This is a genomic window from Butyrivibrio sp. (assembly GCF_017635265.1).
Lineage (GTDB): Bacteria > Bacillota > Clostridia > Lachnospirales > Lachnospiraceae > Butyrivibrio.
In genome coordinates this window covers 1-57,671 of sequence record NZ_JAGBLU010000104.1, presented here as the reverse complement: position 1 = coordinate 57,671, position 57,671 = coordinate 1, and the positions used below count along the sequence as shown (strand labels likewise).

Sequence of the window (57,671 nt, the reverse complement as noted above, 5' to 3'; positions counted from 1 at the left end):
CTTCTCCGTATCCGTCACCTGTATAATCATCCAAGAAAATGGTCTTATCCTGAATGTCCTGTTCAGTAATTTCTTTTCCAAGGTATGTGCCTGGTTCTTCTTTAAGAAATTCCCTAATACTGTCAATTACAACGTCTCTTCCGCGAGGATTCTTTCTGGCTATACTAATGCCTATGATCTTTTTGTCGTCCTCATTTTTGAGCTGTCCGCATACAAGGCCGGCATGTGTGGTGCCTGTGCCCGAAGCAAAAAAGATATAGTCAAAAGAAATACCATTTGCACGCTCAAACTCTTTTATTTCCTGATAACATTTTACATACGCGTAAGTGCCGATATTGCCGTGGCCTCCGCCCATAATAAAATATGGCTTATGGCCTGCAGCCTTTAACTCATCGAGTTTGTCATCAATTGTCCCGCTGACCTTATCAACCGGAACTGTTATTATCTCCGCACCAAACAGCTCCATCATTCGGCTGTTGTAAGTCACATCACTGACCTCGGAAGGTCCGATGATAACACACTTCTTTCCTCGCTCTGCGGCCATATTTGCCACAACTCTGCAGTGGTTCGAATGACTGCTTCCATAAGTTACTACATAGTCATAGTCGCCCTTATCTATATCCTGAAAAAAGTCAATGGCCTTCCTCGCCTTATTTCCACCAAAAGAATAAGGGATCATGTCTTCTCTTTTGACATACAGAGAAGGAAACTCAGCACTATTAAGTTTATAGGTCGGTGTCATATCCATGTTTTGACTCACTCTTTTATCTGCTGCTTTCTGTAATCATCAAAATCAGGAAGCGCATTAAGAACTACTCCGTCATGAGACAGAACTGTTTTCACTGTATCGATGATAACCTTGATATCTGTGGCAAATGAAAGATGCTCCACATAGTAGATATCGTATTCAAATTTCTTTTCCCAAGATATCGCGTTTCTGCCATGAGCCTGTGCATAACCTGTAAGTCCCGGTCTTACACTGTGTCTGAGTCTTTCTCTCTCGTTATAGTAAGGCAGATACTTAACCAGCAGTGGTCTTGGGCCTATAAAACTCATATCTCCCTTTAAGATATTAAAAAACTCAGGAAGCTCATCCAGGCTTGTTTTCCTAAGGAAGGTTCCAAACTTGGTGATTCTCTGCTCATCAGGAAGAAGGTTACCCTCTGAGTCTTTTTTATCTGTCATAGTCCTGAACTTATACATATTGAAGATCTTTTCATCCTTACCTGGACGGGCCTGTTTAAAAAGGACCGGACTTCCAAGGTTAACCCTTACAAGTACTGCCAAAATAAGGTATAACCAGCAAAAAAGCACCAGTATCAGAAGTGAAAGCAGGATATCAAGTAATCTTTTTATACAATTTTTGTACATAAAATACCTCGGCAAGTGCTCTACACAAAACATCTCTTAACAACTTCGATGATCACATCCTGCTGCTCAGGAGTCATCTTGTTGTCGCTTGGAAGGCAAAGTCCTCTGTCAAAGATGTCGCTTCCAACATCCTCAAAGCCTGTCTCCTTGATGTAGGCATTGCTTCTTGCTCTGCCGTTTCCTGTGGCTGTCACAAAGCCATTCATACGATAAATTGGCTGCATATGCATTGGTTTCCAGATAGGACGGCCTTCAGCATTAATAGCAGCAATTTTCTCAAGTATCTCTGTCGGGCAGCTTTTTCCGGGCTCTGAAATGTAGAGAGCTTCCTTCTCACCGCGTACGTGCCTGCACATTGCATCTTTATCTATAAGAATGCAGGAAAGCCAGTAATTTGGCTCACTGTTTTTCTCATCAAACGGATTCATTGTAACAGGAAGATCCTTAAAACCTTCTTTATAACGCTCATATATCGCCTTTTTCTGAGCGATATGTTCCTCAAGATATGGAATCTGACCTCTTACAACACCTGCTATAACGTTGCTCATGCGATAGTTAAAGCCAAGTTCCTCATGCTGATACCAAGGTGCATCTTCTCTGGACTGTGTTGACCACTTACGAACTTTGTGGGCGTCCTCTACACTATTTGTAACAAACATTCCACCTGATGAACCTGTGATGATCTTGTTTCCGTTAAAAGAAATCACGCTGTAATCACCAAAGAGTCCTGTCTGTTTTCCTTTATATGTAGCGCCAAGGGATTCTGCTGCATCTTCAACAATAAGAGCTCCGTGTTTGTCGCATACTTCTTTGATTTCATCAATTTTACCCGGTGTTCCATAAAGGTGAGCAATTACTACAAGCCTAACATCAGGATAAATCTCAAAAGCCTTCTCCAAAGCCTTGGGATCCATGTTCCAGGTGTCTCTTTCAGTATCAATATATACTGCTTCTCCGCCTTCGTATGCCACAGGATTAACTGTTGCATCAAAAGTCATGTCTGAACAAAAAACTTTTTTACCTTCAAGACTTCCATGTCCCACCTTGGGCTGACCGTACAATCTCTCTCCTGCAAGTTTGATTGCAAGATGAAGTGCTGCTGTTCCACATGATAAAGCAACTGCATCCTTACAGCCGATTTTTTCTGCCATAAGGCGTTCTATCTCGTTAATATTTGCTCCAACCGTAGACATCCAGTTTGTTTCATAGGCTTCCTGCATGTATTTAAGCTCATCACCATGCATGGTTGGAGAAGAAAGATAAACTTTTTTCTCAAATCTTTTTATTTCCATGATGCCTCCATTACTCTTATCCGCTACACAAGATTCAATAAAATCTCATCAGGTACATCGGCAAGTGTTTTTACTCTTCATTAATCTTTTCTGCTGCCTTTTTCAGAGCTTCCATATGCTCGGCAGACTTATCTTCCTCATTGTCTGTAGGATGATATGTCGTAACAATTTCCCGAACCAGCATCTTAATATCAGGAGCTTCTGCCCTTGCAGCTTTATGAAGTCTTTCGAGCTCTGAAAAGAACTTCATCTCATCAAGCTCGATTGGCTTTCCTATATGAATCATCTTGTTTGCTGTATCCTGAAGCCCTTCCTCATCCATGAGCATTTCCTCATAGAGTTTTTCTCCGGGACGAAGTCCTGTAAATTCAATCTTAATATCCTCTCCGACCTTAAAACCGGAAAGTTTAATAAGATTTTCTGCAAGATCCAGTATTCTTACAGGTTCACCCATATCAAGGACAAAAATCTCTCCGCCTTTTGCAAATGCTCCGGCCTGAAGCACAAGTGAAACCGCTTCAGAAATTGTCATAAAGTATCTGATAATGTTAGGGTCTGTTACTGTAACAGGTCCTCCTGCCATGATCTGTTTTTTAAACAGAGGAATAACTGAACCGTTTGATCCGAGTACATTGCCAAATCTGACTGCAACAAACTCTGTATCATAGTGCTTGTTGAAAGTCTGAACAATCATCTCGCAGATTCTTTTGCTGGCACCCATAACATTTGTCGGGTTTACAGCCTTATCCGTAGAAATGAGAACAAACTTCCTGGTTCCGTTCATGGCTGCTGCCATAGCAGTCTTCCAGGTTCCGAATACGTTGTTCTTGATAGCTTCTCCCGGGCTGTCTTCCATGAGCGGTACATGCTTATGGGCAGCCGCGTGATAAACGATGTCCGGCTTGTATGTTTCAAAGATTGTATTTATCCTAAGCGTATTTCTGACAGACGCTATAAGAACCACCAGATCAAGATCCTGATATTTTGTCTTAAGCTCCTGCTGAATGTCATAGGCGTTGTTCTCGTAAATATCTACAATAATAAGTCTCTTTGGTGAGTGCTGGGCGATCTGTCTGCAAAGCTCAGAGCCAATGGAACCGCCACCACCTGTGACCATGACAGTCTTGCCGCTTACATAGCCTGCAATGGAATCAAGGTCAACTGCGATCGGGTCTCTTCCAAGAAGGTCCTCTACTTCTACATCACGAAGTCTTGATACATTAACTTCGCCATTGACAAGCTGGTACATTCCCGGAAGGGACCTCAACTTACAGTCGGTGTTCTTACAGATATCAAGAATTTTCCTGAGTTCCTGCCTCGAAATTGAAGGCATGGCGACAATAATCTCATCAATATCGTAAAGATCCGCGCACTCAACAATTCTCTCGCGACCGCCCACAACTCTGATTCCCTGAATATATTTTCCCCACTTTTCAGTATCATCATCAATAATGCACTTGATGGACATGGTGGAGAAATTACTTGTAATAATATCCTTAATGATTATATTAGCAGCTTCACCTGCTCCAATAATCATTACAGCCTTGGAATTATGCTTGTTTTCTGCCCTGTGCTTCTGTGTCCTAAGAAATCTATAGGAGAATCTGCTGGCAAAGATCAGTGTTATCAAAAGAAATGTATACAGGAAATAGTAGCTCTGTGGCACAGGCTGATCCTCAGATTTAAAAAACTGAAGGCCAATGGCATTAAGCACGCCTGAAAGCACGCAGCCCATGACAAGATTTTGAAGCTCTCTTTCTCCCGCATATGCCCATAAACTGTCATAGAGCTTAAACAGATAAAACACTAAAAGTGTCATCAGTATATTAATTGGCAAAAAAGTTGTTACGGGATTAAGGAAATGTTCAGGAATAGTACCAATCCTGAACTCATATCTTATAAGGATTGCCACGTAACTTGCCACAATAACGCTGATGATATCGTATATTATCAGACCTGTTCTTCTATATAGTTTTTGATAATTAAATGGTTCTTTTTCCTTGCGCATATCATCTTGCCCTTTTGCCAAATAATAATGGTGCTATAGCAAACATCAGTGCCAGTGTCATTGGATTACTGAACATAAATACCCATTCGCTTATGCCTGCAACAGCGAATCCAAGTATAACCGCAAATGGCACCAGCGCCAACGGTTCATTTTTCTCTTTCTTGTAAAAAGAAAGTCCGCCGGCTATTCCGCATACCATAAATGCTATAAACAAAATCCCCACTATAATTCCGTGGTCATATGCCACCTGTATATATGTGTTGTGAGCATGAACAGCTATTTCTCCATTAGGAAGTTCAGCTCCCATCTCATCATGCCCTGTCAGATTCAGTTCTTTTAAATAGGACTTGAATATAGTTATTCGTCCATTTGAAAGCACATCAATGATATTTGAAGAATCAACATATTCATTGACCTCTTCTGTAAACATCAATAGTGCCAGCTCTGCTCTTGTTATTGCAGCTGATGCCAAAAGCTCATTCTTGTCAGGATCCGTTACAAATCCATATTTTTGCTGTTGCTCATCACTTCCTTCATATTCATTGCCATAATAATCAAGGTAAGGATCTCCGGTCACCGGATCATAGTTATATATGTCTGTCGGATAATCGTAATCTCCGACTGAAAGTCCCAAAATCTTGCCGGCAAAGAGGTTTGCGAATCTCTCAACACACATAAAATTGGGGTTGCCCCATGCAGCACCGCCTCTTATGAATTCATCTGTGTCATCAATTGCGTACACAACAGGTCTTGCAACAATAGTAGGGATAATTCTCTGTAACGTAAATGCACCGGGGAAGCATACAATTACACTAATTATCATAACAAGCAGCATTCTAAAAAATTCACCCTTGTATCTCATTGCAGTAACTATAAGTACAAGCAAAATACATACGCCCATAGCAAGATATGCTGTTCTTGATACGGTGAATATTGCATAAGATGCAATCCATCCAAAAAGTACAATTTCTTTCCACGCATTCTTTATAACCTGTTTTATTCCGGTTCTGTCAGGAATTGCCACAAGCTTAGCTGTTAAAAGAACTGCTGCCACAGCCCCCATAAATGTGAAGTACTCTGCTGTCACAGTAACCGTGTGGAAAAGAAATCCGAATCGTCCGCTTACGTATCCTGAAAAGTAACGATGAAGAAGGCTAAATACAAGAGATATAGCAAAGTTCATCATTAGTCCACCTGAAACTATCTTGATAAAATCCTTTTTATAATTGCAGACAGACAATCTTACGTAAAGACATGTAAAAGTGGCTGCAAGCGCAACTCCCCACCATCTCGTATTTCTCATAACTACAATTGAAGCAAGGAATATTAAAACCAACACTCCATACGGTGAGATCACATAATCCGATATCTTTTGCTCAGCATTTGAGGATACTTTTCTCTTAATGAATCCGATCAGAAGTCCTGTTAAATTAAGGGCAAGTACTCCTCCGAGAATCACTATGATAATTCCGTATTTAAGGATCATGTTGTGCAAATCATATTCTTTTTCAGTATCAGCAAGAGCATGAGCATAATAATAATTCACACCATAAACAGTTGAGCAGACTATCCACACCAGATTGAATATATTAAACAGCTCTTTATAGCTTAGAGTTAGAATCATGAAAACAAGAAGCCATATGAGCATTCTTCTCTCTGAAATTGTGTGATAAATATCAAACAGGTCATTCATGTAATCGCAGGCGTACCATATAGCCATAGCCATGGAAAACATCATCAGCACATAGACCACTTTATTCCTGACATCAATTTCATCCCAAAACGATACGCCGACCTGATTCTTTACCGCTTTGTGATTAACTGCATAAAATGCTATTCCGGCACTGATAATCAGTCCGACTTCATAAAAAATAATATCAACAGCTCTCATGTCAAAGATTTTCAATGGAAATACCATGATCATAAGTACACCAAAGAATATTGCAATCAAAGGATTGAGTGCCACTTTAAGAGTCTGTCTGATCGTAACAAGAGCGTTTTTCTCAGATCTGTTCCTGTAATAAAATCCAATAATAAGACACAAAACTATTGCTACTGCAACAATACCGGCCATAAGCTCAAGGGAAAATGCCTTGGATATTGGCATTCTGTATTTGTATATTGCTGCGAGGTGACGGGCAGGAACTTCTTCACCATTTCTGTACAATCCCCCTGTATAGGCTGAGGAATCGGAAACACTTTCATAAGCCACGTTATATCTGGATCTGCAACCGGTAAGATATAGATAATACTCTTCTCCCACCTCTACATCATACTCAATAGGGATTGTCACGTAACCGGGAAGCTCAAATTCAGCAGTATCAACGTAGACATAAAAGAGCTCACCGTAATATTTATCCATTAGTATTGCACTTAAATATCTGCCTTTTTCAACATCTGTAACATAAACATCTATAGAACTTAATCTGTCATACTGAGTTACAAATTTCTGAGAAACAGAATATTCAGTGTTTACAAATTCTTTCTCATCAAGAAGCTGTCCACCGGCAGAAAAGCTCTCTACCTTGGTCCAGATTCTGAATGGAAATATGCTGAGCACAGCTATAAGAGCAAGTAGTAGTACTACCGCTCTGCATGCAGTTTTTTTATCTATAACTTTTCTCATTTTTTTGCCTTTTCTCACCAAAAACTATCACTCAATAATACCATACAGGCCATAGCTTATCAAATCTGTGGCTGCGCGGGCGAATGTGGCTACGCAGACGTGTGACAACGTGTATGTGCATTTTTGCTGACGTTTCCACTTCATGAAAAACGTAACGGTACTAAGTCGTCATAAAACGCCGACTAAGTACCGACGTTTTTCAAAACAGCAAAACTACACATGCACTCTTGTCACACTGTATTTTACAAATCATATTTTTGTGCTCCCAGTCACTAACAATAGTGGCAATGCAAGCCATAAAATCACAACGTATCGAACTAAATATGTCGGCCCCAGGATTACTGTAAGCCATACGAGTAATATGAGCAAAAACGGAAATATGTTCTTATAATCCCTTTTATATAGTCTATACGCAAGAATGTATAAATATATAATTATTAACAATCCTGGCGAAAAAATAAGTGCAAGAATCGGAAAATCATTATGAAATGGGCCTATTGATATATATCTGTAGAAACTATCTATAGCAGGTATAAAGCTATGTCTTTCCCCAGGGAGTTCTACTTCATAACCAAAATAAGAGCTTTCGTCATAAGTGAAGGTGTAGACAGTGGTTCCCTTGTATACATTTATGTTTGCAGGAGGATACCAGTATCCGTATGAAGTAAGAAGCCAGGCATTTACATAGGTCATGGGGTGACTCTTAAAAAGTTTAAACCATAATTTCCAGAAGTCTGTCTTGTTCTGTTCGTAGAGTTCATTGTTAAAGCCAACCTTCACAAGGTCTGAGACTCTTGGAGTATATTTGTTTAAGTTTTCTTCAGGAATGTAGGCCTTTAAAGTATTTATATCTTCAAGGCTGAGACTATCTTTGTCATAGGTATATACCCTTGCCATCTGCATAATAGGCACGGTAAGCATTTCCTGATGATGAGGAGTGCTACTTGCAAGAGCCAATGAAAGGGTTGTTGTTATAAGAAGATATAAGATAACAGGCGCTATTAACATTGATATAAGAACTTTTGAAAGTTTTTTTATGAAGAATATAAGCGTAAAGGGAATAAATACAAGATATGCATAAAATCCATTGTGTCTAAAGCATGGCATAAGGCACGCAACAACTATAAACGCAATTACCTTGCATCTACTTGCTAAATAACCTTTGGGATTATTGATAAGTTGTATCAAAAGAGCTGTTAAAAGAAGGAGCAGAGAAGAAAACAGTCCATCTTTACTAGAACAGAGGGTATACATTACAATTGTTGGAAATACGCCATAGTAGATTGTCCAGATGATTCTGCTTTTTTTCCCTATTCCTCTTTTTTGCATGTAGGTAATAACGTAGGCAAAAATACAGGTTATCACCAGCATCTGCAGAAATATATAAGAAAATATTCCCAGATTCCATGAGCCTGTGATTTTGTGGAAAAGAGCTATTGTACCCCCAAGAAGCAGTACGTGAAGAAGTGGATGATGAGTTGTGAAAGTCCTTGTAAGAACTTCATTTAGCTCTTCCTGAGCATCATAGACAAAAAAGCCGGGATATTCGGCTAAAAGTACCACTAGTCCTAAAGCCGCAAGGATTCCCCATTTTGATAAGTGCTCCCTGGTAAATAATATTTTTTTATCTGAAGTATCTTCCGGTGATGCAGTTACAAGTGTAAATAATCCAAAGAGCTTTTTCCCGAGATGCGCCTGTTCATAATTTCTCCAGACATATCTGGTATCTATAGTAATAACGATCATAAGGCCGAGCATGGCATACATGGCGTTTTTATCTGAAAGATCAACTTTGTCCAGCATTTCAAGCTGGTATCCGATCACCAGAAAAAAGCCTGTAAATATGCCAAATAAGCCTGACACCAGCCAGACTCTTATTTGATCTTTATTTATTCTTAAGTTCCCCCTTTTTTCCTCTGAATACACTTTTTTGCCCCAAATTAATAATAATTACTGAATCAGACTGTAGCGAAATAACCTGAATAGTTTAATTTCCGAAAGATTATACTCAGTCTTCCTTATCTGCCGTGGTTTCTCTTATTACATATTGCGGATTTTTGTTCTGTGAAATATAAACTCTTCCCAAATACTCTCCCACCATTCCCAGCATAAGCATGAGCATTCCTCCAATAAACATAATGGCACTCATCATTGCTGAAAATCCAACCGGAACATTAGGATTTACAAATTTCTTGATAACAGTATATATCCCATATAAAAATCCGAAAAAAGCAAATATACTGCCTGATAATGTAGCTATTCTAAGCGGTTTTATGCTAAATGCAGTAAAGCCGTTTATCCACAATCCAAGAAGCTTTGCGAATGTATATCCACTGGCTCCTACTTCTCTTTTCCTGTGATTAACATCCACGTTAACTATATTCTTGGTACTTCTAAGCACCAGGCCTATAACGTATGGATATGAGCTGTCGTACTTAACCATTTCATCAACAACAAATCTTCTCACGCCAAAATAGCTTGAAACAAACAGTTCCTTGGGTTTTCCAAGCATAACACTTGCCATCCATTCATTCATTGCTGTTCCAAAATTCCTGAAAAGATTGTGCTGCTTGTGGCCATATCTGGCATATACCGCATCTGCGTCACCTTCAAGAGCATTAATGAGCTTATTTACCTCGTTGGCAGGTGTCTGCCCGTCATCATCAAGACAGATAACATAATCTCCTTTGGCATTCTTCAGTCCTGCCATTAAGGCAGCATGCTGACCGAAGTTTTTGGCAAAGTTTATTCCAAGAATTTTTTTATCATCTCTTTTGCCTGCTATTTCCTGAATCTTGCCCCAGGTATTATCAGGAGAGCCATCATTAACAAGGACAATCTCATAATTGTAATTTAGTCCTGCCATTGTTTCATCTATTTCATTTATTACCGATTCAAGAGTCTGTTCCGATCTGTAGCAGGGGATTACAAAACTCACAAGCTTATTTTTCATAACTTTTTTCACCTCTGTCAGTGACACGTTTCTGGCTTTCTAAATTGAGTCTGATATGTATTTGATAGCTTAACAAGATACGCTTCATACTGTGTCAAGCTCCATAAGTATCATATCACTTTTCTCCCCGTCGCTACATTCTACCATGGGGAGGTCGCTTATCTTAACAAAGCCGGCATTCTTATAGCTTTTAATAGCCGCTTCATTGTACGTAAATACTCTTAAGATAAGCTTTTTTAATCCTAATGTATCTCTAGCATAATCCGTAGCCAGGATTGCTGTCTCATTGCCATAGCCTTTGCCAATGCAATCATCTTCACCAATAAATATACCATATTCAGCACTGTGAGCCACATTGTCAATATCCCTAAAGTACACGCTTCCCACAGGACGATTATTTTTTTCCATCTCACAGATTATGAGCTGAACAACTTCTCCCGTCTCGACCTTTGTTTTAATCCAGTTCTCGTGGATTTCATTTGTAAATTTCTCCCTGTAAACGAAGTTTCTGCGAACTCGCGGGTTATTTCTCCATTTCACAATCAAATCCGTATCATCTTTTGTCATTAATCTAAGAGATATCTTTTTGCCAACTATTGTCATATTTATACCTTACTTATAGCACATGAAAAATTTTGCTGAAAATATAATTTAGTGATGAATTTCTGATAATATCGATACTCATGTATTCTTAAATTAAAAATTTAAGAATACATCAACCATCTGACTTAACTGAATAAACTGCAAAAGCTTCAGCCACGGTATCCACCTGTGTAATATCAACATCGAGGCCTTTCTCATTGTAATAGTCAGAAAGCCACTGTATGTCCTCTGATTTATTTTGAACCACATAAACGTTATCAAGCAGAATTGCATCCTGCATGGATTCAAAGCCATAAGCCTTAAATTTCTTAATCGTCAAGGGACTTTTTGAAGCCCATCCACCCATGAGGTCATGGTTTCCATAGGAGTTATCCACATTTTTGAACATTTTTTCAGAGAAAAAAGTCTCTCCCTCCACCATATCTTCACCGCAGGACACTCCGGTATAAACATCTATAAAGTAAAAATTGTTCTTATTATCTGCAAAATACTCATACAATGCATCATAGTGATGTCGCATTTTAGCTCTTGATTCCATTTCAGCTTTGACAATATGAACCTGATTTGGAACAGAAGAAAGAGAAACCAGCGCTATAGCTGTCAGTACAGCCATCGCTACTTTGAAGCTCTTTTTTGCTCTTATAATAAGCATACCAAGAAGGACTGAAATCTCCATGAGATAAAGTGGATGCGTAATTCGTATGGGATCCCTTCCTCTTACGATTATATAAAGCCACAGTGTAGTTCTACACGCAAACAAAAGCGCCAAAAGTGCTACAACAAGAAAAAAGTTCCTTTTATCTCTCTTTTCCTTTGGGAAAAGATACATGAGTAACACGCCAACATACAAAACCATAGATACAATGTTCCACGGAAAATCAGTCATCGGATACTCAAAGCTCTTTTGGTATGTTACCTGTCTTAATCTGTACAGATACTTGCCTGTAGCAATGCGAAGCTGCGCAAGAAGCGGTATTTCATCATTTTTTAACGCATCTGCATAATCTGCTACCGCCCAAAGTGTATCGGCGTTTATCTCATCATCTATACCAAAATTGTAGTTGACAAGAAGTTTTTGTTCACTTTCGGAAAGCCCAATGCTTTCATAGAACTCCTTATTCTCATTGTATTCCGGAATATATTGGAAATCATAGAGCTCTGTTCTGGCATTAAACAAGTCATCAAAGATTTTCCACTCATCTGATGAATAAGCAACTTTGTGCATAATCTGGCTTATCAGAATGATAACTGCAATTGCCGCCAAAAGCTTACAGTAATTTGCAAATTCTTTTTTAGTAAGAACCCATTTTATCAATATTCCCATAAGGACAACAGGAAGTGTCAAAAGAAGCATCTCGGATCTTAAAAGATAAGCTATTGCAATCAGTACCGCTGCCCAATAGAGCTTTTTGTCTTTTTCCCGATGAGCGAAGATTAAAATAACAGACGTTGCCGATAAAAATCCACATGTAAAGGTGTATTGTACAAATAAAAAATGTGCTCCTACAACTCCAAGCATAAAAAGCAGAATTGAAGTTGCTGGAATAAGCCATAATCTGTTTTCTTTCAAGCTTTCCAAAACCACATATGTGATAACAAATACGCAAAGAGCCTGCAAAAAACATAAAAAGATGCCGTACCAGTCAAGAGCCCCACTAATCCTGTAGAGGACAGAAATAAAGGCACTGATCGGGTACAGCATCTGTATATTGTGTCCCTCCGGAACGCCTGTATAGGCGCCGGAGAGTAAATCTTTCATAAGAACATCATCATTCAGATCAAAATAATAGTCTCCACAAAGAGCGCTAAATAGCATAACAAGTGCAGCTACTGCAGCTGCCCCGATAATATTTAAGCTTTTTCTGGTTTCCTCCATAGTTTTGCTCCAAATTCAGTTAAATTTGTAGTACTCCTTAACTCTCATAACTACTTCATCAAGGTCTTCTTCCTTGAGATTATAGTACATAGGAAGACGAAGGAGTCTCTCACTTTCTTTAGTAGTGTATTTATCCTCACCTCTAAACTCACTGTATACAAGACCGGCCTTAGAAGAATGAAGAGGAATATAGTGTGATGCAGGAAGGATGTCATTGGCTTTCAGGTAGTCAATAAGCCCCTGTCTTTCTTCAAAGTCTTTACACTTGATATAGAACATGTGCGCATTGTGAACACACTCTTCAGGAATATAAGGAAGCTCTATCAGCCCCTTATCAGCCATATCTCTGAAGGCATCATAATATCTGTTCCATGATTTTAATCTATTGTTATTAATTTCCTCAGATAACTGTAGCTGAGCATAAAGATAAGCCGCATTCATATCACTAGGAAGATATGACGAGCCCAGCTCTATCCAGCTGTATTTATCGACTTTTCCAAGCTTATAAAGGGTACGATTTGTTCCTTTTTCTCTGATTATGATAGCGTTATCCACATAGGTTTCATCCCTTAAAAGGAGCGCTCCACCCTCTCCCATGCTATAGTTCTTGGTCTCATGGAAGCTGTAGTTACCAAAATCACCAATAGCCCCGAGAGCCTTACCCTTATATGTAGACATTACACCCTGGGCAGCGTCCTCTATAACCAGAAGATTATGGCGCTTTGCAATGTCCATGATAGTATCCATTTCACAACCTACGCCTGCATAGTGAACAGGAACGATTGCTCTGGTTTTAGGAGTTATAGCTGCTTCTATCTTGGTTTCATCAATATTCATGGTATCAGGTCTGATATCTACAAATACGATTTTGGCTCCTCTGAGTGCAAAAGCGTTGGCTGTAGAAACAAAGGTAAATGAAGGCATGATAACTTCATCCCCTTCTTTTATCCCTGCAAGAATTGCAGCCATTTCCGTGGCATGTGTGCAGGAAGTTGTAAGAAGTGCCTTTGTCACTCCTGTCTTTTTCTCTATCCACTCGTTGTCAAGAGCTGTATATTTTCCGTCGCCGCAGATTTTCTGAGCTTCGACACACTCTTTTATATAATCAAATTCTTTTCCTGTGTATGGTGGAACATTAAAATTAATTCTCATAAATTACGCCTTTCTGCCTGATGCCGGTCATTTCTTTTCAAGGAAAATCTTTCTTGATATAAAATTATAAACCATAACCACGCCGGTTGCACCAAACTTAAAGAATACATCCTTGGCAAAGCCTGCGCTCATAATACTCTGAAGCCATGGCCAGTTAAGATAAATAATATCAAATCCTATAAATAAACAAATTTCGTTGATTCCAAGTCCGATGATACTGAGCACCAGAAAAATAACGAACTCTTTTTTTCTGCTCATATCCTCTTTTCTCTCAAAAACGAACTTAAAGCTGAGGATATAGTTGGCAATAACGGAAACAGTAAATCCCAAAAGTGCTGAAATCAGATAGTACTGCGGAAAAGCCATGCTAAAACCTGTAGTTTCAAATACCACATTAAATATTCTGTAGATTACATAATCGATGATAAATGCAATTACCCCAACAACACCAAATTTAGCAATCTGCGCTAACAGTTTGTTCATAATAATACTCCTTATTATCTGTCGTTCTGAGCGAATACCATAAATCTTTCACCCTCGAAGATTTTATTATAACCGTGATTTATAATATAGTCCATTAAAATATCATATTTCATTCCTATATTGGCATAGTCTGCCATGTCTTTTCCAATGATTACAGTTGGTGTCGGCGCTTCTGATACTGAAAGATCCATAAGCTGATTATCAAAATTTTCAATGCTGTAGCTGTCAAGATCAGGCCACGTTGTATCAATAGCCGGAGTCATATCAAAAAGATATGAAATTCCGGGAATGCCTCCAAAAAGAATGACTTTTGTTCCAAGAAGATTGTTTTCCTTTAAGACCAAAGACAACTCCTCTAAAGTCTCCGCATTATACTGAGTTGTAACCATATGCTTTGCTTTATCAATACTTACAAGACTGTCTCTTGGCGTTCCGTCTGCGCCGTCCATAAATGAATATCCAAAATGGAAAAAGGCTCCCTGTATAAAAAGAACTATAAGAATAAATGTAAACACGGCTTGCCAGGCGAAGTTAAAATGTGCTTCACCGGCTCTTTGCATCATTCTCCTAAAAAGCCACAGAACTATCGGAGCAATCAAAAACATGTTATTAAGAATAGGAAAAGTGTAATTATTACTTCCTATCGGTGTGATCAAAATAAGCATAAGTGCAGTAAATGCCAGCGTCTGTTCCTGTCTGCTTCCGTTAAGAACCCCAAGACTTCCTGTAACTGAAAGAATTATTCCAAATATGATGAACATCATGGCAGCCTGAAACATGGAATCATAGTAATAATAATTTCTTGTAAACACACCTGTGGAAAAATAATACTTTGTAAGAACCAAAATTCCACAGACATATAAAATTTTCTTTATCATCACGTATTTTTCCGGTATAAGCAGGAACATAATTATCCCAGCCGCAATGCATGGAACAAGAATAAACATATTGGATAAGGTTGTACCATAAGCTTCAAGAATAAGACCTATCATGCCACCTGACGAATAATCGGAAGCGCCTTCGGTCATCCCAAAAAGTCCTGCAATTCCCTGAATATAAGCTGTAGGACCATATTTTATGACGGTGTATAAAAAAGGAAGTCCAAATCCTGCCAGAAATCCAAGAATACAAAAGCCGGTTCTTTTTATGACTTCACTGAACCTGTCTTTTGTGACAAATCCGTAAAACCATAAAACCAAAATAAGTGACGTTTCTACAATATTGGGAAATCTTACCATCACGTTAAGTCCCAGAAAAATACCGGCAAAAAACAGATATAAATTCTGTCTTTTCCACCCGAATATGCCAACCAGCAAAAGGATTGTTCCTAAAGTAAAGAAAAGGTATGTCAGATAATTGTAAAGAATAACTCTGGGACTAAAACAGATACTCTCTGCTATAAATTCACCTATAAAAATCATCCATCCGGGCATGAATTTCTTGAGGAAATAGTAGGAAAACAGAGCAATAATGCTGGTTACAAAGCTGCAATATATGCTAAATCCAAGCATCGTGCCTGATCCGGGAAGGTGCATTATTAATGCTCCCGTTACATTACTAAAATATGTGGAGAAGAGCCACATTGGATTAAGAGTTTCAATAAACTCAAAATTGGCAAGGGAATACATGGTATCAGATATATCAAGGCCCTGATTAACACCGATCAAAGGGTACAACAGCAAAATAACCGGAAAAATATATCTTTCCAGTGGCGCCTGAAACTTTTTTAAATTATAAAAATAGCTCCTGATATTTTTTAACATAAATCCTGATCCAATTGTCTTATTTTATTAAAAAGCCATGTGTCATGTAAAACTCTGCCAACATATTCGAATATTATCTTACGTATCCAGTCCACAAATACTCCTGCCGCAAAAATTATAATAATAGATACAGCCAGATGCAGAGCATAAAGCGGAACGCTGTAAGTCGGAACGGGTCCAATAAGATGCTCTATCCACTCTACCCATCTATCCTTCATTTCGATATGCATATGCAGCAGATAAACCCCAAAGGTAAATGGCGCTACGAATCTAATAACATCTGCTGCCTTATTTTCTTTTGCCCTGTAGTATCTAAAAAAAGAAAACAGCCCAAGAGATCCTGTCAGGGTAAAGAAGAAGTTAAGATGAAGAGGTACTTCTGAATAATAAATAAAACCGCCTGTAGTAAGGTTAATATAGTAGAGCACAAAGCTCATAACTGCAATAATCACACAAGATGCAAAAAATACAACAAGACTGTTTCCCGCATTGTAGAATACTTTTACATCATATTTGCGAATGTAGGCTGCTATCAGATAAAGAACTATAAACCAGCCAAAGTCATATCCATAGTGATCTGTCACAAACATTACCGGTACAAAACTCTTTATTATGCAGAACCAGATAAGAAGACCTATAATAACTGCCTTCATCTGTTTTCTTGAAAGATTATTGATTCCGGCATTCATTACAGGTGCCAACACGTACATGATAATATAGGCTGTAATAAACCAGTAATGCTCTGAAGAAATCGGAAATATGTATTGAGCTATTTTGTATATGTTGTCATTGGGGTGTACCACATAAGTGCCGGCAATGATCATGGCAATTGAAATGAGAATAGTATAAAAGTAAACCTGACAAATAAGCTGCAAAATTCGGGAAATTCTAACCTTCGTCCCGGAGAGAAAATAGCCGCTGATAAACACATATGTATTAAGTCCTGTTATACAAAAAGCTTCCAAAATGGTTGCATAAGCCTGTACTCCTGTAATAGGCTCTCCTAAATGAAGAAGGGTATCACAGTGAGCATTGTAATGCAGCACCAATATCATAACCATCGCTATTATTCTGAGCAGCTCAAAGCCCACATTTCTTTTTGTCATTTAATCACGGCCTTTCCATCAGTTATGCTGTAAACCATATCGCATTTTTCAATAGTCTGAAGTCTATGAGCAATAATAACAAGTGTCTTCCTTCCATGTAAACGATTAATTGAATCCATAATAGCTGCTTCTGTTTCATTATCAAGAGCTGATGTTGCTTCATCAAGCACCAGAACTTCCGGATCCTCAAAAAGAGCTCTTGCTATTCCGATTCGCTGCCTTTGTCCACCGGATAATCTGATACCCCTTTCTCCAATTCTGGTATCAAGACCTTCAGGAAGACTTCTTACAAATTCATCGAGAGCAGCTTCTTTAAGAGCCTGCCACACCTTGTTATCATCTATTTCATCGTCAGCGTAACCAAAGGCTACGTTCTTTCTGATTGTAGAATCGATCATAAATATAGTCTGCGGAATATAACCAATATTTTTAAGCCACTGTGGATAATGCTCCATAACGTCAACACCGTCTGCGTAGATGTGACCGCTTACAGGCTTTAAAAGTCCGAGCATTACATCCACAATAGTGGTCTTTCCTGCACCTGATGTTCCAACAATACCTACAGACTTCCCTACAGGAATTTCCATATCGGCATTATCAAGAACAAATTTATCTGTTCCCGGATATTTATAGGATATATTATCAAGGGTAATGCTCTTAAGTACAGGTAATTTTTCTACTTCTTTCTTTTTCCTGTAATCCTCACTGTTATATGAAATAGAACCATCATGGATTTCCATCTGAAGATTATCGCTTACATTCATAAGGAAAGGCTCAAAATACGCTATTGAAGTCAGATAGTTATTTATCCTGTTGGCGCTGGGAAGAAGTCTTGCTGCTGCAGCTGCTAAAACTGTAAGCTGCGGAAGGAGCTGAGTAAGGCTTGTTCCTCTTGCCATAACAACGAGCATATAGCCTACCATTCCTGCAATGGCAATTGTTTCTATCAAAAGTCTTGGAGTGGAATTATAAAGGTTGTATTTCTGAACTGCATTAACATATCCGGCTCCGCAGTCAGCATAACCGTTTATGAAATAATTCTCTTTGTTGGCTATCTTTATTTCCTTTATTCCGGTAACAGACTCATCAATCCACTTATACAGACCGCTGTAATAGTCCTGATTATCCTGTCCGGCCTTAGTCATTACAGGCTTGATAAAGTATTTGATAACAAGAAGGACAAAAACTAATAAAGCCGCTATAGTAATTGTCATTTCAGCATCCTGACTGATCAAAATTGCGACAAGGCAGATGAATACAATAATCTCACTTATGAGCTGAAGACTGCTGAGGATCAGTCCATACATGTTATTGACATCAGATGTTATGTTTCTCTGGATTACGCTTGTATCGGCATTAAGATAATATTCATAAGGCCTTTGCATGAAGTTGATCATCATTCGTCTTGATGTAGCAAACTGATTGGTATAAACGAATCTAAGCTGAACAACATTCATGAAAAAGAGAAATATATTCTTTATTACAAATACCAGTATCAGCATAACCATAATAAATGCTGCAAGCTGGGTCGGAGATGAAAAATTAAATACATTGTAAATAAAAGAAAGGATAGTGCTTTTCTGAATCTGCTCAGGATCGACTACAACCTGCATAACAGGGGCAATAAGTGCAATTCCCATGGATTCAAGAACACCACCTATAAGCATCATTATAACTATGCCCACCATCTGCCTCTTTTGTTTGGCATCAAGGAGCTTCATTACTTTTTTATATATTTTTCGCATAAAATAAACCCTTCTGTTACTATTTATCAGTTTGCTTGCTTCTACAAGTGATTTGCACAGTTAAAGCTTAACAGTAACAATTTTATTTAGTCGGTAATAGCCTCATTTTGTCTGTGAATCTCAGGAGCCTCATATTTATCCATAAAATCATCTCCCAAATATATCTTTTCATTCACAAATTCAATTGAATCCACAACAGTATATACAGAGACCAAACGATCAAATTTAATATTTTCAATAAAATTTAGCATTTCCATTGGAAATGAGCCATCCAAAATAACAGCTTCCGGGAATAACGGACTATAATCCAGCAGGTCTCTTGGGTGTTGCTTAATAATAACGCTTGCTTTTTGACCTTCAATCTCGCCATATTCCTGAATAATATCCTTAAATATTTTAGCCCTTGTGTCAAGGTCACATAAAGGTTCTGACAAAACCAGCAATGTCCCGGTCTTTCCTGCAACCTTCTTTTGTATTTCCTTAGTGTCATCTACAAAAAGATCAAGCATCAGATCCTTTTCTGTCTGTGTCAATCTATCTGTAAGATTCTTTCTGGGAAGTTCCACGTATTTGGGACAAGGATATTTAAGAACTGAAATGTCGTTGACCTCCATATCCAAACAGTACCTGCTATATCCGTTCTGAATATGGATAAGTCCCATTGACGCCATCCATGCTTTTATTTTAAAGTGTCCTCTGTTGTCATACCTTGCTGTGTCATAATATCTTATGCAGTCAAGCCCATCTTCAAGGGCATGGTACTTTATCTTTTTATAATTAAGATAATAGCCTATTGGATCAGAGTCGCAAAATACGTAAATGTCTCTATACTGAGAAAAATCCATGGGAATATATTTTTCCTGAAGCTGTCCGAATCTTCTGCAAAATTTGATGCGCTTAAGCATATTGATTGCTATATTTCCTGAATCTTCCTTTAAAGGCTTAAGCTCAGGAAAAAAAGTATCAAGCTTTTCATCATACTCAACAACTTTATCAAAGATCGGGTTCTTTTTTGCCCTTTCAACCATCTTGCCAAAGTTATTGGACATCTTGGAAAGTACAAGTGTAGCCTTTCCTTTATCTCCTATATAAAATTCCTTCAAACATGCCACATACACATGATAGAAGGTGTGGCACACATATATTCTGTCTTTCATCTTGGTTTATTTTCCACTTCTCAAATCTCTATAAAACCACAATAGTCTGTAGTAGGCATAAAAAAACAGTTGTGATTTCATTTGATATGCGATAAGCTTTTTCTCTTCTGGATGTATCTTATCAATGTAGTAGCTGTTACTTTGAAAATCCGGAAATGTTTTTTTCATTTCCCCGGCCAGAGCCTTGGTAAACGCATAACACCCTTTTACCTTTGACTTTTTAGGCATAGCAGAGAAAAGAGTGTTTACATAGAATAACACGGTGTATTGAAACTCAATCTCATCTCTGTACTCTTCAAAATAACCATTAGCCTTTGCTTCTCTGATGATCTGTCTTCCTGCCGTCATCCTGTCTTCAAGATTCTTTCTTGAAATACTGTGGACTGTTGAAGCCTGATGCTGATAATAAAAATACAAAGGCTCCCGAATATACTCAAAATGCCTCGACCTTAGCATCCACGTATTACTTACCGCGTTATCCTCATAGAATATATCCTCAGGAAATACATCAAGTTTATCCCTTGTACCTGGCTCATAGTCACCAACTATCAGATTTCTTTTGTAAACCTTAACAACAAGACTCCCAGTCTCTAATAACAGATTTTTATAGCGCTCTTTATTCATAACACCGGTTTGGCTATCGTTATTGTTATGAACAATTTTACCGACTTTAAAGCTGTGCTCATCAGTAAGGCAATAATCGCAGCCGACCATATCTGCGCCTGTTTCTTCGGCCTTTTTTAAAAGTCTCTCATAATAATCCGGAACAATCCAGTCATCAGCATCTATAAATCCAAGCCAATCGCCTTTTGCCATGGCAAGACCGATGTTCTTGGCTCCGCCCTGATGATGATTAACCGGCGAATGTACTGCTATAAATTTGTCGGGATACTGTGCCTGAAAACGCTGCAGCACTTCAAATGAATTGTCTGTGGAACAGTCATCTACTGCAATTATCTCATAATCTGAAATAGTCTGGTTCACAAGACTATTAAGACAATAATCCAGTTTTCCCTCACCGGCCATATTATAAACAGGCACTATTATGCTTAACTTCATGCTAACTCCATTATTGCTTTTGCAATTCTCAAAGCACCCTTTCCATCTATAAGAGATCTGGCACTTTCACTCATTCTTTTCCTAAAGCCTTTGCTATCAACTGCAGCAGTCCCCCAGGTAACAATTTTCTGGGCAAGTCTGTGATTATCTCTGGCATCACCTGCGTACCTTACAGCCCCGGCCTTGTCAAATGCCTTTACAAATTCCATCTGGTTATCAGCCATACTGTATACTACTGTAGGAACTCCGACGGCGCAAAGTTCATATAAAGTGGTTCCTCCTGCCGAAATGGCAAGATCAGCCTGCTTCATTATATCAGCCATATCAGATACACCTTCAAAAAGTGTTACCGATGGATTAACTTTGGCAAACTCTCTAAGCTCCCGTTTATAGTCTTCCTCAAAAAGTGCCCCAACAATAACAAGACATCTGAAATCATTGAATGCAAGTACTTTTCTGCAAGGGCTCTCTTCTGAATAAATTTCCTGCAGAATTTTCCCAATCACATGATATGGATCAGTTCCTCCGGAGGATAGAAATGCTACTTTCGCATGTTCTCTGGTCTCGTAATCACACTTGGCAAATTGAGATCTTAAGGGGGCATACTTTACTCCAAGGAGTTGTTTTTTGGCACTATAAAAATTTTCCGGTATCTCAAGATCATAGTTAAGTATAAAGTCCACCGGATAATCAAATTTGTACAGATCATCAATATATCCTGTTTTTGTGGATAACCGGTGTTTATTTATCAATCCATTGATGCCATCAAAATATTCTCTTTCAAGATAATAGGAATCCATCAGATAAAAATCCGGTTTTTCATTTGCAAACATCTCATCCAGAACGTTTAAGTCACCCAAAGGCTCTGAATAGGTCGTATTAAGCACTTTTGATGTGTAAAAAACTCCGTCTTTTTCAGACATATCTTTGAGAACTCTCTCACTTTCATTATCTGAAAGGATAAACTTAACTGATGCGCCCAAATCAGCCAGTTCTTTGGCAATAGTCATACATCTTCGCATGTGCCCAATGGCTATACTCTCATTTGCATTTGTTTTGATCCAGATCTTTTTGCTTCCCATTATGCCTCCCTATCAGCAGAAATCTTCCTTGTGAAGTGGTTCCCCTCTAAATAGATCCTTTGAAGCAATTTTACCTATTACGTTTTCGTACTCAATGGGTGCAAGCCCGCTTCCCTGCTGGGGCCTGATAGATCTGATATTTTCAGAAGTCAGAGCTTGCCCTTTTTTAATGTCCTCAACTACAAACAGTGACCTTGCCCCTTCTCTTTCTTTTTCCTGAAAAGGAGTTAGTTTGTACTCACTGTCGCCAAGCGCTTTTTCCGTTATCCTGATACTCTTTACCATTTCGGCAAACTCTTCCGGTTCCATTGAAAAAGCACTGTCTGCTCCGCCATCAGCCCTTCTTAAGGTAAGATGTTTTTCAACCATTCTGGCTCCAAGTGCCACCGCTGCTATAGGAACAGTCCACCCCATAGTGTGATCCGAAAGTCCCATAACACATCCATATTCCTCCGCAAGCCCACGAATCATGTTAAGATTCACATCCTCATAGGGCGTAGGATAAGCTGATACACACTTAAGCAGAACTATATCTTTATTTCCTTCCTGAACACAGGCCTCAATAGCAAGCCTTATATCATAGGGCCTTGCAACCCCCGTTGCCAGTATTATTGGCTTTTTTTTGGATGCGCACATCCTTATAAGCGGAATATCTGTGATCTCGTAGGAAGCGATTTTTATAGCCGGCACATTCATACCTTCAATAAAATCAAGTGATGTTTTATCAAAAGGCGTTGAAAAGCAGTCCATTCCAAGCTTATTGGCTTCTTCCATAAGCCTTGGCTGCCATTCCCATGGTGTATATGCCTGCTGATACAATTTATACAAAGTCATTCCATCCCACAGAGTTCCGCCATCAATCTGAAAATAACTCTTATCGCTGTCTATGGTCATGGTGTCAGCTGTGTATGTCTGAAGCTTTACTGCATCTGCTCCGGCCTCTTTAGCTGCATGAATTATCTCGATTGCCCTTCCATAATCATTGTTATGATTGGCAGACATCTCAGCAACAATATAAACCGGATCATCTTTTCCAATATAATGATCTGCAAGTTTTATCCTTTGATTCAGTTCAAATTTAGGCATTTAAAAACCCTCCCTGAAAGTGGTTCTTCATCAGGTATTCGTCATTGGTCCACGGCGTTCTTGCTTCATAGCATGTTCCATCTGCTTTTTTTACATATACTGCCGGGAAATAGTGGATAAAAAGAGGCGTCAGACAAACAGTATATCCACCGGCGTTTGTAAATACAACTCTGTCTCCTGCTTTTAACTCTTTCCCATTATCAACAGGAAACATTCTGTCATATTCCATACATGTAGAACCGCAAATCATCTGCTGTGGGACAATTTCTCTTTCTTTCCCGCATTCTGCATACTCCAGCCTATGAGGATACCATCTTCTGGTAACCTGCGGATTCATATTCACTCTGCTTCCATCAATGATAACATAACGGTGCTGTCTGACATCTTTGGTATCAATAACACTTGTCACAAATTCAAAGCATGAGGACACCATGGATACTCCCGGTTCCATAACAAGCTTAGTACTATTAACATCAAAATATTCAGAAAGAACCCCCGCTATTGCAGGCACATAGTCCCTAAAGTCCGGCTTATCTGCTACTCCGCCGTAGTATCCGCCGCCCATATCCACATAATCAAGCTTAAGTTCAAACTCTTTTGCCACAAGAACAGCGATTTTTGCCAAAGCCTTATAAGCTTCTACAGATCTGGATTTTGTAGAAGAATGAAGGTGAAGTCCGGAAATCTTCACGTTTGAAAGACTTTTTACGAAATCAATAACCTTTTTAAGCTCACCATTTTCATAACAGTAACCAAAGCGGCTTCCTTCCTCGTCTGCCAAGACTTCATCAGGTATGAGCCCGGCTATGTCATAGTTTACCCTTATGCCAATGTTAAATTTCCTGTCAGGGTTGGCATTAGCCAGCTCTTTTAACCATTCAGGCTCGTAATTTGAGTCCATATTAACAAGGCCTCCGTTTAGAAGAACCTCTTCAAAGGTATCCTTGTCCTTAATCGGGCCATTATAGATTATTCCGGAAGAACTAAATCCAATCCTTCTTGACAATTCATACTCTTCTTTTGAGACAACTTCCGCATAAAAATCATTGTCACAAAAATGTGCAAGAAGCCATGGAAGTGAATTGGTCTTAACCGAATAAGAACATATGTAATTATTCCAATTAGCCTTTAATGCGCCTTTTAGCATATTGATATCTGAGTCAAGAGCACATTCATCTATCCTGTAATATGGTGTTTTTAAGGCAGCATCATCGAATTTGACTGTTCCTTCACTCTGATTCGCAGATTTTTTTGCTTTTAATGCCTTGAACTTTTCCTCAGCGATTCTCCAGTCCTCAAAGGTGTCAATATCCTGAACTTCATCTTCACTTAAAATAACAGGAACCATATCATCAACATCAGTGGTATTATCCCTGAAAAATGCATCTGTTCTGCAAGCATAAAACTGTCCACTGTCATGATAAAGCTTTTCAAGATCCTGAGATCTGGTAGTTGCAAATTCGGGATACTTTCTCACAAGTCTCTCATTTTCGATTACAAAGCCTCTCTGCGGAGGATATGAAAACTGAGTAACAGGTGTTACTGATTCATGCTCATCAAGTCTTTCCATTGCTTCTGCCAGTCTCCCGGCCGTAATAAAAGGAGCTGTTGGATATATACAGCAAAACCTGTCAAAATTTCTGCCTCTGTCTTTATATGCTTTCAATACTTCAGCAATTACCTCATCTGTAGTGGCATAGTCACCTGCTGTACTTTCAGAGCGCATAAAAGGCACAACTGCTCCATATTTCCCGGCAACTTCTGCTATTGCCTCATCATCAGTGGATACCATGACTTCATCAAATGCTCCACTTTCAATAGCAGCAGATATCGAATATGCAATTATAGGCTTTCCGCAAAAATTCTTTATATTCTTTCCGGGAATTCTTTTGCTTCCGCCCCTGGCTGTTATAATTGCAACGCTGGTCAAAATACATCCTCCAATTCAAACTCATTTTTTATATCATTACAATAGTGGTCAAGTTCCTCTCTTGATGAAGCTTCAATAACGAAAAAGCCCCTTCCCATAACTGAAGCGCCATTCATGACTTTTCCAAGGATCATGCCAGGCTCAATATTACACTTCCAACTCTTTAACGGGTACTTTTCCAAAAGGTACTTTTCATCGGGAACCTTGTTAACTCTCACATTCTCAAAATCAAAATATCTGATAACCATATGTTTTTTCACGTTGGGCTCAAATACATATTTTCTGCCCAAATCCGGCAAAGCATATTTTATGAACTCAGAAACCTCATCAACCCCGCTTGCCATTGGAGTAAACAGGTTGTGAAGATTATGACCTGAAGGCCTTGCTGAAGTCTCAATAAGGAAAGGATTACCATTTGCATCCTTTATAATATCCGCGTGAATAAGGTTATTCTTAAATCCAAGAGTATCGCCAGCTTTTTGCATAAGGTCTTTTATCTTATCAAAAAATTCTTTGTTATCTTCATCCTCGATAATTGAATAATAACCAACACACTCTCTGTAAGGAGGCAGCGTATTTTTCTTGCCGCGAAGCAGTATCAGTCTGAAAAAGCCATCTGTAAATACTCCATCAACGCCATATTCCGGTCCATCTATGCAGCTTTCTATACAATAATCCTCATCAAAAGGAAGCTGTGACAAAAAGTCTGCGGCAAGTTCCTCTTTTGTATTATAAATCTGAACGCCTCTGCTCCCTGAACCAAACCTTGGTTTAACCACAACCGGATAGCAGTTGTTTAATTCATCCGGATCTGCATACTCACATCCTGCCGGAATCAGGTACAGCTCTGCATTTCTAAGACCTTTTTCATGAAGAATTCTATGAAATTCATATTTGTCGGTACAAAGTTTTGCAGCCGTTTCTGTAACGCCGCAAAGTCCATAATAATCATTGATGACGCCTGTTGTTGTAAGATATCTTCCGATTGGAACCGGAAGTACAATATCCGGAATGTTTTCATCAAGAACTTCAATTACCTTCTGTGGATCTCTTATATCTACTACAAAAGACTTATCTGCAGCTTTAAGGCCGGGGGCGTTTGAGTCTCCATCAAGCGCTACCACCTCAAGCCCCATCTCTCTGGCTTTTCCTATTGTATAAATTGACTCTGAGCTTGCGCCAATTACTGCTGCTCGCATACTTTACCTCACTTTGTTTTTCATTATAGCATGCCTTGAAAAGAGAATAAGAAAATATAAGCCTAATTAAACTCATAGGTAGTCCACATATCCTCACTGCTGATATATGTCCTTGTACCTATATTTTGACATGCACTTTGCAGATTCTTTATTGCATCCTCCTGACAAGAATTATCAGCTACATAAAGAATTATCTTGTCCGAATTCTTTATAATTTCATCTTCTATCGGTTCCGGATTTTCCTCATTCATATAGAAAACTTTGTCATACTGAAGCAGCTCATCAGTCAATCTCCAAACATTGTATGGAGTGGCGGGATTATACATAACAATTGATACTGAATCCGAATTATCAGCAGCATATTCTATTTTTGCCGCATCTTCTCTGTATAAAAAAAGCACATTTCCATCCACAATGAGACCTTTCAGCAAAAAAGCTGCCATAGCCGCAGTAAATGCGTAGAGGTACGTCTTATTGTCTGCTGCATCAAACACATAGTATATATCCCAGAAAACAAGCAAAATGATCAGACCATAGATTGGCATTTCATATCTGTTTGAAGCACTTCCGACCAGGAGAGCCGATTTGGCTGTAAGAAGAAAGTAGGAAATTGTTCCGATTGCTAAAATAACTGCTTCAGGCCTTATCTTTTTGTGTTTTTTATTTTTTATCATAAGCGCCATGATAGCCATAACAAGAAGAAGCGCCGCTATTAAAAGTCCGCCTGCAAAGACATAATCATTTAAAAGTCCTATAAAAAAAGAAATCCTTGCAACCGTATTCTTTATATCAAATAAACTACCTGCAGCATCACTTCCTCTGTAACCTCCAAACATATGGTGGAGACTGGCAGGATAGGTTAAAACTGCAAGTCCCATAGACACGATGCAGGAAACAACATAAATAATGGTGTTATAAATATCTTTTTTGTAAAAAAACATCCAAACTGCAAGGCTAAAACCAATACTTACAAAGAAAAAGATGTAAAAATACTGAATCAGAAACCCGACATAGGAAACCACCATTACAGGAAGCATGAGCCTTACAAAAAACTGCTTTGGAGAGTTCTTATATCTTTCATAATCCTGCATAACACTTATATGGGTATAAGCACATAAAAATACTGCTGCGGTAAGCCATGCATACATTCTGACCAGCATATTGCAGGATATAGTCTGAGGATTAAGTCCCCAAAATATCAAAGTAATAATCTGAACATAGTAGGGAACTGCAAGTCTTTTCATCAGAGCTCTCAGTGCAAAAAAAGAAATAACAAACGCAATCAAATTTGTTATAATACCTGTCCATTTTGTAAATACTCCGGGTACAAGAGAGCAGATAGTGTGAAATATCATGTAGTACACAGGAGGATGCACATCCCATGACTGAACCAGTTTCACAAGTCCATAGTTAAAGCCCTCGCCTTTTTTTACCACATATTCATCAAGAATAGTCTGTCTGTCCTGCCACTGCCTGTCAGGCTCATAAAGTCCCAAACTTCTGTTGGATGAATAATATGTATAGTATTCATCCTCGTGAAAACCTTGCTTTTGAAAGCCATAATACAAGCTGGCAAGAAGCGATATTATCAATATTATGTATATTGAAGCTCTTTTTATATTACTCATAGTCCTCTTACCAATGCATGGGCCTTTCGGATAAATCTGGGCGCAGGTGCCAAAATACACAGATAAAGCTTCTGCTTTAAAGTCAAGTATCGGTTAAACAGCGCCTTTAATAAATTACTTCTGATATTTTTTACCACATCAATATAAAATCTGTTATCTACGGTCATCTTTGAAACAGGAATATGCAAAAGATAATCAAGTCTCTGAACAAATCCGAATCTCTCCGCAATTATCTCAAGATCGGGATAGTCCTTCTTTACAAGCTTAAGCGCAACGTCTGCATTTCTAACAATGTCAGTAAATACAGAAGGGAAATAATCTTTATCCTCTTTGTTTTTTCTGGAGTTACTGCCAAGCCTGTAAAAGACATGGTAATACTGCTGTGGAAGGATGACCAGTTTATTAATGTACTTAAGGATATGTATCATGAGATAAAAGTCTTCGTTGAGTTCACCCTCGGGAAACCTGAATCCCTGTTCAAAAACCTCTTTCCTTGTTATCCTGGTACAAAAAGAAGCATCTCCCACGTGCAACAAAAGCCTTTTCATCTGCTCTTTGGGCGAGATAATTTCCACTCCTTTGGGCGGTATAACCACATCGGGCAATTTATTGCCTTTTTCATCAATTTCATCTCTGGAAGTCTGGACCATATCGGCATTATTTATCAGTGCCGCCTGCATCAAAGTAGTGAACATCTTACAGTCTACAAAATCGTCACTGTCAACAAATCCGATATATTCCCCTCTTGCAGCTTCTATTCCAACATTTCTGGCACTACTTGAGCCCCCATTTTCCTTGTGGATAACTTTTACGTTAGAATATTTATCCGACAATTTTTGAGCTACTTCAAGAGTATTATCTGTCGAACCATCATCCACCACAATTATCTCAAAAAGTTCCTTGGGATAATCCTGAACCGCCAATGACTCCACACATTTGCCAAGAAGACTTTCCACATTATATGCAGGTATTATTACCGTTAGTGACTTGTACATTCCGGACATTATCAGCTCTCCGCATTTTCAACAGGGATATTCATCTGCATGTAAAGGTCATACCCTACAATAAGAATGATTATAAGCATAGCACATGTAAGCGGCCACAGCGTCAAAACAGTTGAACCAAACAAAAATCTTGTATATGTAATCATTGATATTACCTGAAGTGCTGCACATACAGGCATTCTCTTATAGCTAAAAAGCGCATAAACAACAGTGAGAATTTCAGGAAGATATCCATATCTTTCATGCATAGCCGGCAAACAGAAACAACACACTTCTGCTGTAAATATAACTAGTGTTATCATAAATCTTGAAGTAATTTCAAATTTCTTTTTGTAAGTATAATAGGCAATCATTCCCATGATAATAACCGTAGCCATTGTTCCGGCTGAAATGATAATCTTTCTGATATCCTTATTAAGATCAGATGTAATGATTGTATAAATACTTGGATAGTTCATTGATAGTCTTGAAAACATAGTGACCTGTTTTCCGTAGATACCAAGAAGATCTCCCCAGCTTCTCCCTGCAATTGCACAGGGAATCATTGCAACAACATGAATAAACGGTACCCAAAGGATATATCTTATTTTCACTTTGTTTTTCAGCCACATGATTATTATGAATGGCATAAAGAAAATAGCCTGCTGCTTGAAGCTATAAGATAACGCGAGATATATAAATGCTTTATTGTCTTTGCCTTTAATGATACTAAGAAGAGATAAAAGAATAAATGATGTAAAGATAGAATCGTTCTGTGCCCAAGCTGCACTGTTTAATACAACTGTTGGCAGAAACATTACAGCCGCAAATGCCATAAGTGACTTCCTAACGCTTCCTGCAGTAACGTTATAAGTTATTCTCATGATTGTAATTGCGCAGACAAAATCAAATATTACAGATACTGTTTTTACCAGATACATATCGCTGATACCACCGCCAATATAGTGCAAGATGACGATAATATACTGGAACATGCAGTTATAATCAAAAGTACTTGCATCGCTGACTCCGGGCTTGATCCCAAGGTAAGCAAAACCTCCCGCTTCATGACATTCTCGCATCCAGTCTGCAAAAGCAAGAGTGTAATCGCCGGAAGCGATATCGTAAAGTGAGAGTCTGAAGTACATACCAAGACACGCTATTATTGTAAAGAAAAATAGGTCAAAAAGAGTGATGTTAACTCCAAACACTGTGATTTCTGTTTCAAAAAATTTGTCGATAGATCTCATAACTTCCTCATTCTAAATGATTTTCTTCCTGCATAGTTCTCCAAAAACCTGCAGGCTTTATATTTTGTGCAACGCTCATAGGGCCTTGGATAGAAGGTGCAGGTACTCTTCCTTCTATAAATTCACCGCAAAATCTTGTAAACTCTTTTGCTGCATTACCTGCATTCCACAACTCCCTGATTGTTCTAAAGGCTCTGACTCCAAAATCCGTAATCAGTTCTTTTGTTTCAAAAAGCTGCAGAACCTTTTGGACAAAGTCATCAAAATTTCCATTTTCGTAAGAATAACCATTATAGCCGTCTTTTATTAAAAATGGAACTGCTCCTGCTTCTTTTGAAGCCACGACTGCGCATCCGCATCCCATAGCTTCGTTAACAACCGCTCCCCAGCCTTCCAGATAGTTGCTGGTAAAAAGAAATATATCTGAAATCTTCATATGCTCAAGTACCTCAGCAGGGTTCATTTGCCCCCTCAAGGCAACATACTCTTTTAAGCCTTTTTCCGCTATAAGGTTCTCAATATAATCTTTTTGATTGCCATCACCAATTATTTCAAGAGTAAACTCATAGCCTTTGTCCCTAAGAATTTCTGCCGCTTTTACTGCATATTCAGGATGTTTAAGTCTTATCAGCCTTCCTGCCCAGCATAGTTTAACTTTTCTGCCGGATAAAGGTTCTTTATCCACATTTTCATAGTCCCTGTCGGGATAATATCCCCATTTGAGCTTTTTTTGCGGATAACAGTGGATAAGATCAAAGTCTGATGCCACATATGCACCGGCACATAATAAATATACAGGTTTATTTCTGTAAACAAAATGCTCGTGATACTTTTTTATAAGGCCTTTGGGCGTTACAGCCTTCCACTGTCCTTCTCTGTAAATTCTCTCACTCAGTCGAAAAGACAGTTTTCCTGAGGAAAGACGCCTTTTTTCAAGATCCTCTATAAGCCCGTCTGACCATCCGAATATCACAACATCGCTGTCGGATATAAGCTTTTCGCATTTTTCTTTATTTTCATAATAAACAACCACATACCCAAAAGACTTCGGATCTACAGCCCATCCCATTTCAACCCGCTTCTTCTCCATGGGACTTGTCTGAATAAAATAAAAAGAGCCTTCTCCCACTTCCTTCTGCAAAGCATTGCAAACAGGAATCTGGTGGTGGTTTATGTAATTGGACACAAAGGTAACTACCATGTTTTCCCCTTACTTACTGCATATTTCATCGTATATTTCAAGAAGTCTCTTATAATTGGCGTCCGGATCATGAACTTTACCGGCTCTTTTGGCCGCATTATCACCTAAAACAGCAGCAATTACCGGTTCATCCCACATTTGAATAACCGCTTCGGATAGCTTTTCAACATTTCCTCTTTCAAATAAAAGTCCGTCTTTACCGGACTGTATCATACTTGGTATTCCCCCGGCATCGGAAGCTATGACCGGCATTCCCAAAAGCATTGCCTCTCCTACCGAATTGGGTGAGTTTTCCAGAATTGAAGGACAGATAAACACACTGCTCTGTAAATATCTATCCTTCATTTCTTCATCAGAAAGAAGTCCTACCATAGTCACTTTCTTTTTTAATTTATATGCAGAAATAAGTGACTTAATATACTTTCCGTAAGCACTTGCCCGCAAAAAATACGGATATTTACTCTTTCCACGACCGATAATATTGTTTCCGGCAACATATAAGTGAGCATCCGGATATTTTTCCAATATTTTAGGAAGTGCCTGAAGCACAAAATGAAATCCCTTTAAAGGATAATCTCCCTGAGAAATAAAAATGCTGTGAGGAAGAACATTCTTTTCATCCCACCTTCCCTGATAAAAGCATGGCCTCATGGTCTCATCCATGGCAAAATATTTCGCCTTGGGATTTATCCTAAAAGTGACATTTTTGTCAAAAAGTGTTCTTCCTGTAATATTCCCCGTCAAAAGAATGGATTCTTTTTCATGTTCTGCCCTTTTTTTATACTTTTCCACCTGCATAAGAAGGGAATCCTTTTTTAAGCGATCCCTAAAAGTAGCAGAATTTTGCACATTTACCGGAATATCTGCCATGTAATCCACGGCGATTTCTCCACATAACCCCTGAATTCCAAGAAGCGATCTGTCAGGATTGTCGAAGGCTCTGAGCATGGCAAGAGCATGAGGAAATTCTGTACCAAATACATGCACGACATCAGGCTTAAAATCTTCTAAAACAGCAGAAAATCGTTCTTCCAAAGCTTCATCATAAATCTCAGGATGATTTAAATCCTCCTCAAATCCATAGAATACGATTCCATCTATTTCTTCCCTATCCTGAACCACCGCTGACTCTTTAGGAAAACAAATACCTAGTGTTATTTTATTGTCATCAGCTTTTTTCAGCCTGTCAAGGCACCCTGAAAGCCATCCTTCCCTCACAGAAAACGGAATATCTTTTGCTTTGGCATAAACAGGCAGCATGATATTACACAGCCACAGTACTCTCAATCTCTTTTTTCCTCTCTTCTTCCTCTGGCTCTGTAAATTGCTTCTTTGATAGCATTGTAGCCTTTGGAAGTAACTTTATTGGAATCTAAAAATGTTCTGAATCCGGAAAGAGTCACTATTCTGATAAAGTCATATCTTCTGATCTGTGCACCGGTCAGATAATGTTTAATAATTTCTTTTCTCTCTTCTTCTGAAAGCTTCTTGTTCTGAGCCGAAAAACCGCCGCCTTCATAGTTGGCAATTACAATGTTCATATAGGCAGTTTCTGCCTTTTCTCTGTAAAAACATCTCAAAAACTGTTCATAATCGGCTCTCACCTTATACTTAAGATCAAAGTGATTGTTGAACATCAGTCTCTCATCATAAAAGCATGCCTGATGAGATGGCAGGTTTCTGTAACAGGCATGATCATCTATATGAGGATTTGAAGCTATTTTATTCCCGGTAGACTTATCAAAAATGTCGCCATAAAAAATAGTGGGAAGAGTTGTGCCTTCCTTTTCCTGCCTGCTTACAATAAAATCATGTACTCTTAATAGTACATTTTCGTCTCTGAATTCATCACCGCAATTAAGAAAGAAAATGTAAGACGGTGTCTCCCCTGCCCTTAAAAGCTTAACTTCCTCAGCTGTAGTTTCCTGTTCTTTAGTTCTTGAATCAATTATCTTTTCTTCAAGATGGGAAACTGCTATATTCATCGCATGGTAGATTCCGTTATCACAGCTTTCAATCAGGGTAATAGTTTTTTCTTCATCCTGATCTATCCCTGCCACATCATATTTTTCTTTTAGCATATCTACTGAACCGTCAGTTGACATCCCGTCTTTTACCAGAATCCTATAGTCTGTGCAGGTCTGCTTCAAAATACTATCGATTGTATCTATTATCTTTTTACCGGGATTATATGAAACTACAATAATCGTAAAAAAAGCCTTCTTCATATGCCGCTCCTTAGTAGTTACTGCTAATGCAGCTGTTTCCGGACAGTAACTTTTAATATCCTCTCTCTGACAAAGTTAGAGGCATTTCATCAAACAAGATAGTCTTGTATGGAAGTATCCTCACTCCATCCGCTGATGCTCCCCTCATGTAAAGCACAAAATAGCAAACACAAAAAAGAACTGTCAAAACGGTCATTATTCTCTTTTTTCTGTCATCCTTAACATGAAGTAAAAGAGCCGGGATAAAAAGAATGTGCGTCACAGTAAGATAGTAGCCGATTCTGGAAATAATTGGTAAAAAGGAACCAAATACATATAGTGCCAATGCCATCAGGTTACAATAAAAACAGAACATATAACGCGCATTATCTTTTATTACTTCTTTATAAAGCCACAAAGATACGCCCAAAACCACGAGACATCTAAATATGCTCATTGGGCTGGTTCCACCGGCCAGATATTCCGTATCCTTATATGATGGATATAAAAATACAACTATCTTAAGGTATAAATCCTGCAAAAAAAGACAGGAAATACATGCAATTCCAAACGCTCCGTACATCCATCTTCTCCAGTTGATACGGGCAAGAGGATAAAGTACTAAAACAACCAGCATAGATTTATGGAAAAGAGCTCCAACCAAAACCAAGAGAACAAATTTGGGCCAGTCTTTTTTTAATACAAATTTAACAGAGTAAAGCGCCATTCCCAAGGCCAGATAATAACGTACGGTGCTTATAGACTGAAAATAATATCCAAGCAGCATAAACATCATAAAACTGAAAGCAAACCATTCACTCTGCTGCCACATAGCTATCATAAAAAACAAAACCGTGAAGAATGCAAATACCGCAAATACCAGGATATAATTCTCGAATCCACACAGATAATAAATCCCGTAGGTAAGTGCATTGAAGCCTGGTTCAGTCGGAACATAAGCATGGCTGAAAACAAGATGCATAAATTCGACATATTTGGCATAATCATTGCCTACATTTACTCTTAGGGCTGAAACCCAAAAAAGGGCAGAAAAGATAAAGAGCAAAACTATTACATTCACAGCTTTCTGTCTTGTTATGCCCCCGCTTCTGATATTCAAGTTTCTTTGTTTAAGCAGCAGCGCAGATAAAACTACAACTGCAGTAAGTGTCAGATATATTACCATTTATACCTTCTTTAATGTCTTGCCGTGGTCAACTCCATCCCACAATATTTTCACACTTTTCAGAAGTCCCTTTTCGCGGCACATAGTATTTCTGTTTTTAAAAAGATACCTAAGTCCCAAAATCTTAGCCATTTTTCCGTAAAGAAAATGGTAAAGAACGCCTCTGTCAAAATAAAATTTATCTGTGTATCCCTTAAACCATGTAGATTCGCCGGCTTTCTCATGTCCGACAATGACAGTTGTTCTGAACAGATTGAGACCTTCTTTCAGACAGTCATGCAAAAAGAGGCTGTCTTCACCGTTCATATAAGGAGCTCCTCCTCCAAAAAGAAGTGAGAAGCGAACACCTGCATCAATAAGCTTTTGACGCCTTGCAAAAACTGCATATGAGGGGTACCTTCCATAGTTTTTCCAATTAACTCTGGCAAAATCAGTGTTCCAATAAGTTTCTCTCCCCTCCTGGGCCTTTACATTAAACAGCAGTATATCCGCCTCCGGATGAGCATCAAACTCATCGAGAACTTTTTGTACATATCCATCCTCATAGACAATATCATCATCTGCAAACTGTATTATCTCATGATCTGAATGTTCAAGGGCAGTGTTTCTTGAAAGACCAACTCCCTTTTCGTTTCTATGAAGAATTGTGATCTTTTTTCCTGAATATTCTATGGCTTTTTCAGTATTATCAGCTTTTTTTCCGATAATCTGATTAACAATCACCCCATCAGTCTGTATGTTCATATCTGCAAGCAGACTGTCTATTTCTTTATTTACGGCTGAAACCAGTATTTGTAGCCTTTCCGGCATGGGTTTTACCTCTGCTTTATAATCTGTAATACTTTTTCAAAAACTTCTCATCTGCTCTTACAAGGACAACTCCCAGAATAGGACATTCATGTTTCTGAAGCTGAGCAATAATATGCTCATTCATAGTTCCGCATTTTTTTCCTGCGGGAATGCCCAGAATTACTCCGTCGCATGTTCCGATCTTCCTGTAGTTCTCAAGGACTTTTCCCGGAGTTTCCATCGGAACTGCCTTTTCCATCTGACTGTCAAATCCTGCGCCAAGAGACTCTTTTAATGTCAAAAGATCTTTTTTTGAAACTTCTGCATCCATATAGCTGTCGGTAGATATATAAATCACCTTTTCAGCACCGGATACAAACTTTTCAAAAGCTGCCTGAAGTTCATTTCTGAAAAACTCACTTTTTCCGATTACTCCCAGCACATTTACATCAAATCTCTTTTCAATATCCTCCGGAACATATACCGCATCATCCAAGGCATCAAAAAGCAAAAGCACAAAAATTGTCAAAACTGTCAGAACAACTGCTCCAAATACAGCTGCAGTCAATGTCTTGTCGGTATAAGTCACAAGACTTGCTTCAGTCTTGCTCAGCAGCTTTATAGAGGTAAAAGCATCATTAATCTCACCATAGTTTTCCAATGCCTTATCTGTAGCATCCGTAATAAGATCAGCATGATCCTTATCGGCATTTTCCACAGTAACAAGTAAAAGTCGTACATCAGACGGAATCTCAGCTTTTATAGAATCAGCAGCTTCTTCCCTGCTGATCTCATCTTCCGGAAAACCTGCCTTCTCAAGATTACTCATAACCTCATCCATAATGTCATCAGTAGTCATAAGAAGACTCCAGGTAAATGCATTGTAATAATCCACCTGACTCTTGGCATTTTCATCATAAGCAAATTTAATATACAGTTTTGACTCGGTACTGTAGGTTTTGGCCGGGCCAAAAGTAACGGTAACAAGAGTATATATTCCGCCTGCAATAACTGCTCCGATAATAGCCGCAAGAGGTATTATCCATATTTTCTTTATAAGTCTTAAATAAAAACTCCTTAGATTAAGAGTTTCATCCATATGTCCGGAATTACTTCTTCCCATATCATGCTCCATATCACGAATCTTTTTGTGCCGTAGTCTGGCCTGCCTCAACACCTTCCGTTGAATCAGGGGTAAAAAGAATCTTAACAGTCAATAACATCAGCTTAATATCAAGCCAGACAGAATAATTCTCAATATATGTAAGATCAAGCTTTAGCTTATCATAAGGAGTGGTGTTGTATTTACCGTAAACCTGAGCATATCCTGCAAGTCCCGCTTTCACCTTCATTCTAAATGCAAATTCAGGCATCTCCTTAAGATACTGTTCTATTATCTCAGGTCTTTCAGGTCTCGGACCTATAAAGGACATATCTCCTTTAAGTATGTTAAAGAGCTGAGGAAGTTCATCAATTCTGCATGATCTGATAAACTTACCGATTGGAGTAATCCTTGAATCATTCTTGGAAGCAAGTCGGGCAACTCCGTCCTTTTCCGCATCAACCTTCATGCTCCTGAACTTCATTATTCTGAATTCTTTTTTATTTATAGTGCATCGAACCTGTTTATAAAGCACCGGTCCACCATCGTAAGCTTTTATGATGAGAGCGGTAATAAGCATTATCGGCGATGTGATTATTATGAGCACTAACGCTATAACAACATCAAAAAATCTCTTTATCGCTCTCTGCTCAGCCTTTATGGCGTACTCCCTTAACAAAAGCACCGGTGTATCAAACAAATGAAGCTGTGATGAGCCTTTTAAAAGAACATCCGTTATCTTTGGCATCACATATATACGTATATTGTTGCCATAGCAATATTTTACAAGTCCGTTTCTGAATTTGCTTGGAACATCCCAGATAATTACTCCATCATAATTTCCAAGACATTCTTCATATATTTTGTCGATACCTTCATCAATATTCATTTTCTTTCTGATATGATATTTGTCTTTTCTGGAATTAAACTTGGTAATAATATCATCAACAGAATATTCGCCGCTTATAAGAAGCAGTTCCCTTGGAGGGAATATAGCCATGTATATTGCGTTGGTTATATATGCCCAGGCAAAAGAAATCACAAGCTGAACCACAAATATCTCAACCATCGGAAGAGGCGGAACAAGCCAGTTTCTCATAAGAGCAATCTGAAAATAAGAAATAAAATTCACCATGAAAAGTGCAAAAATCTGCGAAAAGAATACATCCATAGGCTTAAGGTATCCAATCTTAAGTCCACCGTATGTATTTGAGAAAAACAAAAGCAATATAAAATAAATTGCCAGAATAAGCAGATGTCCACGGAAATACAGTTTTAATCCACTACCTAAGTTGTAACCGTCAACACTGATACGAGTAGATGAAACTATAGGATAATATGTACTAAACCAAAACCATGCGTACACAGCTGTCTGCATACTTAATCCGATAAATCCCAAAAATAAAACAAGGATTCTCTTCACTGATTCCACATGTTTCATAAATTCCCCTTTTCAAGCAATCAGACAATTCTCCTGAGTGTTGCTCTGACTGCCCATCCTCCAAAATAAAATAATGATTCCAAGACTGATAGCCCTGCAATATTTCTGTATAAAAACCAGATTCTCTCAAGAGCTACCAGCTTATTGGACGAAAGAGATTTGGCAGGCCTTCTGTAAATAGCCAGATTCTCATTCAGTCCGTAGGCTGTAATGCCGCTTTTTAGTATTCTCCACCAGGTCGCCGTGTCTTCACTTGGAACTTGTGGCATATGGATTATTTCCATATCTATCTTTTCTGTATCAAACATTACAGTCGTTGTAAAAATAATGGTTCTCGACAACGCTTTTCGAAAGGTGAGCGTCTCCGGAACTTTGACGACTTTCCCTGTAGGCTTGGCATTTTCATCTCCAAATTCATACGAGTGAAAAGAAAACGCTGCACCGGTCTTTTCCATAAAAGCCACTTGTTTTTCAAGTTTTTCGCTCTTCCAGACATCATCAGCATCAAGAAATGCTATATACCTTCCTAATGATGCATCTATCCCGGTATTTCTGGCTGCTGCCGCACCCTCATTTTCTTCTTTTCTGATAAGGCGTATTCTTTTCCCTTGAGAAGCAATCAATTCATCTATATAATCGGCGCTTCCGTCCTTTGAAGCATCATCAACCAAAATCAGTTCCCAATCCTTATATGTTTGGGCGCACACCATATCTATTGCATCTTTAATGTATTTTTTTGCATTATATACCGGTACAACTATGCTGACCATCAAATTTCCTCTTTAACTATATATAACGGACGCTTTTTTACTTCCAGATAAGTCTTGGAAAGATACTGACCTACAATTCCTATACAGAAAAGCTGAACTCCACTCACCAGTAAAATAATACATACAAGAGACGGCCAACCACTTGTCGGATCTCCATAAAGTGCCTTTCTGACTATCGTAAAAATTATGAAAAAGAAAGCCAAAACACAAAACAGAACACCAATCAGTGAAGAAAAGGCAAGTGGAACTGTTGAAAAAGCCACAATACCATCAAGTGCGTAAACAAAGAGTTTCCAGAATGACCATTTGGTCTCTCCCTTCATGCGCTCTATGTTTTCAAATTCTATCCACTTATTCTTAAATCCAACCCAGCCAAAGATACCTTTGGAAAATCTGTTGTATTCTTTCATCGAAAGTATAGCGTCAACAAACTGTCTTGTCATAAGTCTGTAATCTCTTGCTCCGTCTACAATTTCAGTCTTAGACACTTTATTGATCAGTTTATAGAACATTCTGGCAAAAAATGACCTGATAGGAGGCTCGCCCTTTCTGTTCACTCTTCTGGTAGCTACGCTGTCATAACCTTCATTAACAATAGCTTCATACATCTGAGGCAAAAGAGACGGTGGATCCTGAAGATCACAGTCCATAATGGCAACGTAATCTCCCTTTGCCTTTTCAAGACCTGCATACATTGCCGGTTCTTTTCCAAAGTTTCTGGAAAAATTTATAAGGTGAACTCTCTTATCTTTTTCTATAAGCTCTTTAACACGGCTTACCGTCTCATCCTTTGAGCCATCATTGACATATATAAATTCAAACTCGACTTCATTGCTTTTAAAGTAAGACTCATTCTTAAGAACTTCATTATAAAAATCAGCTATATTCTCCTGCTCATTATAGCAAGGTACTATAAGACTAAGTAATTTCATTTCCGGCTCCCAATTATAAATATAGAACCGCCAATAAGCGCAATTCTATACAGTATTTTACACTTAAAGTCTGAGTCTTTCAACCAAGCAAAAAGGGGCGCAAAAAAGCCTCGCTTTATGCGAGGCTTTTGAGGCTTTATATCTTATCTTTCTGCACGCATAGGATTGTTGAGGAAATCCTCATATGCAAGTTTGATACCATCATCAAGTTCTGTCTTATATGTCCAACCAAGGCTCTTGGCTTTAGATACATCCAACAGCTTTCTTGGTGTACCATTTGGTTTAGAAGGATCCCATCTGATCTCTCCTGTATATCCGATAATCTTTGCAACCTTTTCTGTAAGCTGTTTAATAGTAAGCTCTTTTCCTGTGCCGGCATTTACAGTCTCATCACCACTGTAATTGTTCATAAGAAATACACACAGATTAGCAAGGTCATCAACATAAAGGAACTCTCTTAAAGGGCTTCCGTCTCCCCAACATGTAACATACGGAAGATTCTGCTCTTTTGCCTCATGGAAACGGCGAATAAGTGCAGGAAGCACGTGTGAATGTGTCGGGTGATAGTTATCGTTTGGTCCGTAGAGGTTTGTAGGCATTACTGAAATGTAATCAGTTCCGTACTGCTTGTTCAGGTACTCACAGTACTTAAGTCCTGATATCTTAGCAAGTGCATAAGCCTCATTGGTCTTTTCAAGAGCAGATGTAAGAAGGCAGTCCTCTTTCATTGGCTGTGGAGCCATTCTTGGGTAAATACATGATGATCCCAAAAACTCCACCTTTTTGCAGCCATTCTGCCATGCTGAATGAATAACATTCATCTCAAGAATCATATTCTCATACATAAAGTCGGCAAGAGCCTCTGAATTACCCATAATTCCACCAACCTTAGCAGCTGCAAGGAATACATATTCAGGTTTCTCTTCAGCAAAAAACTTCTCAACCTGATCCTGTCTTGTAAGATCAAGCTCTTTATGAGTTCTGGTTACGATATTAAAATAGCCCTGTCTATGCAGCTCTCTTACAATAGCCGAACCAACCATTCCTCTGTGACCGGCAACATAAATCTTAGCATCAAAATCCATCATTGCTTTTTACCTTCTTTTTAAATTATTTATCAATACCCTTTTCAAGGAACTCTGCAAGGTTAAACTCAACGTGCTCATTGGCTCTCTCAACAGCAACCTTGGCCATATCATGCTCAACCATGATTCTTACAAGGTCTTCAAAGGATGTTGTCTGTGGATTCCAATGAAGCTTTTCTTTTGCCTTTGTAGGATCTCCCCATAGGTTTACAACGTCTGTAGGTCTGTAGAAATCAGGTGAAACTTCTATAAGAACCTTACCTGTCGCCTTATCATATCCCTTTTCATCAGCACCTTCACCCTTGAATTCAAGCTCAATACCTGCATAGTGGAATGCAAGCTGTGCAAATTCTCTGACAGAATGCTGAACGCCTGTTGCAATAACAAAATCTTCAGGCTTGTCATTCTGCAAGATAAGCCACATACACTCAACATAGTCCTTGGCATATCCCCAGTCACGAAGACTTGAAAGATTTCCAAGGTAAAGCTTATCCTGTTTGCCTTGAGCAATTCTTGAAGCAGCAAGAGTAATCTTACGTGTTACGAAAGTCTCTCCTCTTCTTTCTGACTCATGGTTAAAGAGAATACCTGAGCAGCAGAACATGTTGTAAGCTTCTCTGTACTCTTTTACAATCCAGTAACCATAGAGCTTTGCAACAGCATATGGGCTGTATGGATGGAAAGGTGTCTTTTCATTCTGAGGAACTTCCTCTACCTTTCCGTACAGTTCTGAAGTTGAAGCCTGATAAATACGGCATGTATCAGCAAGACCGCACTGACGAACCGCTTCCAATACTCTAAGAACTCCGGTAGCATCAACATCTGCCGTAAACTCAGGTGAATCAAATGAAACCTGAACATGTGACTGAGCTGCCAGGTTATAAATCTCATCAGGGCGAACCTTTCCAACTACGCCAAGAATGCTCATAGAATCCCCAAGATCGCCGTAGTGAAGGTGAAAATGTGGCTGACCTTCAAGGTGAGCAATTCTCTCTCTGTAATCTACTGAAGATCTTCTGATTATACCGTGAACATCATATCCTTTTTCCAAAAGAAACTCTGCAAGATATGAACCATCCTGCCCTGTTATACCTGTTATTAAAGCTTTTTTTGCCATAAAATTTCCTTTCAAATCAAAACAATTATTTGCATTTTTCTTTGTTATTATATTGTCTGCCTTTAACCTTTTAAATTCACTTTCTTGATTTTTATTTGCATTATCTTGATTAGTTGTTTATACTAGCTATTATCATTGTTGTGGAGTATTTTATTATGAAAAACAGATTATTTCAAGGCGAATATGTATCCTCTGACAGGCTTCTGTATACTCCCTCAGAGTTTGCTAAAAGTAACCTCTTTTACCTTCAGGAAATAGGAAATCTAAAAGCCCAAAAAACCCATACAAGTAAAAGACAAAACCTCTCATCATTTTTGTTCTTTTATGTTAAATCAGGCAGTGGTTTTTTGGATTATCAGGGCAGAGAATACGAGATAAAGCAGGGTGACTGCGTATTTATAGACTGTCATAATCCTTACTCCCACAGAACATCTGAAAATCTGTGGTCACTTGAATGGATACATTTTAACGGTAACGTTGTACTGCCAATATATTTAAAGTACATTGAGCGCGGCGGACAACCTGTTTTTCATCCGGATAATCCTGATGAACTTCAAAAAATTTTTGACAAACTCGGTTCCATTGCACATTCAGCCGACTACATAAGAGATATCAGGATAAATGAAGTGTTGTCCTCGCTTTTAACTTTCATTATGTCTTTCAGCTGGAACCCCGATATTATCCCCACAGACAGTAATGCCAAGATCTTTTTTGGTCTTAGAGAGTATCTGGACAGTCACTATCCGGAAAAAATCACTTTGGATAATCTTGCTGACAAATTTTTAATAAATAAATACGCCCTATCAAGAGGTTTTAAAGAACAGTTTGGTACTTCAATCATCAACTACCTTTTGTCTGTTCGTATTACACACGCCAAGCAGCTCCTTAGATTCACTTCAGATTCAATAGAAGAAATCGGAAATCAGTGTGGAATAACTCCACTATATTATTTCTCCCGTATTTTTAAACAAATAGAGGGAATAAGCCCAATGGAATATCGACTGCAATGGAAATAAAATCATCACAAAATATAAAAAAAGTATAAAACCCTTAAACGTTTAACTTAAAAAAGTATAAAAACCCATTAAATACTGTTAATAATCCGTTTTGGAAGATTGAAATAAAGTATCATCGAATTATAGGAACGAAGAAATTTTAGTACTAGAAACGGGGATATTTTATGAAAAGACTTATATGTGGCATTTTTATGTGCATTTTTTTATGCACCATAATATCACCTATAACTTCCATGGCGGCTGAAAAAGATGATATTCTTTCTCAAATAAATGCTGCACGCGAAGCATCCGGTCTTCCTTCGCTTTCATACAGCGAAGATCTTGAAGCCGTTGCAAGTATCAGAGCCTTGGAGTGTGCCACTTCATTTTCTCATATAAGGCCCGGCGGATCTGCCTGGTATACCGTAGGTTCGACGAAAGGCGAAAATCTTGCCCACGCAAAAAACGACAACCAACGCAAAGCAGAAAACGTTGTTCTTGCATGGCTTCTTAGTCCCAAACACAAAGAAAATGTTTTGAGAAGCTGCTTCACTTCTGTAGGTATCTCCTATTACGACGATCCCAACGGTCATACATATATAGCATGTGAATTCTATTGATTAATATCAAAAATGGACTTAAAAGTCCATTTTTATTGTCCTGCACTTTTAAGTCCGTCTGTCAATTCGCTGCCTATAAGTTCAACTTCACCGGTAAGGTTATGAGTGGATGACGGAAACGGCGCATACCCTGCGCGATCACCTTCAGTCGGATAATAAATTACAGTATCTCCAAGTTCAAAAGATGTCACATCATAGGTTCCGTAATCCTGTTGAGTAATCAGGTACTGTGGATTAAACCGCGGTATATCTTCTAACACTATGTTTGCCCCCTTGTAAATAATCCAAATACAAAGTAGTGCCAAAAGAGCCTTAAAGGATATATCCTTAATCATCGCATTTACAGAATTCAGTTTATGAAGTATGAGTATCAACATTCTTCCATAAATTATTGAAATAGCAGCCAGTATGTAAACAATGCCGTATCTTATAAGCGGCGCGCTAAAGAACCAGAATAACAGACATAGGATCAATGTTCCGCTCAGAGTCAAAAAGTCCGCGAAGTTAAGCATACTTCTATGACTTAAATCAAAAACCTTATTTCCTGCCAATCTGCTATCCTTATTTTTGCGTATAATTGCCACGACAATGAAGTAGATGACACAGGCGACATAAATAACTACTGCTATTATAGAAAGTACCACCATAATTCTATTAAGCATGGTAAGCTGCCTGAACCAGTTCGGCACCCACTCTGTAAACGATACATTCATGTAACTTTCAACATCATTGTATCCACGTCCGAATGTTCTGATTTCCATAGAGTCATACCGGGCCACTCCCTTCGGAATCTCCCACTCAAAATCAAAGAAATCCAAAATCGTTACCGGATATAACAGCCAGCCTGAGATCATTATGTTTCTGATAAAGAAAGGCAAAGTCACAAGAAGTGCCAATAAGACCGATATTCCAAATGCTTTTGTCTTATCTGATGTTCTTTTATGGAACATTTTATATATTGGAATGATAGACAAAAGAACCATTGGAGCTGCTGAAAGCTTGATAGTAATCGCATATATTCCTACTAAAGCCAGTAAGATATATGGTACATATGTCTTTTCATGCCTTACATATAAATCCGTGCAACAGATTATAGTATAAAAAACTATTGTGGAAAGAAAATAATCTGATGCAGGTGCAACCATCTCATCATAAATTGTGAAAAGATAATACATGGCTGCAATTCTTGTAAAATCCGAAATGACAATCTGCCTTCTTCTGACTATAGTTTTTACATCCAGGCACTGCCATGCAAGAAGTAATGCAAAAAAACCTGCCATGGTATGATAAGATTGCTTTCCCAAAAAAGCAAAACTGTAAAGAGCTGAAAGTGCAAACGAAGAACTGTTATAAGCAAGTCTTACATGAAGATTGCCAAGTCCTTTTATAACTCCCACGTCTTCAATCCAATGAATCGCCTGAGCATGATAAAGATCCGAGTCATAATGCATAATTCCATGAGATGTGCCATACGCCATCAAAAGGAAAATAAGAAGATACCATATCCAATCTTTTTTGGCTGTAAGCAAATTCTTCATCCCAAAGAATTCTTCAGTGAGCTTATCCCTATAGTAAAAAGCGACAACAATATCAAACAAAATCAATGCGGCGTTAGCCATAAGACCAACGCCATGAAATATGCTCACAAGCTGAGCATATACAGTAATCACAACTATTCCCGCTACTATATAGCTCTCCTGAAATCGAATTTTGTATTTTTTTAATGTTCCCTTTGAACTCTGAACTGACATCCATTTAAGGGAAGTAAAAGCATTCAAAGCACAATAGCCTATAAGATAGGTGGTAGCTAAAACATAAATCCAAGTAAGTATAACTGTTACCATTATCAGTTATCTCCTATGCATTTTTTATTATAATGAAGAAACTACTGCCCCGACTATAATTCCAAGAATAGCACCGAACAATACCTGAAGAGGAGTATGTCCTACAAATTCTTTTAATCTCTGCTCTGTAGGAATATCTTTGTCAAGTTCTTTAAACCAGTCCATCATATTATTGATAACTACTGCCTGTTTTCCTGCCTGACGTCTCACTCCCATTGCATCATGCATTACAATAAGTGCCAGCACACCGGCAATTGCAAATTCAAAAGAACCTGCTCCAAAATGCAGAAATGTTGATGTCACAAGCGCCATTACAGTTGCAGAATGAGAACTTGGCATTCCGCCATCTCCCATAAGCCTTTCCGGATTAAAGTTCTTATTGACAATCACATAAATAATTGTCTTCAGCACCTGTGCAACAAGCCATCCCCAAAACGAAGCCATCAAAATGGTATTGCTTAATATGTCATTTAATAATTGCATCTAAACCTCTATTCTGATCAACCAAGTTCCTTGATGTATCTTTCTATTGCATCATGCCAGTCAGCGAACATAAAATCGGATGTAAGTTTAAACATATAATTTTCAAGGATACTATATGCAGGTCTTGGTGCGGACTGCGGATTTTTTTCCTGATATTCTTTGGTAGATACATGATTAACTTTTGTATTCTTACCGGCAAGTCTGAATATTTCTTCAGTAAAATCAGCCCAGTTTGTAGATCCTTCACATGTCCCATGGAAAACGCCATAGTTTTCAGTTGGAAGCAGATAACAAATAGCTTTTGCAAGTTCATATGTACTTGTAGGAGTTCCGAGCTGATCATTTACAACGCTTACTTCATCATGATTTTCCGAAAGCGAAAGCATTGTTTTTACAAAATTCTTGCCATCGCCGTAAAGCCACGCTGTTCTCAAAATAAAGAAATCTTTCGCAAACTGTTTTACAAACTCCTCTCCGGCAAGCTTTGTTTTTCCGTAAACACTAACCGGATTTGGAGCATCAAATTCAATATATGGTCTTGTTCCATTTCCTTCGAATACATAATCCGTAGAAACATGTACAAGTTTTGCTCCTGTCTCTGTAGCAGCTATAGCAAGATTTCTTGGACCGATAGCATTGATCTTATATGAAAGATCCACATCACTTTCCTGTTTATCAACCGCTGTATATGCTGCACAGTTTATGATTGCAGCCGGTTTAACTTCCCTTGCAAGTCTCAATACCTCATCAACATTTGTTATATCCAAGGGAGTAATTCCTTCCTGTTTAAAAACATCAGTGTTGATAAGTTCATATTTTCCCGAATTGGCAAGTTCTTTATTAATTGCTCTTCCAAGCTGGCCATTACAACCTGTTACGATAATCTTTTCCATTTTATACCTCTCTTCTTCATTAAGAAAAATCGGACGGCATCACTGCCGTCCGCTATAATGCAAATTAAATCAGTCCGCGTATGTGACACCATTAACTTCAAACTTAGAGAAAGAACCACCCTTCTCCTGAATTACGAAGATCATAGTCTTACCTGTATTAAATACAACTTCGTTTCCGGCTTCATCATAGTAAGTTGTTGGTGCATAATCACCGGTCTTTTCCCATGTTACATGAATCATCTTCCCCTTTGTAATGAAATAGCCATCACGAGTTGTATCATGCATCTGATATGCCAGATAACCGTTGTCATCACGAACTTCATGATACGTTCTCTGTATGATAATATTGGCAAATGCGAGCTGTTCACCTGTCACAGCATCTTTTTGTGCACTTCCGTACAAAGTCTTCAGATACACGCCTTTTGACTCATCATATGTAAGAGCTGATTTTGTTACAGGGAAACATCCTGACATATCAATCTCAGTTGCCTCAACAGCTGACTCGCCATAATCTTCCAAAGTGTTTGGATTTGAATAACCTGTAAATGTAAAGTGTGACTCACCTTCAAATTCATCTCTGTGTTCTGTTTCAAACTTTGCCTTTTCGATTGCTGCTGTCACATGCTCACCGTCTGTGAAGGCTGTGTGTTCAGAAGTACTTCCTTCCGGAACTCTGAAAAAAGCACCATAATCTGAACCCATTACACCACCGACACCGTTGAGGTTATCTACATCATCTCTTGTTAAAATACTCTTAACATAAAGCTCCGGTCCGCCATAATGAACAATGACAGGATCATATTCAAGAGCTGCATATACAAAGTAATCACGGATGCTTCGAATATTTCCGATTCTCTCAAGGCTCTCCCAATTCTCAAGGATACCCATCTGACGGCTCATGCTGCCTTCTTCCATGATTTCATAGAAAACAGCTACATTACTAAGTCCATACTGCGGCTGTGCCTCTTTGTTTATAGGGTACATAACAGCAAGTGGTCTGTTTGTGTTAACAGCTTCATCTACCCACTCGTTTGTGAATAAACTTCTTACCATTCCCTCCTGTGGAGGAACATCCTCATCAACAGTTTCCTCTACAGTTGCTTCTGCTACTGCCTCTTCAGGCTTCTGCACATCCTCCAACTTTTCTACACTAAGTCCGGAAACAGACTCATCCCCTGCAGAGCCGCATCCGAACAGCATGCTTGCTGCTAAGCCAGCGGCTAATAATGCCTTAACATTTCTCATATCTAAATATATTTCCTCTCTGTTTTTATTAACAAGTGATAGTTTATCACACAAACATTCTATTCGCCAAGACCGGTCTCAATTGCCTTAACAAGAGCTTCCATAGCCTCTTCTTCATCCGGTCCGTCGCATTTAAAAGTCAGTTCGTCCCCACACTTAATACAAGCTCCAAGTACACTGAGAACGCTTTTTGCATTAGCTGTATTATCTCCATAGCTAAAAGTAATATGCGACTTATAGTTCATTGCTACCTTACACAGATTGCCTGCAGGTCTCAAATGTAATCCGGTAGGGTTTGTAATAACTACCTTCTGACTTACCATATTATAGCATAACCTCCTCAATCAACTTCGCAAGTTTCTTCGCTTCCTCATCAATCTTGTTCTGATCTTTTCCTTCTATCATTACTCTTACAAGCGGCTCTGTACCTGATGGTCTGATAAGTACGCGTCCATCTCCGGCAAACTGCTTTTCAAGTTTCTCAATGGCTCCTGCAATTTCAGGATATTCCATGTAAGAATCCTTTTTATGAGTTGGAACATGTGCGTTAACAAGTGCCTGCGGCATTACTTCCATTACCTTGGCAAGCTCTGAAAGAGGTTTACCGGTATTTACCATTACCTCCAAAAGATGAAGTGCCGAAAGCAGTCCATCACCGGTTGTGTTATCATCAAGGAAAATAATGTGCCCCGATTGCTCTCCGCCAAGATTAGCACCGATCTCTTTCATATGCTCAAGAACATATCTATCCCCAACCTTAGTTTTGTCAATCTGAATTCCTTCTCTTTCACCCATCTTGAAAAATCCAAGGTTACTCATTACAGTTGCAACAATGGTATTCTTTGAAAGCTTGCCATTGTCCTTCATATACTTACCGATGATAGCCATAATCTCATCACCGTCTACCATCTTACCATTTTCATCCACTGCCAGGAACCTGTCTGCATCGCCATCAAATGCAAGACCTATGTTCGCTTTTTCCGTAACTACTCTTCCCATGAGTTCTTCCATGTGAGTAGATCCGCATCCTGCGTTAATGTTTGTTCCGTCCGGATTGTTATGAATAACTATAACTTCAGCGCCAAGCTGTCTGATTGCTTCAACAGATGTGTAAAAAGAAGCTCCTTCCGCACAGTCCATAACAACCTTCATACCGCGAAGGTTTATATCTACAGCGTTAAGATTGTGGTTAATATATTCCTCTCTGGCATCAGTACGATTTTTAATCTTACCGATTCCGGCTCCGGTTGGCATCTTAACACCTTCCATGTTATTTCTGATAAGAGCCTCTATTTCATCTTCCATTGCATCAGGAAGCTTATAGCCATTTCCATCAAAAAACTTAATTCCATTGAATTCCATTGGATTATGAGATGCTGAAATAACAACACCGGCATCTACTCTGTATTTCTTGGTTAGATATGCAACACCGGGAGTAGGAATAACACCAACATTAACTACATCAGCACCTACAGAACATGCTCCGGCCATAAGCGCACTTGCAAGCATATCACCGGAAAGTCTTGTGTCACATCCAACCATAATTGTAGGCTTATGATTTACTTCTTTTGATAAAACATATGCACCTGCCTGTCCAAGCTGCATTGCCAATAACGGAGTGAGTTCATCATTAGCTACTCCCCTGACTCCGTCTGTTCCAAACAATCTTCCCATTTTAAAAACCTCATTATTCTTTCTTTTCTATTATTACGTAAACACTCGCAGTATTAGTCGCCTTTATGCCATCAGGAAGATCAAAACTCACTTCCATACTGTAGGTTCCATCTGCAAGTTCCCCGTTTTTCTCTATATAACTGTTTACATCAACTGTACCATTCAAAGAATTCGCAGATACATTTTGAAGAACTGAGGTAAAACCGGCAAGTGTAAGAGAAACAGTATCGTATTCGCTCTCATCTATTTGCGCACTATAGCCGTCAACCTCACCGGCAATTGTAATATTTCCTATATTTACATCGAATGTCTCTTCTGAAATACTCTCAATATGAACAACTACTGCAACAGTTCCGTTGTAGTCCTCATCTCCAAGAATCACTCCACTTGGAAGATAATCTGTTACATCCACAGTATATGACAGGTTACTCGTAAGTCCCGATACATCAAGACCTTCATCATCAACTGTAATTTCCTTTATAGATGAAATAGTACTGTTTTTACCTGCAATAAGTATCTGTTCCGGATTAGCATCTATCTGACCGGTAAGCGCATATCCACTTGCAGGCTCACCTTTAACAGCAAACTTAAGCGGAACATATTTGGTTTCATAAATAGTAACGTTAACGTTAACTGCCTTGGCATTCATGCTAATCTGAGAAGTATCAACCTGATTACCGTCCGCATCGTAAAGAACTATGTCAGCATTAGTTATAATATCAGATGTAAATCCTGTAACATCAACATCTACAGCGGCAGTTTGAACACTTTGAACCACGGATTCAGGTCCATTTATCCTTATCATGTTCTGACCGGTAGAAACATCGCCAATCACATAACCATCTGACAGAGTTCCGGATGTAGTTGCCGTTATCTGAAGTGACTTGTAAGCCTTTCTCTCTACGCTTAACTTAACCACATCATTACTTGTTGCTATGTTTTCTATCTTGTCACTATATTTGTTGGTTGAAACATTTATGCTGACTGTATTTAAGCTCGATAAATCCTGAATGTCAGCTGTAGCCACAATATTATTCTGGCTAAGTGAATCAATAATTGATCTCGGTGCATAAATTGTTACAGCACTAATGGTGTCTGTATTGTCAAGTACAGTATAAACCTGCCCCTGATCAGTTATAAGATTGGTATTTTTCAAGGTCACAGGAATATTAGTATATCTCACCGAAGTAACCGGATCATTGATATTTGTAACCAAAAACCACACGATTACTGCAAATATTAGTGAAGCTAGCTTAAGCCCCCAATTAGAAGTCAACTTTTTCATTTTTTCGCCTTTGCCTTTCTGGCAAGGTGCTTAATTGGTGCCTCTTCAGTATGTTTATCCTGAAGAATCCTTAGGCGTTCCCTTAACCTGTCACTATCAACAGCTCTTTCAAGTTCACCTTCATAGGCGATACTTATCTTGCCCGTTTCTTCTGAAACAATGATTGTAAGAGAATCCGTTGCCTCAGAAACACCCACACCGGCACGATGTCTTGTTCCAAGTTCCTTACCAATTCCCATATTATCGGAAAGCGGCAGATAGCATGTAGCAGCTGTCACTCTGTCACCCTTAATAACAACAGCCCCATCATGAAGCGGTGTATTGTGCTCAAAAATATTAATAAGAAGCTGACTGGTAACTATTCCGTCAACCTCAATTCCTGTACGTTCGTACTCAGTCAGTGGATGACTGTTTTCAATAACTATTAAAGCGCCTGTCCTAACCTTTGCCATTTCCACACAGGCTCTGACTATCTCATTTAAGGTTCTGTCAGAAAATCTTCCCTGAGTTTTGGGATCACCAAGAGACAGCACATTGGAAAAGAAATTCTTTCTTCCCAACTCTTCCAGCGCCTTTCGAAGCTCCGGCTGAAGTATAACCACCATGGCAATAATGGCAATACTGAACACCCTCTCCACAATCCACAATATGGTAGACATGTTGAAAAGAGCTGCAACAAGAATAAACACAACGATAACTATGACGCCCTTTAGAAGTGACCATAGCCTTGTGTTTTTTGCCCACACTAAAATATGATATACAAGAAATGCTATGATAAATATTTCCAGTATATCTGAAAATCTCACAGTAGGCATGTGTAAGCTTGTTCTATTGAAATCAAATAAAAAATCTATTTGTTCCATGATATTCCTTTATAAATCATCTACGCTGTTCTCTGGCACGGTTTATTTTCTTAACTCTTCTTTCCGGTGTAGAAACCGTAACCTTAGGCACCGCCTTAACGTAGTAATAATATTCATCATCTTCAAACTGAACCTTCTCTGTTCTGCTATAGTCGAGACTAAATGAGAAGAACTCAACCACCAGCATAAGAAGTGCCGAAACAACAGTTCCGATTATTACTCCGGCAAGAGAGATATCTGTATCAAAAGAAAGATTTCCTACAAGAATACAGATAATAAGTGAAATTGCTCCGGCAGAAATTGCAATCTTCCATGAATTGTCCACAGAAGATCTGCGAATCAAATACACAATTACAAGTGTAATTGCAAATGCCACTATCATAACTATCATCGACTTGTTTCCGATCATTCCTGAAATAATTGATTGGAATGAATTGGCTACTTCCTCTACGTCATCGCTTCCAAAAGCTGTTGCGTTGGATGAGAAATATGAAATCATAAACGAAACAACAAGTCCAAAACCAACCGATACTACAGAAGCAGGTGTACCAAGAAGCCCCATGGCAAGAGGCATCACATAAGGAATCCCCATGAAATAAAACAATGGAGTAAGCACAGCCGCCAAAGTATCCTTTGGTGAAAATCTAAAATAGAGTAAAAACATCAATACGAAAACTATCACGGAAACAAGAGCACATTCCGGAGCAAGTGTGAAAAGATGTCCCACAATAAATGCTGCGGATATTAAGACAATAAAATTAGCCGGAAGAATCGCACATAATAAAGACGCCATCAAAACAATAACCATATTGTTCAGAGAGCTCATGTATCCAAGCTTATTGTTAATCACTGCAATTGAGATAAGCGCAAGCAGAAACTTCCAGACATATGCGAGATATGTTTCATTTTTAATATAAAATCTTTTAATATACTGCTTTAATTCCAATAATGATGTCATAGTATCACTTTTCCTTCTCGTACATTCTAGCTAGTTTTTTCAAATCCCCATAATACTGTCTCATATTCTTACGCATCTTGGAATAACGATAGGAATAAATGATATATGAAACAAGAGAATACACGCCAACAAGCAGGAGGTAGTATATAAGATACCTCCTGCCAATATCCAACAAATTATCTGTATTGTAAAGATTAGATAGAACATTTTCGAAATCGTAGAGTGCGTAAGTTCCAACACAAATAGCAAAGACAACTGTAGCACTTATAACAGACTTAAGTATGTTAAAGCCAATGTAATCACTTCTAAAATACGAATTGATTGCGCCGTTCTTTTTGCCTTCACGATCCATAAATGCAGCCATTTTGGTCATCAAAATGACTTTGTCTTCATTTAACATTTTTGCTCCTTATGTATCCAGGAAGCGCATTCCAGCTTTCTTATCTTGTTTAACCGGCTGCTGGATAGCTGGCTGAGGCTTGGCAAATGTATTATTCAGATTATTTGCCATGGCTGCCTTACATTTAGCACAAAATCTTCCTGTTAAAATTCGGTCACCACATTTCTCACAGGTCATCTGAAGCGGTGAATTCTCTGAGAACATCAGCCTTTCCTCACGGACCCACTGCTGAATCTGCTTGGTGGTTACTTCATTATCTTCAGCAATCTGCTTTAAATCCGCACCCGGATTATCCTGAATATAAGCTTTAACCCTCTGAAAATCCTCTTCAATGGCTTTTTTACACGGTTCACAGATTGGCTGTCCACCAATGTAGTTAAACATTTTTCCGCATCTTGAACAATTCCGTAAGTTCATAAATCTGACCTCCATTTATCTTAAGTAGTTTGCCCGATAGCAAGTGTCAAAAAATAAACATTCTCAACTCCTGCCATCTGAAACTCATGGGCGATCTCATCAATGGTACTTCCAGTTGTATAGATGTCATCGATAATGAGTATACACTTAAATTCTACATCATTTCTTACTATATTAAAAGCTTTTTTCAAATTATTGCGGCGCTCCCGAAGATCAAGCTCCTTCATAGGGCGCGTCTGCCGTTTTCTTACAATTACATCATCACGCAACGGTATTCCGGTAAGCTCAGACAGTTTTTTTGCATATATTTCAGCCTGATTATATCCACGGGCATATTGTTTTTCTTTGTACATTGGAACCGGAATAATAGCATCTATCCTAAGCCTGTCAAGTTCCTTACCGAATTTCTTCACAGTTGCTTTTGCATAAAAATCCGCATATTCTCTTCTTCCAAGATATTTGAATTTATAAATCGATCCTGAAATACTCCGATAACTAAACACTGAAAAGCCGCGTTTGAATCTGTGCCTTATTTTAAGGCAATCATCACAATACTCAGCATCTTCACTTGTTCTCATTGCCTTGCCACATTTCATGCATACATGGCTTCCAATGTATTTAATTTTCTTTTTGCACTCCTCATGAATGAGGTTTTTACATTCTTTATATTTCAAGACCTCATCACATATAGGACAGCGTCTTGGATATAAAAGATTTAAAACATTTTCAATTACCTGCATCAAATACTTCTCTAATTCTGTCTTTAAGTCCGGTATACCTTTTTAGCTGTTGTTCATTGCCGGCCATGTTAAGCACCGTCTGGCTGCTGCCTAAAATACAAACAGTACTTTTCGCTCTTGTCACAGCCGTGTACAAAAGATTTCTGTTAAGCAGCATTCTGGGGCCTCCCAAAAGCGGCATTATAACTGCCGGATATTCGCTTCCCTGAGATTTATGAATAGTTATGGCATAAGAAAGCTCAAGCTCGTCAAGTTCAGAAAACGGATAACGTACCCTCCTGTGCTCGTCAAATTCTACAACCACATCCTGTGAGTATTCATTAATCTCTTTAACAATACCCATATCACCGTTAAATATTCCCAGCCCGGAATCCACAGGAATATTGTTTTTTCCAACAACCTCCCACTGTGCCTGATAGTTGTTTTTTATCTGCATTACCTTATCGCCTTCTCGTAAAACAAGCTCTCCATAAGCATGTTCCTTTTTAGAAGCATCCGGCGGATTCAGGTACTCCTGCAGAATAAGATTCAACTGCACCGCACCAAGAGGTCCCTTTTTCATAGGAGTAAGAACTTGAATATCATATACTTCAGCCCCTACATATCCGGGCAGTTTATCCCTGATAAGCTGAATCATATGTTTATAGATAACATTCGCATCACTTCTCTCAAGGAAAAAGAAATCCTTGCTCTTATTGTCAAGGACAGGCATCTCACCGTTGTGTATTCTGTGAGCATTCATTACTATGTCACTCTCTTCTGCCTGTCTGAATATCTTTTTCAAATAGATAGTCGGAAATTTGCCACTTGATATCAGATCAGCCAGCACCTGTCCCGGACCAACACTGGGAAGCTGCGAACTGTCACCAACAAGTATCAGATGCACTCCGGGCACAAGGGCTTTTAAAAGTGCATAAAAAAGATGAATATCTACCATTGACATCTCATCAATGATTATAGCGTCAGCTTCTAAGGGGTTGTCCCTGTTTCTCTCAAACCTGACACCGCTTGCTTTTGCATCGTCATCCCCCACCTGACCCGAGACTTCCAAAAGACGATGTATAGTTCTCGCCTCATAGCCCGTGGCTTCAGTCATTCTTTTGGCAGCTCTTCCGGTTGGTGCCGCCAGTAAAATGTCAAGACCTTCACTGGCATAATATTCGATAATGGTATTGATAGTAGTGGTCTTTCCGGTACCGGGACCACCTGTGATTATCACAATTCCATTGGATATACTCTTTAATACAGCCTCTCGCTGAAGGTCATCCAGTTCAATACCTTTTTTATTCTCGATATCAAGAATTCGCTGTTTGTACCTTTCCACATCTGCAGGAGTAACATTTTCAGCAATGTTGAGGTCTGATAGCATTACCGCTGATCCCTGCTCTTCATAATAAAAATTAGCTGCAAAAATATTGTCACCATTTTTGGATATAAGTTTTTTATCCATCATCAGATTCTGAACCTGAGTTCTGATACTGTCTGTATCAATCATCTGATCCGGTGTCTGTACCAGTAGTTCTTCTGTCTTTGAAACAAGCTCATCAAACGGAAGATATGTGTTTCCATCCAGAGAACTCTGTAAAAGAGTGTACAATATTCCGCTTCTTATCCTATATTCCGAATCAACACGTATTCCAACCTTAGCTGCAATTTCATCTGCTGTTTTAAAGCCTATCCCACTGATATCATCAGCAAGCTGATACGGATTCTCCTGAATTATCCCATAAACTCCGGTTCCGTAGTTATTGAAGATTTTTACGGCCATGGCATTGCTGATACCATATTTCTGCAAAAAAATCATAGCATCACGCATTTCTCTTTTATCTGCCATCTGCACAGCTATATCTATAGCCTTTTTTTCACTTATTCCCTTGATTTCAGCAAGTCTTTCAGGCTCATCCTCGATTATTCTAAATGTATCGGCGCCAAATCTTTTCACGATACGCGCAGCAAGGGCTTCTCCAATCCCTCTGATAGCTCCTGACCCTAAATACCTCTGCATTGACACTGCATCATCCGGAACAGTAATCTTGTAAGAGCTGACCTTGAGTTGCTGCCCATAGACCGGATGATTAACATAGTTGCCTTCAATCTCCAGATTGTCACCCACATCAGCATCTTTAAAAGTGCCTGTGCATGTTATTTCTTCTTCATCCACTATCAGGCTGACAACACCATATCCATTCTCTTCATTTTTGTATATAAAATGATCAATATATCCTCTAACAATTTCTTTTTCCATAGACAGTAGTATACATTCTCTCAACAAAAATTCAAGAATTGATATCCGCCCCTGATACCCACAAGCAAAAATCTCTTTTTTATAACATCTTGTAGGAGGTTTTCATGGAAATAAAAAATCTCAGATACTTTCTTGCAGTAGCAAGAGAAGAAAACATGTCAAAGGCCGCCAGAGAGATTTATATGTTAAAAGAAAAATACCCTAATCTCACTGCCTCGCAAAGAAAAAATCCATCCGTGTTTCCGACCTTGCAGGAGAACCTCTTTTTGTCTCTGAACAAAGCTGGAACAATGAAATCAAGGCATGGGCCAAGGACAGATTTAATGAACATAAACTTGAAGGTTCTTTTAGGCTTTCCTATCAGGTTTCTTTTTAAAAAACATTCTTCCTATCTCCCTATTCCAGCGTCACAGTTACATCTTTACTTCCCAGCAAATCTGTCAACTCTTCCTGGGTGAAGTGCAGCCCATATCAATATCATGAGTTTGTTCTCTTATCCCATAAAGTATCCTGACCGTAGATTTTTTCTATGTAAAGACCACTTACCTCTTTGAATCTCTTTATCATTTCAACTGCATGCCATCCTTAAAAGCATTGCCCACCTTTTCTCCAACTCCGTAATATCCATTACCAAATGGATCAAAGCTTATAGGCTTAACCTTTGTGATATCAACTGCTCCATCTGTCACTACGCTCTCATCTGTTTCCTCCTAGTATAGTAATGATGTAGTCATTAAGGACTACAGTTAATAGTTTCTATTTCCAAATCTAAGTAATGATTGAAGGGAGGATTCCCCTCTCATCAGATATCATCAAGGAGCTTTACT

General features: G+C 38.7%; 51 protein-coding genes (1 of these 51 running past the window's edge). 3 read left to right on the top strand and 48 right to left on the bottom strand.

Annotation, left to right across the window (positions count from 1 at the left end; genetic code table 11):
* The 34 genes from J6O61_RS12510 to gmd form a co-directional block, all read right to left on the bottom strand.
* Positions 1–748, bottom strand: partial view of a 1-aminocyclopropane-1-carboxylate deaminase/D-cysteine desulfhydrase gene (locus J6O61_RS12510; protein ID WP_292213780.1) — the 5' portion only. 200 nt of this gene lie to the left of the window's left edge; the window shows 748 of its 948 coding nt (coding positions 1–748); it begins with the start codon at positions 746–748; the stop codon falls past the left edge of the window.
* 8 nt (positions 749–756) lie between these two features.
* Positions 757–1,371: a sugar transferase gene (locus tag J6O61_RS12505; RefSeq protein WP_022772691.1), complete on the bottom strand. Its 615-nt coding sequence runs from the start codon at positions 1,369–1,371 to the stop codon at positions 757–759.
* 20 nt (positions 1,372–1,391) lie between these two features.
* Complete coding sequence (locus J6O61_RS12500; protein ID WP_292213777.1) at positions 1,392–2,663, bottom strand: DegT/DnrJ/EryC1/StrS family aminotransferase; 1,272 nt, start codon at positions 2,661–2,663, stop codon at positions 1,392–1,394.
* A 70-nt stretch (positions 2,664–2,733) separates the two neighbouring features.
* The gene (locus J6O61_RS12495) at positions 2,734–4,671 is read right to left on the bottom strand and encodes a nucleoside-diphosphate sugar epimerase/dehydratase (RefSeq protein WP_292214078.1); all 1,938 of its coding nucleotides are present in this window, start codon (positions 4,669–4,671) and stop codon (positions 2,734–2,736) included.
* A gap of 1 nt (position 4,672) precedes the next feature.
* A complete protein-coding gene (locus J6O61_RS12490) occupies positions 4,673–7,297 on the bottom strand; it encodes an O-antigen ligase family protein (RefSeq protein ID WP_292213775.1) in 2,625 nt (874 codons plus the stop codon).
* Between the two features lie 249 nt (positions 7,298–7,546).
* Positions 7,547–9,160, bottom strand: a complete 1,614-nt coding sequence (locus J6O61_RS12485; RefSeq protein ID WP_292213772.1) for a DUF6020 family protein — start codon at positions 9,158–9,160, stop codon at positions 7,547–7,549.
* Between the two features lie 145 nt (positions 9,161–9,305).
* On the bottom strand, positions 9,306–10,250 hold the full coding sequence (locus J6O61_RS12480) for a glycosyltransferase family 2 protein (RefSeq protein WP_292213770.1): 945 nt from the start codon (positions 10,248–10,250) through the stop codon (positions 9,306–9,308).
* Between the two features lie 84 nt (positions 10,251–10,334).
* Positions 10,335–10,853 (bottom strand): GNAT family N-acetyltransferase, encoded by a 519-nt coding sequence (locus tag J6O61_RS12475; RefSeq protein ID WP_292213767.1) that lies wholly within the window; start codon positions 10,851–10,853, stop codon positions 10,335–10,337.
* Positions 10,854–10,965: 112 nt separating this feature from the next.
* A complete protein-coding gene (locus J6O61_RS12470; RefSeq protein ID WP_292213764.1) occupies positions 10,966–12,729 on the bottom strand; it encodes a hypothetical protein in 1,764 nt (587 codons plus the stop codon).
* A gap of 15 nt (positions 12,730–12,744) precedes the next feature.
* On the bottom strand, positions 12,745–13,881 hold the full coding sequence (rffA, locus tag J6O61_RS12465) for a dTDP-4-amino-4,6-dideoxygalactose transaminase (RefSeq protein ID WP_292213761.1): 1,137 nt from the start codon (positions 13,879–13,881) through the stop codon (positions 12,745–12,747).
* Between the two features lie 27 nt (positions 13,882–13,908).
* The gene (locus J6O61_RS12460; RefSeq protein ID WP_292213758.1) at positions 13,909–14,364 is read right to left on the bottom strand and encodes a GtrA family protein; all 456 of its coding nucleotides are present in this window, start codon (positions 14,362–14,364) and stop codon (positions 13,909–13,911) included.
* 14 nt (positions 14,365–14,378) lie between these two features.
* Positions 14,379–16,031 (bottom strand): hypothetical protein, encoded by a 1,653-nt coding sequence (locus tag J6O61_RS12455; RefSeq protein WP_292213755.1) that lies wholly within the window; start codon positions 16,029–16,031, stop codon positions 14,379–14,381.
* A gap of 89 nt (positions 16,032–16,120) precedes the next feature.
* Positions 16,121–17,233 (bottom strand): acyltransferase, encoded by a 1,113-nt coding sequence (locus J6O61_RS12450; RefSeq protein ID WP_292213752.1) that lies wholly within the window; start codon positions 17,231–17,233, stop codon positions 16,121–16,123.
* Positions 17,230–18,978, bottom strand: coding sequence for an ABC transporter ATP-binding protein (locus J6O61_RS12445; protein WP_292213749.1), 1,749 nt, complete (start codon positions 18,976–18,978; stop codon positions 17,230–17,232). The genes J6O61_RS12450 and J6O61_RS12445 overlap by 4 nt, the downstream gene beginning before the upstream one ends.
* Before the next feature lie 86 nt (positions 18,979–19,064).
* Positions 19,065–20,135 (bottom strand): glycosyltransferase family 52, encoded by a 1,071-nt coding sequence (locus J6O61_RS12440; RefSeq protein WP_292213747.1) that lies wholly within the window; start codon positions 20,133–20,135, stop codon positions 19,065–19,067.
* 6 nt (positions 20,136–20,141) lie between these two features.
* The gene (locus J6O61_RS12435) at positions 20,142–21,194 is read right to left on the bottom strand and encodes a glycosyltransferase family 2 protein (protein ID WP_292213745.1); all 1,053 of its coding nucleotides are present in this window, start codon (positions 21,192–21,194) and stop codon (positions 20,142–20,144) included.
* Positions 21,191–22,276 (bottom strand): UDP-2,4-diacetamido-2,4,6-trideoxy-beta-L-altropyranose hydrolase, encoded by a 1,086-nt coding sequence (pseG, locus tag J6O61_RS12430; protein WP_292213743.1) that lies wholly within the window; start codon positions 22,274–22,276, stop codon positions 21,191–21,193. The genes J6O61_RS12435 and pseG overlap by 4 nt, the downstream gene beginning before the upstream one ends.
* Positions 22,277–22,288: 12 nt before the next feature.
* Complete coding sequence (gene pseI / locus J6O61_RS12425; RefSeq protein ID WP_292213700.1) at positions 22,289–23,362, bottom strand: pseudaminic acid synthase; 1,074 nt, start codon at positions 23,360–23,362, stop codon at positions 22,289–22,291.
* Positions 23,355–25,292, bottom strand: coding sequence for a pseudaminic acid cytidylyltransferase (pseF, locus tag J6O61_RS19485; protein ID WP_330613784.1), 1,938 nt, complete (start codon positions 25,290–25,292; stop codon positions 23,355–23,357). Before pseF ends, pseI begins: the two co-directional genes overlap by 8 nt.
* Positions 25,289–26,491: an ATP-grasp domain-containing protein gene (locus tag J6O61_RS12410; RefSeq protein ID WP_292213697.1), complete on the bottom strand. Its 1,203-nt coding sequence runs from the start codon at positions 26,489–26,491 to the stop codon at positions 25,289–25,291. The genes pseF and J6O61_RS12410 overlap by 4 nt, the downstream gene beginning before the upstream one ends.
* 62 nt (positions 26,492–26,553) lie before the next feature.
* Positions 26,554–28,119 (bottom strand): hypothetical protein, encoded by a 1,566-nt coding sequence (locus J6O61_RS12405; RefSeq protein ID WP_292213693.1) that lies wholly within the window; start codon positions 28,117–28,119, stop codon positions 26,554–26,556.
* Positions 28,116–29,123 carry a glycosyltransferase family 2 protein gene (locus J6O61_RS12400; protein ID WP_292213690.1) on the bottom strand — a complete coding sequence of 336 codons (1,008 nt, stop codon included), beginning with the start codon at positions 29,121–29,123 and terminating at the stop codon, positions 28,116–28,118. The genes J6O61_RS12405 and J6O61_RS12400 overlap by 4 nt, the downstream gene beginning before the upstream one ends.
* 2 nt (positions 29,124–29,125) lie before the next feature.
* Complete coding sequence (locus J6O61_RS12395) at positions 29,126–30,352, bottom strand: hypothetical protein (RefSeq protein ID WP_292213688.1); 1,227 nt, start codon at positions 30,350–30,352, stop codon at positions 29,126–29,128.
* 7 nt (positions 30,353–30,359) lie between these two features.
* The gene (locus J6O61_RS12390) at positions 30,360–31,553 is read right to left on the bottom strand and encodes a glycosyltransferase (protein WP_292213685.1); all 1,194 of its coding nucleotides are present in this window, start codon (positions 31,551–31,553) and stop codon (positions 30,360–30,362) included.
* Between the two features lie 9 nt (positions 31,554–31,562).
* Positions 31,563–32,840 carry a glycosyltransferase family 4 protein gene (locus J6O61_RS12385; protein WP_292213683.1) on the bottom strand — a complete coding sequence of 426 codons (1,278 nt, stop codon included), beginning with the start codon at positions 32,838–32,840 and terminating at the stop codon, positions 31,563–31,565.
* Complete coding sequence (locus tag J6O61_RS12380; protein WP_292213680.1) at positions 32,837–33,781, bottom strand: glycosyltransferase; 945 nt, start codon at positions 33,779–33,781, stop codon at positions 32,837–32,839. The genes J6O61_RS12385 and J6O61_RS12380 overlap by 4 nt, the downstream gene beginning before the upstream one ends.
* A gap of 52 nt (positions 33,782–33,833) precedes the next feature.
* Positions 33,834–34,946 carry an EpsG family protein gene (locus tag J6O61_RS12375; RefSeq protein ID WP_292213679.1) on the bottom strand — a complete coding sequence of 371 codons (1,113 nt, stop codon included), beginning with the start codon at positions 34,944–34,946 and terminating at the stop codon, positions 33,834–33,836.
* The gene (locus J6O61_RS12370; protein ID WP_292213676.1) at positions 34,947–35,756 is read right to left on the bottom strand and encodes a glycosyltransferase family A protein; all 810 of its coding nucleotides are present in this window, start codon (positions 35,754–35,756) and stop codon (positions 34,947–34,949) included.
* Positions 35,757–35,772: 16 nt separating this feature from the next.
* On the bottom strand, positions 35,773–36,858 hold the full coding sequence (locus tag J6O61_RS12365) for a YveK family protein (protein ID WP_292213673.1): 1,086 nt from the start codon (positions 36,856–36,858) through the stop codon (positions 35,773–35,775).
* 13 nt (positions 36,859–36,871) lie between these two features.
* A complete protein-coding gene (locus tag J6O61_RS12360) occupies positions 36,872–38,278 on the bottom strand; it encodes a sugar transferase (RefSeq protein ID WP_292213670.1) in 1,407 nt (468 codons plus the stop codon).
* A gap of 20 nt (positions 38,279–38,298) precedes the next feature.
* Positions 38,299–39,048 carry a glycosyltransferase family 2 protein gene (locus J6O61_RS12355; RefSeq protein ID WP_292213668.1) on the bottom strand — a complete coding sequence of 250 codons (750 nt, stop codon included), beginning with the start codon at positions 39,046–39,048 and terminating at the stop codon, positions 38,299–38,301.
* The gene (locus J6O61_RS12350; protein ID WP_292213666.1) at positions 39,048–39,980 is read right to left on the bottom strand and encodes a glycosyltransferase family 2 protein; all 933 of its coding nucleotides are present in this window, start codon (positions 39,978–39,980) and stop codon (positions 39,048–39,050) included. Before J6O61_RS12350 ends, J6O61_RS12355 begins: the two co-directional genes overlap by 1 nt.
* Positions 39,981–40,123: 143 nt before the next feature.
* A complete protein-coding gene (locus tag J6O61_RS12345) occupies positions 40,124–41,065 on the bottom strand; it encodes a GDP-L-fucose synthase family protein (RefSeq protein WP_334299805.1) in 942 nt (313 codons plus the stop codon).
* A gap of 25 nt (positions 41,066–41,090) precedes the next feature.
* A complete protein-coding gene (gene gmd, locus J6O61_RS12340; RefSeq protein WP_292213662.1) occupies positions 41,091–42,182 on the bottom strand; it encodes a GDP-mannose 4,6-dehydratase in 1,092 nt (363 codons plus the stop codon).
* A gap of 155 nt (positions 42,183–42,337) precedes the next feature.
* Between gmd and J6O61_RS12335 the strand changes: the two genes are divergently transcribed.
* On the top strand, positions 42,338–43,198 hold the full coding sequence (locus J6O61_RS12335) for an AraC family transcriptional regulator (RefSeq protein WP_292213659.1): 861 nt from the start codon (positions 42,338–42,340) through the stop codon (positions 43,196–43,198).
* 164 nt (positions 43,199–43,362) lie between these two features.
* Positions 43,363–43,797, top strand: coding sequence for a CAP domain-containing protein (locus tag J6O61_RS12330; RefSeq protein WP_292213657.1), 435 nt, complete (start codon positions 43,363–43,365; stop codon positions 43,795–43,797).
* A 32-nt stretch (positions 43,798–43,829) separates the two neighbouring features.
* On the opposite strand, the gene J6O61_RS12325 is transcribed toward J6O61_RS12330, so the two are convergent.
* The 13 genes from J6O61_RS12325 to recD2 form a co-directional block, all read right to left on the bottom strand.
* Entirely contained in the window at positions 43,830–45,641 is a 1,812-nt protein-coding gene (locus J6O61_RS12325) for an LIC_10190 family membrane protein (RefSeq protein ID WP_292213654.1), read from the bottom strand.
* Between the two features lie 27 nt (positions 45,642–45,668).
* Positions 45,669–46,124 carry a divergent PAP2 family protein gene (locus J6O61_RS12320; RefSeq protein ID WP_292213652.1) on the bottom strand — a complete coding sequence of 152 codons (456 nt, stop codon included), beginning with the start codon at positions 46,122–46,124 and terminating at the stop codon, positions 45,669–45,671.
* Between the two features lie 17 nt (positions 46,125–46,141).
* Positions 46,142–47,017, bottom strand: a complete 876-nt coding sequence (gene rfbD / locus J6O61_RS12315; protein ID WP_292213650.1) for a dTDP-4-dehydrorhamnose reductase — start codon at positions 47,015–47,017, stop codon at positions 46,142–46,144.
* Positions 47,018–47,086: 69 nt separating this feature from the next.
* Positions 47,087–48,262 carry a DUF3048 domain-containing protein gene (locus J6O61_RS12310; protein WP_292213648.1) on the bottom strand — a complete coding sequence of 392 codons (1,176 nt, stop codon included), beginning with the start codon at positions 48,260–48,262 and terminating at the stop codon, positions 47,087–47,089.
* A 59-nt stretch (positions 48,263–48,321) separates the two neighbouring features.
* Complete coding sequence (locus J6O61_RS12305) at positions 48,322–48,585, bottom strand: HPr family phosphocarrier protein (protein WP_022772638.1); 264 nt, start codon at positions 48,583–48,585, stop codon at positions 48,322–48,324.
* Position 48,586: 1 nt separating this feature from the next.
* The gene (glmM, locus tag J6O61_RS12300; protein WP_292213645.1) at positions 48,587–49,936 is read right to left on the bottom strand and encodes a phosphoglucosamine mutase; all 1,350 of its coding nucleotides are present in this window, start codon (positions 49,934–49,936) and stop codon (positions 48,587–48,589) included.
* Positions 49,937–49,949: 13 nt separating this feature from the next.
* Positions 49,950–51,221, bottom strand: a complete 1,272-nt coding sequence (locus tag J6O61_RS12295; RefSeq protein WP_292213642.1) for a CdaR family protein — start codon at positions 51,219–51,221, stop codon at positions 49,950–49,952.
* Positions 51,218–52,036 (bottom strand): diadenylate cyclase CdaA, encoded by an 819-nt coding sequence (gene cdaA, locus J6O61_RS12290; protein WP_292213639.1) that lies wholly within the window; start codon positions 52,034–52,036, stop codon positions 51,218–51,220. Before cdaA ends, J6O61_RS12295 begins: the two co-directional genes overlap by 4 nt.
* Positions 52,037–52,100: 64 nt before the next feature.
* Positions 52,101–53,042: a hypothetical protein gene (locus tag J6O61_RS12285; protein WP_292213637.1), complete on the bottom strand. Its 942-nt coding sequence runs from the start codon at positions 53,040–53,042 to the stop codon at positions 52,101–52,103.
* A gap of 4 nt (positions 53,043–53,046) precedes the next feature.
* Entirely contained in the window at positions 53,047–53,442 is a 396-nt protein-coding gene (locus J6O61_RS12280; RefSeq protein WP_292213635.1) for a hypothetical protein, read from the bottom strand.
* A 9-nt stretch (positions 53,443–53,451) separates the two neighbouring features.
* Positions 53,452–53,859 carry a flagellar protein gene (locus J6O61_RS12275; protein ID WP_292213632.1) on the bottom strand — a complete coding sequence of 136 codons (408 nt, stop codon included), beginning with the start codon at positions 53,857–53,859 and terminating at the stop codon, positions 53,452–53,454.
* Between the two features lie 20 nt (positions 53,860–53,879).
* The gene (locus J6O61_RS12270) at positions 53,880–54,599 is read right to left on the bottom strand and encodes a ComF family protein (RefSeq protein ID WP_292213629.1); all 720 of its coding nucleotides are present in this window, start codon (positions 54,597–54,599) and stop codon (positions 53,880–53,882) included.
* The gene (gene recD2 / locus J6O61_RS12265) at positions 54,586–56,844 is read right to left on the bottom strand and encodes an SF1B family DNA helicase RecD2 (RefSeq protein ID WP_292213626.1); all 2,259 of its coding nucleotides are present in this window, start codon (positions 56,842–56,844) and stop codon (positions 54,586–54,588) included. Before recD2 ends, J6O61_RS12270 begins: the two co-directional genes overlap by 14 nt.
* Before the next feature lie 104 nt (positions 56,845–56,948).
* Here recD2 and J6O61_RS12260 point away from each other — a divergent pair, with 104 nt between their 5' ends.
* On the top strand, positions 56,949–57,302 hold the full coding sequence (locus J6O61_RS12260) for a LysR family transcriptional regulator (protein WP_292213623.1): 354 nt from the start codon (positions 56,949–56,951) through the stop codon (positions 57,300–57,302).
* A 105-nt stretch (positions 57,303–57,407) separates the two neighbouring features.
* On the opposite strand, the gene J6O61_RS12255 is transcribed toward J6O61_RS12260, so the two are convergent.
* Positions 57,408–57,533 carry a hypothetical protein gene (locus tag J6O61_RS12255; protein WP_292213621.1) on the bottom strand — a complete coding sequence of 42 codons (126 nt, stop codon included), beginning with the start codon at positions 57,531–57,533 and terminating at the stop codon, positions 57,408–57,410.
* Positions 57,534–57,671 lie beyond the last annotated feature (138 nt).

What these genes read in the sequence shown, in the direction of transcription:
- J6O61_RS12360 (WP_292213670.1), bottom strand. Translation starts at nt 38,278, where the DNA reads ATGAAACATGTGGAATCAGTGAAGAGAATCCTTGTTTTATTTTTGGGA.
- J6O61_RS12305 (WP_022772638.1), bottom strand. Translation starts at nt 48,585, where the DNA reads ATGGTAAGTCAGAAGGTAGTTATTACAAACCCTACCGGATTACATTTG.
- rfbD (WP_292213650.1), bottom strand. Translation starts at nt 47,017, where the DNA reads ATGGAAAAGATTATCGTAACAGGTTGTAATGGCCAGCTTGGAAGAGCA.
- J6O61_RS12400 (WP_292213690.1), bottom strand. Translation starts at nt 29,123, where the DNA reads ATGTCCGGAATGTACAAGTCACTAACGGTAATAATACCTGCATATAAT.
- J6O61_RS12450 (WP_292213752.1), bottom strand. Translation starts at nt 17,233, where the DNA reads ATGACAAAAAGAAATGTGGGCTTTGAGCTGCTCAGAATAATAGCGATG.
- recD2 (WP_292213626.1), bottom strand. Translation starts at nt 56,844, where the DNA reads ATGGAAAAAGAAATTGTTAGAGGATATATTGATCATTTTATATACAAA.
- J6O61_RS12355 (WP_292213668.1), bottom strand. Translation starts at nt 39,048, where the DNA reads ATGGTCAGCATAGTTGTACCGGTATATAATGCAAAAAAATACATTAAA.
- J6O61_RS12445 (WP_292213749.1), bottom strand. Translation starts at nt 18,978, where the DNA reads ATGCGAAAAATATATAAAAAAGTAATGAAGCTCCTTGATGCCAAACAA.
- pseG (WP_292213743.1), bottom strand. Translation starts at nt 22,276, where the DNA reads ATGGGAAGCAAAAAGATCTGGATCAAAACAAATGCAAATGAGAGTATA.
- rffA (WP_292213761.1), bottom strand. Translation starts at nt 13,881, where the DNA reads ATGAGAATTAATTTTAATGTTCCACCATACACAGGAAAAGAATTTGAT.
- J6O61_RS12365 (WP_292213673.1), bottom strand. Translation starts at nt 36,858, where the DNA reads ATGGGAAGAAGTAATTCCGGACATATGGATGAAACTCTTAATCTAAGG.
- J6O61_RS12410 (WP_292213697.1), bottom strand. Translation starts at nt 26,491, where the DNA reads ATGCGAGCAGCAGTAATTGGCGCAAGCTCAGAGTCAATTTATACAATA.
- J6O61_RS12440 (WP_292213747.1), bottom strand. Translation starts at nt 20,135, where the DNA reads ATGAAAGACAGAATATATGTGTGCCACACCTTCTATCATGTGTATGTG.
- J6O61_RS12310 (WP_292213648.1), bottom strand. Translation starts at nt 48,262, where the DNA reads ATGAGAAATGTTAAGGCATTATTAGCCGCTGGCTTAGCAGCAAGCATG.
- J6O61_RS12260 (WP_292213623.1), top strand. Translation starts at nt 56,949, where the DNA reads ATGGAAATAAAAAATCTCAGATACTTTCTTGCAGTAGCAAGAGAAGAA.
- J6O61_RS12390 (WP_292213685.1), bottom strand. Translation starts at nt 31,553, where the DNA reads ATGGTAGTTACCTTTGTGTCCAATTACATAAACCACCACCAGATTCCT.
- J6O61_RS12295 (WP_292213642.1), bottom strand. Translation starts at nt 51,221, where the DNA reads ATGAAAAAGTTGACTTCTAATTGGGGGCTTAAGCTAGCTTCACTAATA.
- J6O61_RS12270 (WP_292213629.1), bottom strand. Translation starts at nt 54,599, where the DNA reads ATGCAGGTAATTGAAAATGTTTTAAATCTTTTATATCCAAGACGCTGT.
- glmM (WP_292213645.1), bottom strand. Translation starts at nt 49,936, where the DNA reads ATGGGAAGATTGTTTGGAACAGACGGAGTCAGGGGAGTAGCTAATGAT.
- J6O61_RS12350 (WP_292213666.1), bottom strand. Translation starts at nt 39,980, where the DNA reads ATGAAATTACTTAGTCTTATAGTACCTTGCTATAATGAGCAGGAGAAT.
- J6O61_RS12490 (WP_292213775.1), bottom strand. Translation starts at nt 7,297, where the DNA reads ATGAGAAAAGTTATAGATAAAAAAACTGCATGCAGAGCGGTAGTACTA.
- J6O61_RS12275 (WP_292213632.1), bottom strand. Translation starts at nt 53,859, where the DNA reads ATGAACTTACGGAATTGTTCAAGATGCGGAAAAATGTTTAACTACATT.
- J6O61_RS12435 (WP_292213745.1), bottom strand. Translation starts at nt 21,194, where the DNA reads ATGAAGTTAAGCATAATAGTGCCTGTTTATAATATGGCCGGTGAGGGA.
- J6O61_RS12345 (WP_334299805.1), bottom strand. Translation starts at nt 41,065, where the DNA reads ATGGATTTTGATGCTAAGATTTATGTTGCCGGTCACAGAGGAATGGTT.
- J6O61_RS12280 (WP_292213635.1), bottom strand. Translation starts at nt 53,442, where the DNA reads ATGTTAAATGAAGACAAAGTCATTTTGATGACCAAAATGGCTGCATTT.
- gmd (WP_292213662.1), bottom strand. Translation starts at nt 42,182, where the DNA reads ATGGCAAAAAAAGCTTTAATAACAGGTATAACAGGGCAGGATGGTTCA.
- J6O61_RS12405 (WP_292213693.1), bottom strand. Translation starts at nt 28,119, where the DNA reads ATGAGTAATATAAAAAGAGCTTCAATATACATAATATTGATAATATCG.
- J6O61_RS12475 (WP_292213767.1), bottom strand. Translation starts at nt 10,853, where the DNA reads ATGACAATAGTTGGCAAAAAGATATCTCTTAGATTAATGACAAAAGAT.
- J6O61_RS12320 (WP_292213652.1), bottom strand. Translation starts at nt 46,124, where the DNA reads ATGCAATTATTAAATGACATATTAAGCAATACCATTTTGATGGCTTCG.
- J6O61_RS12285 (WP_292213637.1), bottom strand. Translation starts at nt 53,042, where the DNA reads ATGACATCATTATTGGAATTAAAGCAGTATATTAAAAGATTTTATATT.
- pseI (WP_292213700.1), bottom strand. Translation starts at nt 23,362, where the DNA reads ATGCCTAAATTTGAACTGAATCAAAGGATAAAACTTGCAGATCATTAT.
- J6O61_RS12330 (WP_292213657.1), top strand. Translation starts at nt 43,363, where the DNA reads ATGAAAAGACTTATATGTGGCATTTTTATGTGCATTTTTTTATGCACC.
- J6O61_RS12380 (WP_292213680.1), bottom strand. Translation starts at nt 33,781, where the DNA reads ATGAAGAAGGCTTTTTTTACGATTATTGTAGTTTCATATAATCCCGGT.
- J6O61_RS12505 (WP_022772691.1), bottom strand. Translation starts at nt 1,371, where the DNA reads ATGTACAAAAATTGTATAAAAAGATTACTTGATATCCTGCTTTCACTT.
- cdaA (WP_292213639.1), bottom strand. Translation starts at nt 52,036, where the DNA reads ATGCCTACTGTGAGATTTTCAGATATACTGGAAATATTTATCATAGCA.
- J6O61_RS12395 (WP_292213688.1), bottom strand. Translation starts at nt 30,352, where the DNA reads ATGAGATCTATCGACAAATTTTTTGAAACAGAAATCACAGTGTTTGGA.
- J6O61_RS12480 (WP_292213770.1), bottom strand. Translation starts at nt 10,250, where the DNA reads ATGAAAAATAAGCTTGTGAGTTTTGTAATCCCCTGCTACAGATCGGAA.
- J6O61_RS12500 (WP_292213777.1), bottom strand. Translation starts at nt 2,663, where the DNA reads ATGGAAATAAAAAGATTTGAGAAAAAAGTTTATCTTTCTTCTCCAACC.
- J6O61_RS12460 (WP_292213758.1), bottom strand. Translation starts at nt 14,364, where the DNA reads ATGAACAAACTGTTAGCGCAGATTGCTAAATTTGGTGTTGTTGGGGTA.
- J6O61_RS12495 (WP_292214078.1), bottom strand. Translation starts at nt 4,671, where the DNA reads ATGCGCAAGGAAAAAGAACCATTTAATTATCAAAAACTATATAGAAGA.
- J6O61_RS12370 (WP_292213676.1), bottom strand. Translation starts at nt 35,756, where the DNA reads ATGCCGGAAAGGCTACAAATACTGGTTTCAGCCGTAAATAAAGAAATA.
- J6O61_RS12375 (WP_292213679.1), bottom strand. Translation starts at nt 34,946, where the DNA reads ATGGTAATATATCTGACACTTACTGCAGTTGTAGTTTTATCTGCGCTG.
- J6O61_RS12335 (WP_292213659.1), top strand. Translation starts at nt 42,338, where the DNA reads ATGAAAAACAGATTATTTCAAGGCGAATATGTATCCTCTGACAGGCTT.
- J6O61_RS12325 (WP_292213654.1), bottom strand. Translation starts at nt 45,641, where the DNA reads ATGGTAACAGTTATACTTACTTGGATTTATGTTTTAGCTACCACCTAT.
- J6O61_RS12470 (WP_292213764.1), bottom strand. Translation starts at nt 12,729, where the DNA reads ATGGAGGAAACCAGAAAAAGCTTAAATATTATCGGGGCAGCTGCAGTA.